This window comes from Acinetobacter nectaris CIP 110549 (genome assembly GCF_000488215.1).
GTDB classification, from domain to species: Bacteria; Pseudomonadota; Gammaproteobacteria; order Pseudomonadales; family Moraxellaceae; genus Acinetobacter; species Acinetobacter nectaris.
The window spans coordinates 228,993-286,663 of record NZ_KI530734.1 but is presented as its reverse complement, the minus strand read 5'-3'; the positions used below and the strand labels follow the sequence as shown (position 1 = coordinate 286,663).

Genomic DNA, 57,671 nt, shown 5'->3' with positions numbered 1-57,671 from the left:
TTGCACTTGCAATATTTTTTAAATTTATTGTGACATCTAAATAAGCTTCATCTAATGAAATAGGTTCAATAATATTTGTATATCTTTGGAATATATGATGAATGTTTTTTGATACTTCTCTGTATTTTATGAAGTTTGGTTCAATAATGACTAGATTTGGACAGCGCTTTTTTGCCTGATGTAATGGCATTGCTGAGTGTAGCCCAAACTTTCGTGCTGTATATGAAGCTGTTGTGAGTACTGAGCGTGGATTATCAAATGCAATAGCGACAGGCTGATGAATAAGTTCAGGTCGATCACGTAATTCAACAGATGCAAAAAATGCATCCATATCAATATGAATAATCTTACGCATATATCACTGAATAGATTACTGCTATGGGAAGAAAATTATAACGATTTATGCATATAAAAAGCATTTAAATTTGAAAGTAGAATCATTCATAAGAGTGATAATAATATTTTATATATTATAGCCAAATGGCTAATAGTATTTTTTTAACCATATATTATATGGTGTAACGATATAAAAACACTTTCAATATATGCACATAGGGACAAAAAATGAATACATATAGCGTAGAAGAAAAACGTAGTCGTATTCGTGGAATTATTGGTGCAGCGTCAGGGAATTTAGTGGAGTGGTTCGATTTTTATATCTATGCGGTGTTTGCTGTATATTTTACGCATGCATTAACTGCACCTGATATGGCCGCTACAACCAAGTCAATTTATGTTTGGGGTGTTTTTGCTGCAAGTTTCTTTATGCGCCCAGTTGGTAGCTGGTTGTTTGGACGTATTGCCGATCGTCATGGTCGAAAAAAATCTATGATTATTTCCATATGTTTTATGGCATTAAGTTCATTTTTATTTGCACTTTTACCAACGTATGAACAAGTAGGTATTCTTGCACCTTTTTTATTATTGGTGGTGAGATTATTACAAGGGTTGTCTGTTGGTGGTGAGTATGGTGCTGTGGCAACGTATATGAGTGAAATTGGCTTAAAAGGGCAACGTGGTTTTTTCTCTTCATTTCAATATGTGACTTTGTCAGGGGGGCAGCTACTCGCGAGCCTACTTAGTGTCATTATGTTGGCATTTTTAACACATGCACAATTAGAAGCAGGGTGGTGGAGATTGCCTTTTGTACTCGGTGGATGTGCTGCACTGATTTCTTTAGTTGCGCGACGTGGTCTAGAGGAAACATTATCTACAGATGAAAGCCATAAAGAAGAGTCTGGCAGCTTGGTTGAACTGCTTAAAAAACATTGGAAAAGATTTTTATTGGTTGTTGGCTATACCTCTGCAGGGTCTTTGGCTTTTTATACAATTACTGTTTATTCAAAAACATACCTTACAAATAGTATAGGCATTCCAGATAAAATTGTTGGCTATATTATGACAGGAGCACTATTTGTATTTATGTTGGTACAGCCTATATTTGGCGCATGGGCAGATCGGATCGGTCGTCGTAATGCCATGCTTGCCTTTAGTGCTTTACTTGCTATCGCTATTTATCCAGTTATGGCTGTTGCGATGCCATATTTTTCGCATAATACCTTCGTTGTAACAGGCCTACTTATTTTAATGATGCTGTTACTCAGTTTTTATACTTCTATTAGTGGCTTGGTGAAAGCAGAAATGTTTCCTTCACATGTACGTGCACTTGGTGTTGGTTTTTCTTATGCTATGGGTAATGCTCTTTTTGGTGGATCAGCTCCGTCTGTCGCACTACAATTCAAAGCCAGTGGTTTAGAAAATACATTTTTCATTTACGTCATTTTAATGTTAATTATCTGCTTTTTCTGTAGTTTAGCAATTCCTAAGGAGCCTGAATATCTCGATCATCTTTAAGTTGCAAATGCGTAATAATCTGAAATAAGTACTAGCTTACATATTTTAGAGCATGCTAAATTAATCTTATAATTTAAACTGTCAAAGAAAAATAGCATGATTACGCTGCATCATTTAGAGCATTCACGTTCTTTTAGAATTATCTGGGCATTAGAGGAGCTTGGTGTAGATTATAAGATTAAATATTATGAGCGCACATCAAGTTTTCTTGCTCCAGATGCACTCAAACAAATTCACCCGTTAGGTAAAGCCCCTATTTTGACAGACCATGGCACTGCATTTGCAGAGTCGGGAGCAATACTTGAGTATTTGCAAATGACTTATGATGCATCAGGTGCTTTTAAACCAAAACAGCCTTCTGATCTACAGCATTATCTTTTTTGGTTACACTATGCAGAAGGTTCTCTGATGCCTTTATTGGTCTTTCGTTTAGTACTTGGACTTGCTGCACAGCGTGCACCGTTTATTATTCGTCCTGTTGCTCAGAAGTTCTCAAAAAGTATTAAAAAAGGATTTATTCAGCCTCGTTTGAGTGATCATGTTCAATATATTGAAAGTTATTTGGCTGATCATGACTATCTTGCCGGTGAGTTTTCTTTTGCCGATATTCAAATGAGTTTTCCATTAGATGTTCTTGCACGAAAACCTTCTTTAAATATTCCAAATATTAAGCGTTATTTAGAACGAATAGAGGAAAGAGATGGATATCGTATTGCAAGAGTCAAAGAAAAATTAGAGACAACTTAGCTAATGATTCTCGTAAGTGCTTGCTTAGCTGGAAATGCTGTTCGTTATAATGCAACAGATGCATTAAATAATACAATTAGGCAGTTAGTTTTAGAGAATAAGGCCAAAATTGTATGCCCTGAATTATTGGCAGGATTTTCTACGCCAAGACCACCTGCTGAAATTAAAGGTGGAGATGGCTATGATGTGCTTGCAGGACTTGCGAGAGTTATAGAAAAAACAGGAAATGATGTCACACAATTATATATTGATGGTGCTTGGAAAGCTCTGAATTTTGCACGAGAGCATTGCGTAACGCATGTTGTGTTAAAAGAAGTGAGTCCTTCTTGTGGGAGTAGCTATATTTATAATGGTCAGTTTAATGGAGAGACAAAAGTAGGGGTAGGTGTCACAACAGCCTTATTTCGCCAGTATGGTATTCAGGTGGTTTCTGAAAATTATCTGAGTTTGGATGGTCTATAACCATAATAAACATTAAACCGATCACTCATGTGACTTGCAGAACTAAATCCATATAAGTGTGCAATTTCAATGATGGTCTGTGTTGTATGATTGAGTGCATGATGTACTTTTTCTAAGCGACGTTGCATAACATATTGGTGAGGAGGTATTTGCATTGACTTTCGAAACATATGGGCAAAATGATGCTCGCTTAAATGGACTTGTTGGGCCAATTGGCTCAACGTAAGCGGCTGATCTAAATGTGCATCGATCCACTCCAAAATATATTTAAGTGCATAGGGAGATAGCCCACCTTTGACCTGAGGCGTTTGCCACTCAACATTACTGTAGTTTTTGACCATATGGGTTAAGAGTAATGATGCTGCCATACTCATTTCTAAATGGTTTTCTTGGTGTGCCCATGTCGGTTGAATGAGATAGTTTTGATATAAGAAGCTAACTTTTTCATCAAGCACAAATGCACTTTCATTAAGCTCAATGGCATTTGGCGACTTATCCCAAACTTGCTCTGCTACATGTTGTAGATGTTGCTGCGTATAGTAAAGATGAATAAAGGAAAGGTTACCTCGAATATCCCAAGTTGATTCAGAGTTTTGAGGCATTAAACAGAATTTATTAGGGCCGCCACCATTTTTCCAGCCATGTGCTGTTTTTTGATAAGTTTCATAACCATCTTTTACATAGAGACTAAGCGTATGATGGTTACTGCATACTTTTACACAGTCATGACTATTTTTCCAATGAGCAAGTTGGATGCCTGAACCAATCTCAACAGAGTTGACCAATTGAGTCTTAAAACGCTGTAATTGTTCTAAAATATCGTACCGCATAGCATCGTACTACATAAAATAGGAAAGAATTTTTGATGATGGTTTGATTATTTAATATAAGGGATCGAAGAATAAAAAGATAATAAATACACAAAAATATAGATATCTATCGCAAGAATATGGATTTAGAAAGTAAGTAATTTATAGAGAATATAAGTTTAATGGCTTGAGATAATAAGCATGAAGCTGAATTTGTTTTTATATGGATTTGTTGTACTTATATGGGGCACAACATGGCAAGCGATTACCTTACAGCAACGTAGTTTCATAGCTCCTGAAGTTGCTGTATTTTGGCGGTTTTTAATTGCGAGCTTACTTTTATTTATAGTACTTATTTTATTTAAGAAGTTAAAAAAAATACCTAAACAGGCGCACCTATTATGTTTACTTCAAGGTTGTTGTATTTTTGGCTTTAATTTTTTATGTTTTTACTATGCAGTCCACTATATTAATAGTGGTTTAGAAGCCATTATTTTCTCACTTGCAGTATTATTTAATGCAATAAATAGTCGAATTTTCTTTAAGCAGTCCATTTCACCAAGGTTTTATTTTTCGGCTCTTTTGGGTATAAGCGGCATTATTGCACTATTTTGGCATGATATTTACGGCACTCACTTTAAATCAGATGTGCTATTTGGAATCGTTTTATGCTTGATGGGAACATGTGGATTCTCTCTAGGAAATATGCTGAGTGTTCAGCATCAGAAACAGGGTAGAGATATTTTTACAACAACAGCATATGCCATGTTATATGGTGCAATGATCATGTTGTCTTTATGCCTAATTTTAGGAAAGAATTTACTACCTCAGGTACAAGTTATTTCACAGCTTTCAATTTTGTATTTGGCTATATTTGGTTCTGTTATTGGTTTCTGTACATATTTTATTTTAGTGGGGCGTATAGGGGCAAGTAATGCAGCATATAGCACTTTACTTTTTCCATTGGTGGCTTTAATTATTTCTACAATGATGGATGGTTATGTTTGGACAGTAAATGCAGTGTTTGGTATTGGCTTAATTTTATTGGGTAATGCTGTATTTTTTATAAAGTTTAAACGCTTAGCATGGTTTAAAAGTAAACAGGCAATCAATGGATGATTGCCTGTTCTCAGATGATTAGTTTTTGACAACGATAGAGTCAATACCACTATTTTGCAGAGTTTGCTGTGCTTGCACAGCATCTTGTTGTGTCTGATATGGCCCTGAAATCACGCGATACCATGTTTGTCCACCTTCAGTACTCGTAATTACATCTGCAGGCAATTTATTCATTAAAATTTCTGAACGTCTAGCATCTGCACTGTCTGGATCTTGAAAGCTTTTAACCTGTAAAATATACGAAACAGGTGCAGGATCATTGGTAGATATACCTGCACTTGCAACATCGGAAGCAGCCTGTGGTGCTTCAACAATAATACTGTTTGTCGTGGTTTGACGTGTTGGTACAGCTTGTTCTGGTATAGGTGTGACCTGTTGTTTTGGTAACTGGTCATAGAACCGATAGTCGTGGTTAGTTTCAGTATCTTTGCTCATGGTATTTTGAGAAACCTGTGGATGTTGCACAGGTGCCCAAGGTTTCCAAAGTGCAAAGGTAACCGCACCAAAAAATACGATAAGAATAATAATCGCTGTACCTAACCAAGTAGGGAGCAGCTTCGATTTAGATGGTTTGGGTTTTTTTGAAACACCACGTTGCACTTTACCAAACACGTTAAGATTCCTCTAACTTACATTGCTTCAGGTGCAGATACACCTAAAAGTGTTAAACCATTATGTAAAACTTTTTGTACATTGGCAGAAAGAAGAAGACGTGCTTGTGTTAGATTTGCATCATCGTTCAGTACTTTGTGTTCGTTGTACCAAGCATGGAATAGAGCAGCAAGCTCTTTTAAATAGTTACCAACTTGATGTGGTTCGTATGCAGTTGCAGCACGTGAAACAACATCAGGATACGCGGCAAGTTTCGCTAAAATTGCTGTTTCTGCTTCGAGTGTTAAATGTTCTGCAAAAGGACGAGCATCTACAGTGTTAAATATAATACCAACATCTTTTGCTTTTTCTTGCATACGGCAAATACGTGCGTGTGCATATTGAATATAGTAAATCGCATTATCTTTACTTTGTGATACTGCTAGGTCTAAGTCAAAGTCGATATGTTGTTCACTTTTACGCATGACATAATAAAAGCGTGCAGCATCATTACCCACTTCTTTACGTAAGTCGCGTAATGTCACAAATTGACCTGAACGAGAAGACATTTGTAGCATTTCGCCACCACGCCATAAACTTACAAACTGTACAAGCAATACAGTCAGTTTTGATGAGTCATAACCTAAAGCATCAATTGCTGCTTTCACACGTGCAATATAACCGTGGTGATCTGAACCCCAAATATTTAATAGGTGAGTGTAGCCACGCTGTAATTTGTTTAAATGGTACGCGATGTCTGAAGCGAAATAAGTCGCTTGGCCATTACGACGTTTTACAACGCGATCTTTTTCATCGCTAAATTCAGTCGACTTAAACCAGATGTTTCCATCTTTTTCGTATAAGAAACCACGTTGTTCAAGGGTTTCTAATGCTTCTTCAATCTTATCTGCAAGTGTTGCTTCGCTGAACCATTGATTAAACGTAACACCAAATTCACCTAAGTCATCTTTAATATCTTCTAAGATGGCATCGAGTGCTGCTTGATGGAAAATACGGTAGTTTGGCCCAAGGAGGTTTTGTGCATTGGCAATTAAGCCATCAATATGTTTTTCTTTATCGCCAGATAAAACAACTTTGTTGCCGTCTTTATCGAGTTCTTCTGCATATTGAACATCTTCTGGAACATCTTTATATACGTCTGCAACAGGGAAGTCGTACTCTGTACCATCTTGGTTGATAATGCTTTGCGCAATCTCTTTAACGTAGTCGCCTTGATACGCATTTTTTGGGAAAACAAGGGCCTGGCCATTGAGTTCTAAATAGCGTAAGTATGTTGATGTTGCAAGGATATCCATTTGACGGCCTGCATCATTGACATAGTATTCACGGTCTACAGTTGCACCTGTTGCTTCAAGTAGGTTTGCAACAGTCATACCATATGCTGCACCACGACCATGACCCACGTGTAGGCTAGACGTTGGGTTTGCTGAAACAAACTCTACTTGTACGCGTTGGTCTGCATTGTGTGTGGTGCGACCAAAGTTTTCTTGTTGTTGTTGAATTTGATCTAATACAGCATAGCGCTCGTCTGCATTTAAGAAGAAGTTAATAAAACCAGGGCCTGCAATTTCAGCTTTACTAATTTCCGAAACTTGCGGTAACGCAGCCAATATTTTCTCTGCAAGATCTCGAGGTTTCATACCTGCAGCTTTCGAGCCAACCATTGCAATATTTGATGCAAAGTCCCCATGGCTTCGGTCTTTGGTACGTGTTAGATGGCTTGCATTCTTCCAGTCTGCAGGGAGAATTTCTTGTGCAATAAGAGTTTGCACTGCATGGTCTAAAGCTGCTTGTATGGCCGTATTCATATCAATAGAAAAACTGTTGCATAAAAACGGTAAATATATCAAATTTCGGCTTCTTTAGGGAATGTTTCGTATATTTTGACAAATTGACAACGCATATAAAAAGGTTTATTGTTATGTTATAAAGTAACACTAATGTAATCGTATTCAGGTACTCACTATGAGAAATATTCACCCTAAATATCAGCAAGTCCTTTTCCATGACACAAATGCTGATGCTTACTTCATTATTGGTTCGACATTACAGCCAAAACAAACAAAAGTTTATGAAGGAAAAGAATATCCATACATGACTTTAGATATTTCAAGCGCTTCTCATCCGTTTTATACAGGTGAAGTACGTCAAGCAAGTAATGAAGGTCGTGTTGCGAACTTTAACCGTAAGTTTGGTCGTTTTGCGAAGAAAAAAGCATAAAGTACACGCCGTTAGATGATCTCTCCATTTCTGCCCTTAAATAGAATGAGCCTTTGTTATTTAAGGGTATTTTTTATAAAATAACTCATCAGCCATAAATAAACATATCCATTTCTAAAAAAAACAATTAAGCTTAGAGCAAGATATGATCGCATACTGTTTATACAGTTATGGCAAAGATGAGAGAGCGTATGAATTCTGATTTACCCCCAAAACGTCCACTTTATATTCCTTATGCAGGTAATACACTATTAGAGCTTCCTTTATTAAATAAAGGTTCGGCATTTAGTGAAGATGAAAGAACACGATTTAATTTGCATGGTTTAATTCCAAATGTAATTGAAACGATTGAAGAGCAAAGTCAGCGTTCATACCAACAATACAGTGCCTTCAATAGCGATATTAATAAACATATCTATTTAAGAAATATTCAAGATACCAACGAAACCTTATTTTTTAGACTCATTGAAGATCACTTATCTGAGATGATGCCAATTATTTATACGCCGACTGTAGGTGAAGCATGTCAGCGTTTTTCTGATATTTATCGCCGTCATCGTGGTGTATTTATTTCTTATCCTGACCGTGATCATATTGATGACATTTTACAAAATGTGAATCGTAAGAATGTCAAAGTGATTGTCATTACAGATGGTGAGCGAATTCTTGGTTTGGGCGACCAAGGTATTGGTGGTATGGGTATTCCAATTGGTAAGCTGTCTTTATATACCGCATGTGGCGGTATTAGTCCTGCATATACATTACCAATTACAATTGATGTTGGGACAAATAGCCAACAGTTACTCAATGACCCAATTTATATGGGATGGCGTCAACCACGTATTACAGGTGATGAGTATTACGAATTTGTCGACCATATTATTCGTGGAATTCGCCGTCGTTGGCCAAAAGCATTGATTCAATTTGAAGACTTTGCACAAAAGAACGCTTTACCTTTATTAAATAAGTACCGTGATAAAATTTGTTGTTTTAATGATGATATTCAAGGTACAGCAGCCGTATCTGTGGGTAGCCTGATTGCAGCAAGTCGTGCTGCAGGTAAAGCACTCAAAGATCAAAAAATTGCATTCCTTGGCGCAGGTTCAGCAGGTTGTGGTATTGCAGAGCAGATTGTTGCACAAATGGTTGCAGAAGGTTTAACAGACGAAGCAGCACGTGAGCGTATCTTTATGGTTGATCGCTTTGGTCTGATTACAGATAATCAGCCAAATGTTCTAGACTTCCAAAAGAAACTTGCACAAAAAGCAGCAGTTGTAGAATCTTGGGACACGACAGATATTATTTCTTTACTAGATGTCGTTAAAAATGCGAAACCAACGGTTCTGATTGGTGTATCAGGTCAACCGGGATTATTTACGGAAGAAATTATTCGTACAATGAACGCACACTGTGAGCGCCCGATTGTTTTACCACTGTCCAATCCAACATCACGTGCAGAAGCTGTGCCTGCTGATATTGTTCAATGGACTGAAGGTAAAGCATTAATTGCAACGGGTAGCCCATTTGCACCTGTGAACTACCAAGGAAAATTGCATAATATTGCACAGTGTAATAACTCGTATATTTTCCCAGGTATTGGTTTAGGGATTATTGCATCAGGTGCAACACGTGTAACAGATAGTATGCTGATGGCTTCAAGTACAGCATTAGCAGATTGTTCGCCGTTATTGCATGACACGCAAGGCGATTTATTACCAGATGTAAATGATATTAAAGCGGTATCTAAAGTAATTGCTTTTGAAGTGGCTAAAGCTGCAATTGCAGCAGGTGTTGCGCCAGAAATTTCAGATGAACTATTACAAAAGAACATTCAAGATAATTTTTGGACACCTGAATACCGTCAATATAAGCGTGTACCATTCTAAAATTGAATTTCTAGTAAAAAGCACGTGTAAATCACGTGCTTTTTTATTTTCTTTAATTTCTTTGCAATATACTTTTAATCATTAGAAAGTCGACTAGAATATATCAAACAGTAACCTGATGATTGGCACTTCATTGACAAAACGTTTGGGCATTTTTCTGTGCCTTTGCGCATGGAGTCTACAGCTTAATTTCTTTTTACAGCCTGTTTTGCAATCTGCAAATCATTTACAAGGTGCACTTTGTGAAGAGCTTAGAGTTGATTTTCCTCATAAGGATATTGTTCATCAATCTCATGTAAATCGAGTACATGCTCCTCATCAAAAGCATACACTACATGTGATATGTTTATTTTGCCTGCTTTATAGTCATACTTTACTCTGGTTTCCTCATGTTGATGTAGAACATGTAAAGTGGCTAAGTTTATTCTTTATTTTTTACCTTTTTCGATTGAAGAACCCTGATATTCGGATAAGAAAGTATTGTTTACCTTTGAGCCAAGCACCGCCAATAATTATTCATTTATAAAATAAACATTTAAATTAATTGATAGGATATTGAAATGACAACAAATGTAAAAAGTTCAGGTAAGAAAGGTTGGCTCGGTGTAATTATTGCAACTGTATGCGGTATTTTATTCTTAGGTTTTTTATTTTTGTCGATGCAACACGATACACGCAATGTAAATGAGTATGCAAAGACTTGGTCGGGTGATGGTCAGTCGGCGAGTGAACCAATGGATATGGATCATATGTCGATGCAACATGATCATAAGATGTCAGATATGAAAAACGACAAGCAATAATTTAGGTTAAATAAAACAGGCGATTAAATCGCCTGTTTTTTGTTGGGTTAATCTTTTTTAATTTGTGACATGGTGTGTTTTCCATAATCATATTGGGCAACAATTGGGCCAAACTTATTGAGGCTTTCAGGTGCATCAAGTTTGGGGAGTTTTAGCTCAATAAGTGTAAGTTGGTTTGGTGTATCTAGTGTACTTAATGTTTGATGTAACTCTTTGAGTGTTTCCACGTGGAACGTTTGTGCTTCGCCATAAAATACATGGGCGAGCTCGGTATAACGCCAATTGTGAATATCATTATATTTTGCTTCTGCACCAAGAATTTTACGTTCAATGGTATAGCCCCCATTATTTAAAATGAAAATAATTGGTTTCAGCTTATAGCGAACAATGGTTGAAATCTCTTGAGCGGTTAATTGCAATGAGCCATCACCAATAAATAAAATATGTCTTGCTTGAGGTTGCGCAAATAATGTTCCTACCAAGGCAGGAAGTGTGTACCCAATAGACCCCCAAATAGGTTGTGATATGTATTTGGCTTTAAATGGTAGAGAAATACCATTAAGTCCTGAGCTTGAGCAGCCTGCTTCTCCTAAAACGATATCACCATCACGTAGAAAGCTTGAAATCTGAGGCCAAAGTGTTGCATTACTTAGAGGCTCTTTACTATTTTTGTGAGTAGGTGCTTGTTTTTCAGAATTTATATTCTCAAGTGGTTGCTCGTGAATGTTAAAAATATGTTTGAGCAATGTTGTAGCCTCAATTCCTTCATAATATTCATGATTCAACTTAACATCATAGGGTTGAATTAAGATCGTATTTTGGTATGGAATATTTTGTGAAAAAATGGCTGTATTTACATCAGCAAATTGTGTTCCTATACATAAAAGACAGTCCGATTGTTCTACCGCATTTTTAATATCTGTTGGAGAGGATGCACCGCTATATACACCTAAATAATTTGGTGCGGCTTCATTAATTATATTTTTTGCAGTACCTAGTGAAACGAGCGGAATTTTATATTGTTCAGAAATATTTTGAATAATATTTGCAAAGCCAAATTTTTGAGCAAGATGATCAATCAATAAAGTTGGTTTTTGAGCTGAGGCTAATTTATCTTTTAATTTATGGACAACAGTATTGAGATAACTAGGTTCAGTCACATAAGGCTTGTATTGAAAAGGATGGGTGGGTGTTTGAATTTTAATATGAGTAATATCTGAAGGAAGTTGAATGTGGATGGGCCGTTTATAGGTTAAACAAGCTTGTAAAACGCGGTCAATCTCATAGGCCGCATTTTCAGGTGTCAGGCGTGTTTGTGCGACAGTAAAAGGCTTCATACAATTCATAATATGGTCGTAGTTACCATCTAATAAAGTATGATGAAGTTGTGCACCATTTTTTACTGCATGTAAGGGAGGAATCCCTGAAATATGAACAACAGGTATATGCTCAGAATATGCACCAGCAATACCATTAATTGCACTTAAATCGCCCACACCGTATGTAGTAACCATGACAGAAAGGTTTTGAATACGTGCATATCCATCGGCAGCATATGCACCATTGAGCTCATTGCATGTTCCGATAAATTGTAATTCTGTATCTGCCTCAATTTGTTCTAGATAGGCTAAATTGAAGTCGCCAGGCACGCCAAAAATATGTGAGATACCTGCTTGTTTTAATCTTTGGTTTAAGAAATTTCCTATTTCAATATACATGCGCTTACCTTTATTTAATCAATTATTTGGCTTTATGTATCTGCTTTATGCTAGAGCTTTATGAAAGTACATGTATATACGTGGAACTTATTATTTTTTTGTGGTTTTGTAGGGTATTAATAAGAAATCGAAAATAAAAATTTATATTTAAGCTAGTAAGCGTATCTTTGAAAATACTTTAACGTAAAATATTTACATATAAAAATATTATTTTAATAACACGCTAAATTTATATTTAAAATGATTTTATAAATACAGAAAATATAATTTGTTGGTAAAGTGTTTTATATTTTTTGGTTGGTATGAATTTTGCTTTATTTACAAATAAATAACGATAATTTTAATCGTTATTTCTAATATTTGAATTGATTCTTAGTCATTGATTTTTGTATTAGCAAGTATATGATAGCGAAATAAGTTAAATAATAGCTCTATTATTTAACTTATTTTATTTATAGAGAACCAAAAAGTTCTGAATAGAAATGAGATAATGAAATCACAATAAGTACAATATTTATCCAATATTAAATTTATATGTGATGGATTGCTCGAAATAGCGAAAAGGTCAAGGAACAAATGTCAAACCTTTCTTATGTAAATGAAAATACAGATGCTTGGCAAACTTATTTAGCGCAAATCGATCGTGTTGCGCCATATTTAGGTGATCTAAAAAATTATATAGATACATTGAAAAGACCAAAGCGCGCATTAATTGTTGATGTACCGATTGTTATGGATGACGGATCGATTCAACACTTTGAAGGCTATCGTGTACAACACAATTTGTCACGTGGTCCAGGTAAAGGCGGTATTCGTTATCATCCAGATGTAGATTTAAATGAAGTGATGGCTTTATCTGCATGGATGACAATTAAAACTGCCGTATTAAACTTGCCCTTTGGTGGTGCAAAAGGTGGGGTGCGTGTTGATCCACGTAAACTTTCTACACGTGAATTAGAACGTTTAACTCGCCGTTTTACCACTGAAATTAGCCCTGTTATTGGTCCTCAACAAGATATTCCTGCACCAGATGTGGGCACGAACCCAAATATTATGGGTTGGATGATGGATACATATTCCACTCAGCATGGGCATACAGTCACAGGTGTTGTGACAGGTAAGCCTGTACATCTTGGTGGTTCGCTCGGACGTGTACGTGCCACAGGTCGTGGTGTGTTTATAACTGGTTTACAAGCTGCGAAAAAAATTGGTTTATCTATTGAAAATAGCAAGGTTGCTGTACAGGGCTTTGGTAATGTAGGTAACGAAGCAGCTTATTTATTTAGTCAAGCAGGTGCAAAAGTTGTTGCTGTGCAAGACCATACAGGTACAATTTTTAATGCAGATGGTTTTGATGTAAAAGCATTACAAAACTATGTAGAACAGCATCACGGTGTTGCAGGTTTTGAAAATAGTCAAAAAATAGACAATGAAGCATTTTGGGATGTGGAAATGGATATTTTTATTCCTGCGGCATTAGAAGGACAAATTACGGTAGAGCGAGCAGAACGCTTGTCTGCAAAAATGGTTCTTGAAGGTGCAAATGGCCCAACTTATCCATCTGCTGATGATGCCTTACTTCGCCGTGGTGTGACGGTTGTACCTGATGTTATTTGTAATGCAGGTGGTGTGACTGTGAGCTACTTTGAATGGGTGCAGGATATGGCAAGCTATTTCTGGAGTGAAGATGAAATCAATGAACGTTTAGATAAGTTGATGATTCAAGCAATCGAAGATGTGTGGAAAACTTCAGAAGAAAAATCGTGTAGCTTACGTACCGCAGCCTATATTTTAGCATGTGAGCGTATTTTAAAAGCACGAAAAGAGCGTGGCATATTCCCAGGCTAATTCAGTTCGAATGATGTTGTAAATGCTTGGGTAAATCCCAAGCATTTTTGTTTATGGTTAATGAAAATTAAAATAATTTAGTTTCAACGGTTTTATTTATGATAAAACTAATAAAGAAATCCCTTTTTATAATAGAGGCATAAAAATGCAAGCGCAAGATCAAATAACTCGTCAAAATTTTGATGATTGGATGGTTCCCGTATTTTCTCCTGCTGAATTTATTTTAGTCCGAGGGGAAGGCTCACGTGTTTGGGATCAACAAGAAAAAGAGTACATTGATTTTGCGGGTGGGATTGCCGTAAATAGTTTAGGGCATGCACATCCTGTGGCCATTAATGCTTTAACTGAACAAGCTAAAAAACTATGGCATGTAAGTAATGTCTATACCAACGAGCCTGTATTGCGTTTGGCAAAAAATCTTGTTGAGAATACATTTGCAGATAAAGTCTTCTTTTGTAATTCAGGTGCCGAAGCCAATGAAGCGGCCTTAAAACTTGCAAGAAAAGTTGGTTTAAAAGTTGGTGGTGAGCATAAAAATCATATTGTTTCTTTTAAAAATTCATTTCATGGGCGAACGTTATTTACAGTAACTGCAGGTGGACAACCAAAGTATTCTCAAGATTTTGCACCGTTGCCAAAAGGCATAGAACATATTGAATATAATGATTTGGAAGCTGCAAAGGCTGCTATTACAGAAAATACATGTGCTGTAATTGTTGAGCCAATTCAAGGTGAAGGTGGCGTGGTACCTGCAAATCTTGAGTTTTTGAAAGGTTTACGTGAATACTGTACAGAAAAACAGGTTGTACTTATTTTTGACGAAGTACAAACAGGTGTAGGGCGTACAGGTAGCTTATATGCATATATGAATACTGGCGTAGTACCTGATATTTTAACAACTGCAAAAGCATTGGGTGGTGGATTTCCAATAGGTGCAATGCTGACGACTGATCATTTTGCAAATATGTATGCGGTAGGCGACCACGGTACAACTTATGGCGGTAATCCATTGGCAAGTGCTGTTGCAAATGCTGTTTTTGAGTTTGTAAATACTGAAGAAGTTTTACAGGGGGTTCAAAATAGCCATAAGCAATTTGTTGAGGGACTTCAGAAGATAAGCCAAACAGCCTCAATTTTTGATGAAATTCGTGGTCAAGGCTTACTTATAGGTGCTGTATTAAAGCCTGAATTTGCAGGCAAAGCAGGTGAACTTATGAAGCTCGCAAGTGATTATGGTGTATTGGTACTTGTTGCAGGGCCAAATGTTATTCGTTTTGCGCCATCTTTAGTGATTTCTGAAGACGAAATTAATGAAGGTCTACTACGCTTTTCAAAAGCAGTTCATCATTTTATTAAAGCTTAACCAATTAAAAAGTCGTATTTTAGATGCTAAAGAGAAGACTTTCTTTGGCATCTCATAAACAGATATGAAAGGAATAATAATGAAAACAATTGGACTGTTGGGAGGTATGAGTTGGGAGTCTACTGACTTGTATTATCAACAAATTAACCAAGAAGTACATAAGTCACTTGGTGGGCTCAATTCAGCCAAGATTATTTTAAACAGTGTGAATTTTGCAGAAATTGAAGAATTACAAAAAGTTGGGAATTGGGAGAAGGCAGGTAATCTTTTAAAGAAAGAAGCTTTAAAGTTACAACTCGCAGGTGTTGACGGTATAGCTTTATGTACCAATACAATGCATATCTGTGCCTCACAAATTACAAATGATCTTACGGTTCCTTTTTTGCATATTGCAGATGCAACAGCACAGATGATTTTAGAACAAGATATTCAACATATTGCCTTGTTAGGTACTCGTTTTACAATGGAGCAGCCTTTCTATAGAGAGCATTTAGAAAAGAGTGGTATTCAAGTAGCAATACCAAATGATGAGGATCGAACGATAATTCATGACATTATTTATAATGAATTGTGTCATGGGAAAATTATAGAAACATCGCGTTTAAAGTTTATTGAAATTATTCAAAGACTCAAAGATGATGGTACAAAAGGCATTGTTTTAGGTTGTACTGAAATTGGCATGTTACTGCCTGAACAGGAAATTTTAACAATGCCTTTATTTGATACAACAAAAGCACATGTGAAGCAAATTGTCGATTTCGTCCTTGATTTAAGAAGAAGTATCTAAACGATAATATTGATACCTTACACCACTATCATGATAAACCTCATATGTGGGTTGCTTATAGTCAGAGACCCACTCAGTACCTGTATAACCTGCAATATGCCCATAATTATGGCGTTTTGTTCTTTTAATAATATAAATGTCACCTTCAAGAGGCTGGTCAAAAGCAGGCTGTATCTTTTTATAACCAAGACTTTCTAAAGTATGTCCCCAATCAGATGCGGCAACGGGATGCTTTAGTATTTTTGCTCCTGCAGTTTCTAGTGCAATACGAATGCTCTTTGCACATTGAAACTGGCTGACAGTTGCGGATATACCTTCTAATGCTTGTGTAAATTTATCTATATTAATATGTGGTAATAATGTTTGATACTTTGTAGTCGCCGTTTCACTCAGGTTATCTGAAAAATAAAATGTTTGGCTAAATTTATGCTTATTTGGTGCTCGTCGCTGTTTAGATGTAATTTGAGAAATACTTTGAGTATTAATAAATAAATTATGTGTAATTGGCGAGTTGATATCATTCATATCAAAAATATATTCACTATGAATCATATGATTTCCTAAAAGTCATTTGAAATATTATTGTTTGATGACAGTGTCAATCAATATCGCATCATAATAATAAAAACTTAAAAAATGTTAAATAACCCGAATCACGGATAAACAATCATTTAAAAGTTCTGAACTTTAGGTTTAGTCGCAGTACATTGGTAAGCGATTAATGTTGCATAAATATGAGCCATATAGCTTTTCCATGAGCGATGATGAGAATGTCTTAAACCTAAGCCTCTTTGAGCTTTCCATTAACGGTCTCAAGTAAATTTCTCTGACACATATAAATTAAAGGGTATGAATACTATTATTTGATCTGGCTCGTGTAATGAGTTCACAACCCTGCTTTTGAAAGAATTGGCGATGGAATTGAGAGATATAGCCTTGTCCTGCAAACAACTTACCCTTGAATTTATTCATATAAAATAAGGGATATACCACTTGAATATCTGCTGTTTTGCCTGTGGTCACGGAAGCCGATACAATTTCACAAGCATGGTTGACCATTAAAAGAAGTTTAAACCCATAAAACCATCCTGTAGAAGATTTACCTCGACTCGCTTTACCTTTAAAGGTTTTATGTCGTGAGATTCTTATATTTTTGCAGAGACGTAATGGTGTTGAGTCCATCAATCAGAGATGATCTGACTTTGTCTTGGTACGAATGGCTTCAAAGAACGTAATGATAGCATCTGCATATTGATTGACGAGTGCATTAATACAGGTATAGCAAGGCAAATACTTAAAATCTTTGCGATGATAAAGTTGTTGAATAAAGACAATGAACTGCTTAAACGTTTGAAATCCACTCAGATGTAACCATATGGCCAGAAATCTAAGCTCTGATAGCTCTAGAAATGCTTGGCGAGAATGCTATCTCGTCCCCGATTCCTTTAAGGCTTCAAAATAAACAGACTTAAATTGAATACAAAAGTTATCGATTAAGCAAAATAGTTCCGTATAATAATACATAGAAGATTGTCTCTGTGTTGCTGTGTTGAAGCTCAATAAAGTAAGGTAATCTTCTCTTTTTTATAGTTCTTTAGCTTCGCTTATCCGTGATTCGGGTTAAATAGATTTGTTATAAAAATGAATTGACTAAATGTTAAAAATAGCTGTTTATAAAATGCTCGAAAAAATAAATTATGTTGCAATGCTTGGATTATATAAAAAATCGATTATGATAAGGCGAATAAAATTTATTACAGTTGCCAGCAAGTGATAAAAGTGAATTACTCTAAACTATTTTTAATCGGTTTTTTCTGCACAACAATTACAGGGTGTACTGTTGTTTCGGGTTTACAAACATATAATGTACCTGCTGAAGGTATGTATAAAACGGATTTAGGCACGACTGTTGATGTTATTCCTTTAACTCAAAATACAATTCCTGCGACAAGACCAGCAGAGATTAATAATAAAACTGAGTATCTTTCATTATTTGGTACATCACAACAAGTTTATAAAATGGCCTCGGGGGATGTACTATCTATCCAATTATGGAACTACCCTGAGATAGCTCCACCATCTATTACAATTAGCAATGATCAATCTGTTCAGGCTTACGGCTATCCGATTGATCAAGATGGCTATATTCAATTACCGCTTGTTGGCCAATACAAAGCAGAGGGAAAAACTCTCGCACAAATTAATAAAGATATTCGTCATTTACTTAGCCGTTATTTAAAAAGCCCAGATGTTTTAGTAAGAGTTTTATCTTATCAAGGTAAACGTTATTCTGTGCAAGGAAATGTGACGAAAGGTGGTCAATATTATTTAAGTGATCAGCCTGTAAGTTTATATGCAGCATTAGGTATGGCAGGTGGTGTAACAAGTAATGGGGATAGTACTTCTATTTCACTTGTACGTAATGGTCAAACCTATAATTTGAATACAGTCGCTTTAGAGAAAGCAGGATTTTCACTAAATAAACTCTTTATTCAGCCAAACGACACTGTTTATGTCAATGCACGTGCAAATAATAAAATTTATTTAATGGGTGAGTCTGGAAAGAATCAAGCTTTAGAAATGCGAGATCAAGGCATGACTCTTGCCGATGTACTTGGTGAAGGCTTAGGTTTAGATCCAAATTCAGCAAATTCAAGTAAAGTTTATGTGGTGAGAACAGGTACGAAAGACCATGCAACTGCTATTTACCATATGAATTTATCTAATATTGGTGATTTGGGCTTGGCAAGTCAGTTTACAATGCAGCGCAATGATATTGTTTATATTGATGCAACTGGTCTGACACGTTGGCAGCGTGTGGTTAACCAAATTATACCATTCTCAAGTACGCTATATACGCTTCAGCAACTAGGTAAGGGCGGCAATAATTAGGTGGTTATAAAATGCAAATAAAGAATGTCTTAGTTGTTTGTGTAGGAAATATTTGCCGAAGTCCTATGGCTGAATATTTTTTAAAAAAGCAAAGCCCTCATTTAAATGTATCATCTGCAGGTATTTCAGCATTGGTTGGGTATCCTGCAGATGATAAAGCACAGCATACAGCAAAGCGCTTCGATGTTGATCTTAGTCCGCATAGCGCACGACAACTCAATGCAAGTTTAGTTGCAGATGCAGATATTATTTTAGTAATGAGTTCTCGACAACAAAAACATATTGAACAAACATGGCCTGTTGCAAAAGGGAAGACATTTAGATTAGGTCATTGGCAAAATGCCAATGTTTCTGACCCTTTTCGTAAAGACCAAAAAACATTTGATGAAGCAGCGAACTTAATTGCTTCTTGTGTAAATGATTGGAATAAAAATTTAACTAATTGATGCGGATGCTATGAGCTATTCAACAGTAAAAACAGAAGAGACAGTAGATTTAAAAGAACTCTTTTTTTCTTTAATTGCGCAGTGGAAACTGATTAGTATTTGCGTATTATTAAGTGTTTTATGTGCGGTATTGTACTTACGCGTTACGCCTAAAACTTATGCTGTCGATGCAATGGTACAAATTGATGATAAAAACGGTGCATCATCTGCATTATTAGGAAAAGAACTTTCTGGAATTATGGGTGCAAGTGGCTTAGGTGGAACTCAAGTCGCTGATGGTGAAGTTGAAATATTAAAATCTCGTTTAGTACTAGGTACAACAATTAAGCAGCTGAATTTAGATGTGAGCGTAGCTGCAACAGATAATTCTTTTTTTAAAAAAGTTTTTTCACCAATCGATTTTTCTGTAAATTATTCGAGTCAGGCTGTATTAGTAGAAGATGGCAAGCAACGATTTTCTATTCGTAAATTAGATGTTCCTGAATCCTTTTTAGATAAGAAGTTGATACTTAGCTTTAATCATGAAGGTTATACATTAACTGATGAGAAAACTGAGCAAGTTGTATTTAAAGGTCAGCTTAATAAAATTGAAAATAAAAAAAATGAATTTGGCGAGCAATGGAATATTGAAATTGATGGTAATACTGCTAATTTAGTTGATCAAAAAACTTACTTTGTGACTAAGAATGCGATTACCACTGCAATGGGCGGGTTTCTAGCAAACTATTCAGCTGCAGAAAAAGGCAAGCAAACTAATATTATTGGATTAACATATCAAGGAGATGATAAGCCATTAATTGTTGATATTCTTAATCGTGTTTTAATGAATTATAAGCAGCAGAATATTGAAAGTAGTACAGCACAAAAACAACAAACACTCGTTTTTTTAAATAAGCAATTACCTGAATTAAAAAATGATTTAGATGATGCCGAAAAAGTATTTAATAGATTCCGTGAAAAAAATAATACTGTTGATGTGAACCAAGAAGCACAACTTTATTTAAAACAAAGTGTAGATTTAGAAACACAGAAAATTGTGTTACAAGAAAAACAAGCAGAACTTGCAGCAAAATATACTGCTCAGCATCCAGTGCTTCAGCAAGTGAATGCACAATTAGCATCCATCACGCAAAAAATTAATGATTTAGATGGAACTTTAAAAAAACTTCCTGAGGTACAGCGTCAATATCTACAGTTATATCGTGAAGTCCAAGTTAAAAACCAACTTTATACCAATTTATTAAATACGTATCAAACTTTAAGCGTTGCCAAAGCAGGTGAAATTGGCAATGTGCGTATTATTGATACAGCAGTAGAACCAGTTAAGCCAATAAAACCGCGTACTTTGGTCATACTTGCTTTATCTATTTTTCTTGGTGGTTTTTTAGGTGCACTGATTGCATTAGGAAAAAATTTATTACGTTCAGGGATAAAAGATACTGCTGAAATAGAAAATGAGTTTGATATTCCTGTATATGCAACGATACCACGTTCATCTCAGCAACAACTAAAAGACAAGTTACTTAAAAAAAGAAAAACAGTACCTGTCCTTGCATTAAAAGATAATGATGATGTTGCTGTAGAAAGTTTAAGAAGCTTACGTACAGCTATTCATTTTGCTTTAGCGAAAACAGCCAATAAGGTGATTATGATTTCAGGTGCTTCACCTGCAGTTGGTAAGTCATTTATTTCATCAAACTTGGCTGTTATTTTAGCGCAAAGTGGTAATCGTATTTTACTTATTGATGGTGATATGCGCCGTGGTTATTTACATAAATACTTTAATGATGGAAATGAGGTAGGTTTATCTGATGTTTTAAATGGTAAATTAGCCTTACAGGATGTAATTAAGGCAACAGAGCAAGAAAATTTATCATTTATCGGCCGTGGTAAAAATCCAACAAACCCCTCAGAGTTATTAAATACTGGGATGTTTGAGAAAATGCTTGATCAGCTTAAAAATGAGTATGATCATATTATTATAGATACACCTCCTGTACTTGCAGTGACTGATGCAACCATTGTTTCTCAATTTAGTGATGTAAACTTACTTGTCGTAAGGTTTGCGAAAACAGATAAAAAAGAGCTTGAGCTTACGCTGAATAGATTCTTAAATTCAGATAGCCAAATTCATGGTGTTGTATTAAACGATATTCAGCGTAGTAATGGTTATGGCTATAACTATAACTACAGTTATGACTATAAGTCGAAAAAAGAATAAAGAGGTATTCAGGCTATGAGATTACATCATAAGATTATTTTAATATCTGCAATAAACTTTTTGTCATCAACGATTCATGCGCAAGCATTTTTAATGAATGATAATAACCTGCGTTCAGATCTTAATTGGTTGAATCAGCAGGGCGTAATTCAGGTGAGTACATCTACATGGCCTTTAAGTAAAGATGAAATTATACAAGCTCTAAAAAATGCAAAAGTTGTTGATAATACACAGCAAAAAGTAATTGATGCTGTACAGCAAAAAATAAGTGAAGGCACCGCTCCTATTTCTGCAACTATAGGTACATCAACAACACAAAATAAATTGCCAAGTAGTTTTGGTGACTCAAATACTGCTCAATCTAAAGCAGGATTAACATTACAGCAAAGTTCCGATAATTGGGATGCTCACTTACAGTTAAACTTAGAAGCCAATCAAAGAGTTCGTACTAATAGCCCTTTTAATATGAATGGCTCGTATATTGCTGGAAAAGTATGGAATCAATGGCTGAGTTTTGGTAATACACCTGTGTGGTGGGGGCCTGGTCATGATGGGAGTTTAATTCGTGGTGATGCGACACGTCCAATGCCTGGGTTTACAGTGCAAAGAGCAGAGCAAAAGGCATTCGAAAATAAATGGTTATCATGGATAGGCCCTTGGCAATATCAGGTGTTTGCAGGGCAGTTTCAGCATTATACTGCTATTCCCGATACTAAGCTATTAGGTATGCGTGTGACGGTACAGCCTTTCCAGTCATTAGAGCTTGGTGCATCACGTGTGTTACAAATAGGTGGTAGAGGGCAACCAGATAGTTTTAAAGCATATTGGAATGCAATGATTGGTAATGATAATAGTTGCCAAGATGCCAATTGTGATGCAAATGCTGAAAATGCATCAAATCAACTTGCAGGATTTGATGCACGATTAAACTTAAAGCCACTTTTGAATATTCCAGTCGGTGTATATGGTCAAATGATCGGTGAAGATGAGTCAGGAAAGTTACCGGCAAAAAATCTTTATTTGGCAGGTATTGATTATTCATCAAGTATTTATGATAAACCATATCAATTTTATGTAGAGTGGGCGAATACCAAGACTGATGGCGTTGTAAAGGGATATTCTTATACGCATCATCAATATACAGCAGGTTATTATCAGTATGGGTTCCCTGTAGGGCATGGTATTGGTGGTGATGGTGAGATGTATTCTTTAGGTGGAAATCTTCAGTTAGATGCTATGAATAGACTTGATGGAAAACTACTTTATGCTGAAGTAAACCCTTGGAGTGACAAAATAAATAATGCATATCCAAATAAAGATACTATTCGTGCTTTAGCTTTGACTTGGGATCATCAGTTTAAACCCAATTATCATCTTGAATTCAAAGGCTGGCTAGGGCATTCACATGTTTATAATGGAGATAGTGGTATTTCCTTAGCCTTAAAGCTCCCTATTAATTTTTAAAAACTGTAAGTCCCTTTATCAATGAAAGTGCTAATTACCAAAATATTAAATAATCCTAGAATTAAAAATTCTATATGGATGATATTAGAAAAGGTTATCTCAATTTTTGGATTAATTTTTGTTACATCCTTTGTAGCAAAGTACATCGGTCCTGAGAGTTTTGGTAAATTAAGCTTTGCAACGACATTATTTGCATTGGTACAAAGCATAGCTATTTGGGGAACGGACGTTATTTGTTCAAAGCGGATAGCTCAAAGGCATGATTCTGGAGTCAAGCTTCTATCTGCTATTACGGTGTTGAGAGCTATACTATTTATCTTTGGTTGTATACCTATTGTTTTTATAATGTATGGGCATGACAATTTAAGTGTTATATTTGCAATTGCTGTAGGATTAGCGACTTTTATAGCTGTTCAAGATATTTATACAATCTATAATGATGCAACGCTAAAAGCAATATATAATGTTTTTGCAAATATTGTAGGTTTAGTTATAAGTTTAATTGTTAGATTTATTATAGCATTTTATAAATTAGACCCAGTTTATCTAGCTATCCCTATTATATTAGTAGCTTTAATTCCATTTCTTATCAAAAGAAAAATTTTTAATAAAAATGTTATAGTTGAAAATACTAATATAAAAATAAATAAATGGAGATATACTAAATATATCTTCTTTTCAGGTTTAACTATAGTTGTTTCTGCAATATCAATTGCAATTTATACGAATATGACTCAAGTGATGCTAGGGACACTAAGTACAAAATCTGATCTTGGTGTTTATGCTGTTGCCTTTACCTTAGGTAGTTCTTGGAGTTTTGTTAATATAGCTGTACTAACATCCTTTACACCAAAGTTATATCAATCAGATTCAACTTATTCTGCATCAGAAACTACAGCTTTAGTTTCTCGAGTAATGATTTTCTTGGGTTTTATATATTTAATAATATTTCTAATATTTGGTAATTATTTAATACAATTTTTATATGGAGATAAATATATACTTGCATATAAAATCACTCCCATTTTAATAATTGCGACCTTACTTTCAAATTTAGGTCAAGTCTATGCAAGATATATGTTTTTATATAATGGTTTTAAATACCTCATGTATAAGACTATTGTTATTGTTGTTTTTGGACTGATTCTAGGGTGGTATTTAGTATCTTTCTGGGGTATTTGGGGTGCGTCATATAATGTACTTATTATTGAATTTATTTCATTAACAATTCTTAATTATTTTTTTAATAGTGCAGATATACTAAAAGCACAGAAACATATTTTTGGAGCTAAGCGTGTTAAAAAAGATTAGGAGGAGTATATCAGCTTTAAAGTATTATCTTACATATGATAAGAATATAGATACTCCTATATTTAATGCTGAAGATGGTTTATGCTTTTTAGATATTTGTAAAGATAGCTTACGAATGAATAAAAATGTTCCTAAAGTAGTTTGGATGTATTGGGACCATGGTAATATTCCTGTTTATATTCAAAAGATAATTCAGAAATTTAAAAAATTAAACCCTGAATATAACATTAAGATTCTAAGTGCAGGTACACTTTCAGAATATTTGCCAAATTTAAAATTTTCTGCATCTGATCTTAATTTAGCAAATAAGTCTGATATTATTCGTTTAGAACTACTTTATAATTATGGTGGTATTTGGGTAGATTGTACAACTATTTTTTATGAAGACTTATCTTGGCTAAACTCACTAATTGAAAAGAATAAGTATGACTGCATAGGATATTATAGAGAAGTATCTACAATAGATTATGAATTCCCAGTTATTGAAAGCTGGTTCTTATGTGCCCCTCCTAAAAATAGGTTTATTAAAGAATGGTTAGATATATTGTCACCATTAAAAGATATGGGATCAGAGCAATACTTTTTAATGATAGCAAGCAGATCTGATTTTAATATTATAAAACAAGAGATTACAACTCCTGAGTATTTGCTTGTATATTTGGCAGAGCAGATAGCTATGAGAAATATAAAAAATAATAATTTTTATTTAAGAAAATGTGAAAGTACAGCATTTTTATATCAAGAGTATTTTGAGTGGGATAGTATAAAAATGACAACATTATTAACTCAGCTAAATAAGCCTTCAGATATGCCACCTCTTATAAAGCTAACTAATTATGATAGAGTTTACTTAGATCACTTGATAAATCTAAATTTAGTACGTAAAAATTCAATTTTTTATGAACTTTTAAACCAATAACCTATTTTTTGAAGTCTAGTATATGATTTTAAGCTTAATTGTTCCTGTATATAACGTTGAAGAATATATATCAGATTTTTTTTATAGTATAGCCTATCAAATGCATGAAGATGTTGAGATAATTATTATAAATGATGGAACAGAAGATAATTCAATTCATATACTTTTAAATTTGATTAAAGAAATAATTTGTCCAAATTTACAAGCAAATTTCACTATCTTAAGCCAAGCTAATAGTGGTCAAAGTTCAGCTAGAAACTATGGGATTAAAGAGGCTAAAGGTAGGTATATAGGGTTTGTTGACCCTGATGATATAGTAGCTGAGAATTTTATTTCTTTATTGTTGCATAGTATTAATTTAAATAATGATACAGATGTTTTTCATTATAATGCAAAAAAGATAAATGAGAGTGGTACTATTATTTTAGGTGATATTAATTATGTTGACAAAGATCAATCATTTATAGCGGAAAAAAAATATCTATTGGCAATGTTTGAACAAGATATTTGGTATCCTTGGTTAAGGGTTTTTAAAAGAGATATTATTTCAGATTTTCAGTTCCCGATTAATTTATTGCTTGAAGATAAATACTTGTTTCCTAAAATATATGTTTCAAGAGTGAATAAGATTACAGAGATAAATAGTAGTTTGGTCTTATATAGAATTAGAGGAAATAGTTCATTAAATAATAAGGATAAGCAGGAAAAAATATTAGAATCATTATGCTGTGGTATGAAAGAGTATAAGGATTCTAATAATGATCTATTATATAGTATATATTTGCAGTACTTTTGGTCTTATTTATATGACATATCAAAATTTAATTTTAAGTATATTTTTTATAGAATGATAGGGTTTAAAAAAGAATATTGTTCTTTTATTAATGTGAAAAGTAAAAAAGAGATGCTAGTTACTAGGTTTCCTATATTTTTTGTTTTGTTTTTAAAGTTTAAAAGATTGCTAGGTACTTTTTAATGTATATTATATCCTTAATTATTCCTATATATAAAGTAGAAAAATATATAGAGAGTTGCTTACATTCTGTTTTTAATCAGAGCTGTAATGAAAATATAGAAGTAATTCTTGTAGATGATGGGAGTCCTGATACTTCTATTTCAATCGCTCAGTCTTATATTGATAGCTTAAGTCTAGTACATAAAAAAAATACTCGTATTATTCAACAGGAAAATAAAGGGTTGAGTGGTGCTAGAAATACAGGCATAAAGCATGCGCAAGGAAAGTATCTAGCATTTTTAGATTCTGACGATATCCTTAATGCTAATTTCTTTTCGAAGATTATTCCTATCTTAGATAATATAGAACCAGAAATACTAGAATTTAGAGCTGAGAGGTTTGATGATCAAGGAAACGTCACTCCTTTTTTATCATCTCTAGCAGTTGATGGTTTATATACCAAAGATGAGATATGGCAATCTTTATGTAATCAATCTGCTTGGTTTGCATGGTTAAGAGTTTACAATAGAAAATTATTTGTTAATGAAAATTTTTTCCCAGAAGGTAAAAATTTTGAGGATGCATATACAATTCCTTATATCTTTTTAAGTGCAAAAAAAATCTTTATTCTTAATGACATTCTAATTAAATATCGTTTTAACCCATTAGGCATTACAGCAACTAAGTCAGAGAAAAATTTAACAGATTTAGGTGATAGCGTTTATAAGATGGTTTCAAAGTTGAATATAGATTCTGTATTAACGGCTTCAGTTATTTCATTATCCCAATCTTATATTGATGATAGTTTGAAGTCTGAAGGTAGACTAAAAGCAAAGCAACGTTGGACAGTACTAAAAAAACATTTGTTATCAGCAGATGGTTTTACCCCAAGTATGATTACAAATAGAGGAAACAAATTATTTTATATTTTTGGTATTCCTTTTTTAGTGTTCGTCAATAAACTAAAAAAAATAGGAATCAAGAAGTGAAAAAAATAGGCTTTTTTATTAGTAATCTCAACCATTCAGGTGGCACGGAAAGAGTAACTTCACTAATTGCAAATCAGTTTGCAAAAAATGGATTTGATGTCACTATAATTAGTTTATATGGTGGTGATAAGCCATTTTTTGATTTAGATCAATCTATTAAGGTATGCTCGTTATATCAACAAAAAATATCTTTTAAAAAGAATTTTCTAGGTTGTATTTCTCAGTTAAGATCTCTAGTAAAAGAAAAAAATTTAGAAAGTCTTATTATTGTTGATAGTATTTTATGCGTATTTTCGGTTCCTGCACTTAGCTTTTTAAAAATCAAACATATCTGTTGGGAGCATTTCAACTTTAATGTTGATCTAGGCGTCAAAATGAGAAGTATTGGCCGAAAACTTGCCGCACAGTATTGCACTACTATAGTGACACTAACAAATAAAGATAAACAGCTTTGGGAAAAAGGAATATCGAAGATTAAAGCAGATATTATTGCTATTCCTAATCCAGCTCCCACTCAAATAATAAATCATAGACCAAACTTAAATAACAAAGTACTTTTAGCTGTAGGTAGATTGACTTATCAAAAAGGATTCGATCTATTATTAGATGCATGGTCCAATGTATGTAAAACTGATAAAGAATGGTGCCTTAAAATTGTTGGTAGTGGGGAGGATGAGCAAAAGTTAAAACAGCAAGCTATAGATCTAAATATTGTTCATAGGGTTGAGTTTATACCAGCTACCAAAGATATAGAAAAGTATTATAAAGAAGCTTCATTCTTTTGTATGAGTTCGCGTTTTGAAGGCTTGCCAATGGTCTTATTAGAGGCTCAAGCATATGGCTTACCAATCATTTCAATTGATTGTGATTGTGGACCTAGTGATTTAATTGAAAATGGAGTTAATGGCTTTATTTGTAAAGATATAGAAGAATTTCAAATTAAAATTAATAGAGCTATATTATTAAATAATGATAATTACATTGACTTTTCTTCTAGAGCAAGTGAAAGTTCCAGTAAATATTCAATATTAAATATTTTTATAAAATGGAATGAAATTATATGAATAATATAATTTCATTAACTTTATTTAGTATATTATTGTTTATTTTAGCTATATCTTATGTATTGGGGGTGTCATTTTTTTTAACAGACTATATGTGGTCTGTTTCTTTGATTTTGTATCTTATATTGGTTTACTCTTTACGGTATGCTAATGGCATAAATTCTATTGATTTTTATTCTTTGTTTTATATATCTATATTGGTTTTTATTTTTGGTAGATTTTTCGGTGTAATTTTAGGGTATGATAAAAATCCTATATTTCAATTAGACTTTTTTGTATACAGAAGTTTAAATGATTTTGAAAAAACAAAATTAATGTATTATAGCTATGCAGGTCTAATATCATTAGAAATAGGTTTGTATATATCTAGATTAATATTTAATAGAGAAAAAGAATTTTGTTATAAAATTAATTTGAGTAAAAGAAGCTTATATATTATATTGTTTATATATATCTTGTACACAGTAATTAGTTTATTTTTTCAAGTTCAAAATACTATTAAATATGGATATTTAGATCAGCTAGCGCAATCACAATCTTCTGATTATACTTTTCAATCAGGAACAATAATAACCTTGACATCAGCTTTTTTAATTTCTTTATTTTGTTTACAAGACAATAAAAGAATAACTAATATATTTCTTCTGTTTTTAGGTTTGAATACTATATCAGTACTAGTTATGGGAACTAGAGGAGCTTTTATTTGCTATTTACTATTTTTGATTTGGTATTATAATGATTTTGGATTCAAGAAGGTTAATATAGCTAAAGTTATAATTTATTTTTCTTTGATTTTTTTGTTCTTAAATACTATTTTTTATTATATAACTTTTAGAGAGAATGATGAGAATGCTTTAAATATTTACCAGAGAATGGGGAAGTTTATATATGATCAGGGAGTGACTCTTATGGTTTTTAATGAGTCTACATATTATAATGATTACCCTATTCATCAGTATTTTCAAAATTTTATACCAGGGTCAACCTTTATATATAATACATTTTATCATAATATTCCATTTTATGATAAAACGTTTGTTACGCATTTAAACTACTACTCTAATCCAGGCCTATTCCAGTTAGGTTATGGATTGGGTTGGGCTTTTTTTTCTGATATATATATATATTCATCAGGTATACTAGCTTTTTATATACTATATATAGTGCTTTTTAGTATTTTTATTAATTGGCTTCAATTTAATTTAAAGAGAAGTCTACTAGTAGGTATAATGACTATTGGTACCTTTATGTATATTATATATCTTCCAAGATCTTACTTAGCCACAGCATTTCCTCTGCTAGTATATATATTCGTTATTTACTATTCTTATCGGTTAGTGTTTAAAAGGAAAAAGTAAATGAAAATCCTATATGTAATTACAGGCTTAACTCTTGGTGGTGCTGAAAAGGTTGTAATAGAACTTGCAGAAAAAATGCATATTTTGGGGAATGATGTAAAAATAGTTTATTTAAAAGGTGAAGCAGTGATTAGGCCTCAATTTGATGAAATTGAGCTAATTCCATTAAATCTCAATAAACTATTTTCTATACCTAAAGCATCAAAAAAATATCAAAGTATTATTAAAGAATTTAAACCAGATGTCGTACACGCACATATGGTTCATGCAAACATTTTTGCAAGAGTTCAAAAGTTATTTTTACCTCAACACTATCTTATTTGTACAGCACATAATGCAAATGAAGGCGGTACTCTACGTATGTTTGCATACCGTCTGACGAATAATTATGCAAACGTTAATACCAATGTTAGTGAGGAAGCGACTCAAGCTTTTAAAGATAAGAAGGCTTTTAAAGATAGTGCTATTACGGTATATAACGGAATAAATTTAAATAAATTCCAAAACAAATGTGATGGTTTAGAAGTAAAAAAAGAGTTAGGCTTAGATTTAAATACTAAAGTTTTGTTAGCAGTTGGTCGATTACATGAACAAAAAGACTATCCTAATTTAATAAGTGCATTTAATATTCTTCAGCAGAAAGAAAAATGCTGTAATTATAAGTTACTCATTGTTGGTGATGGTGATCAAAAAAATAATATTCAACAGCTTATAAATGAATTAGGTTTACAAAATAATATAATACTTTTAGGGCGTAGAAATGACGTAGCCCGATTAATGTCTATGGCAGACTTATTTGTATTGTCATCTGCTTATGAAGGGTTTGGTTTAGTCGTGGCGGAAGCAATGGCTGCAAAAACTTATGTAGTGGCAACAGATGCGGGTGGAGTAAAGGAAGTCATGTCGGGTTTTGGAAAACTAGTTCCTCCTAAAAAAAGTGACCTATTGGCACAAGCAATGAGTGAAGCATTATCTTTAAGCGATAGTGAAAAGATTCAAAATAATGATCTTGCTTATGAACATGTAATTAAAAACTTTGATTTAGATAAAATTGTAGAAAAATGGCTAAAGCTTTATGCAAAAAAGTAAAGTTATTGCTTTAATTGGCAATACAGATGTAACAATGCTCGGTTTTCGATCAGATTTAATTCAAGCCTTAGTCCATCAAGGACATAAAGTATATGCTTTTGTATGTGAATATACAGCAGAAGGTTTAAGTCAAATTAAGTCATTAGGTGTAGATGTTATTACGTACTCGATGAGTCGAGGAGGGCTTAACCCTTTTTCTGATATTAAAGCGATGTTTGAGTTAAAGAATAAGTTACAAAAGATTAATCCTGATATTGTATTTTCATACTTTAGTAAACCTGTGGTATATGGGAGTCTAGCTGCAAAAATAGCTAAAGTCCCTTTTGTTGTTGGGATGATTGAGGGTTTAGGTTCACCGTTCACGCAACATCCATCAGGACAATCTTTAAAAATAAAAATAATTAAATACGTGCAAATTGGTTTATATCATATCGTCTTTCCATTTTTAAATAAGATTATTTTTTTAAATAATGATGATCCAATAGATCTAGTAAGTAATCATAAAATAAAGCATAAAAAAAATGCACTTACTGTATTGGGTCCAATTGGCGTTAATCTCAAGAAATATGAATATATTAGATGGGATGTATCTAAAGAAGTCTCCTTTATATTTATTGCAAGGTTAATCGGTGAAAAAGGTATTTTTGAATATGTTGCTGCTGCAAAAGAAATTAAAAGAATTTATCCACATGTAAGTTTTAAAATTATAGGTGGTTTGGATCTAGAAAATCCTGATGGGCTTTCTCAGGAAGCTTTAGATCAACTTACAAAAGAAAAAATTGTAGATTATTATGGTTATGTAGAAAATGTACCAGAGTTTATAAAAAATAGTGCAGTTTTTGTGCTGCCATCATATTATAGAGAAGGAGTTCCTCGTAGCATTCAAGAGGCTATGGCAATGGGACGACCTGTAATTACAACTAATGTTCCTGGTTGTAAAGATACTGTTATTTCTGGAGAAACTGGATATTTAGTACCTAAATGGGATGTAAGTGCATTAGTTGCTAAAATGGAAATATTTATAACAAAACCTGAGCTGATAAATCAGATGGGTGAAAACAGTTATAAATTTGCTCTTGAGTATTTTGATAGTGTAAAAATCAATCAAAAACTGATTGAAATACTTGAAGTATAAAGGGTTTAGTGAATGAAAAGGTTTTTAGATGTTTGTATTGCAATCATTGCATTAATATTACTTAGTCCTATATTTCTGCTTCTAATGTATAAAGTAAGAAAAAATTTAGGCTCTCCAATTTTTTTCTGTCAAAATCGACCAGGAAAAGATGGTAAAGAGTTTAAAATGATTAAGTTTAGATCTATGAAAGATGCTTTCGATAAAAATGGAAAGCCTTTACCAGATGAAGAGCGGATTACACCTTTTGGTCAGAAGCTTCGATCGACAAGTTTAGATGAAATACCCCAAATTATAAATGTTTTAAAAGGTGATATGAGTATTGTTGGCCCAAGACCACAGCTTTCTGATTTTATGAAGCATTATACAGCGAGACAACATCGTAGACATGATGTAAGACCAGGTATGACAGGCCTTGCTCAGGTAAGTGGACGTAATAACTTATCTTGGGATGAAAAGTTTGAATTAGATGTACAGTATGTTGAGACTCAAAGTTTATGGCTAGATATAAAAATTATTTTTAAAACTTTTTTAGTTGTCTTTAAAAAAGAAGGCATTAATGCGCCCGATGCAAAAGTTGGAGTAGAACGCTTTAGTGGAACCAAGCATAAATAATCATTAGTATAAGTATAAAAACCTGATTAAGAATATCAGATATACTCGCTACCTGAAAAATGCTACAATTATTCGCTATCTTTCTTCTTTAGCATCCTATAGTTGAATCTCATGACGACCAATACTCAAATTACCGAAGACCGTATCCTTATATTAGACTTCGGCTCACAATATAGTCAGCTTATCGCACGTCGTGTACGTGACGCTGGTGTTTATTCTGAAATGTATGCTTTTGATATGTCTGAAGAAGACATTCGTGCATTCAATCCAAACGGTATTATTTTATCGGGTGGACCTGAAAGTGTGCATGAAGCAGGCAGTCCACGTGCACCTGAAGTTGTATTTAACCTTGGTGTACCTGTCCTTGGAATTTGCTATGGCTTACAAACAATGTCAGAGCAATTGGGTGGTAAGGTTGAGGCAGGTACAGTACATGAGTTTGGTTATGCTGAAGTAGATATTTTGGTACGTGACCAACTTATTGGTGAATTACAAGATAATGAAAACCAGCTCCATGTTTGGATGAGTCACGGCGATAAAGTAAGTAAAATTCCTGAAGGATTTGCAGTAACTGCAAGCACGCCAAGCTGTCCTTTTGCAATGGTAAGCGATGAAGCACGTCGTTTCTATGGTATTCAATTCCACCCTGAAGTAACACATACTTCTAAAGGTAAAGAAATTCTTTCAAACTTTGTGCACAAAATTTGTGGTTGCCGTAGTTTATGGACTTCAGAACACATTATTGATTTGCGTATAGAACAACTACGTCAGCAAATTGGTAATGAAAAAGTTCTTCTTGGCTTATCAGGCGGTGTCGACTCATCTGTAGTTGCTGCTTTACTTCATAAAGCAATTGGCGATCAGCTCACATGTGTATTTGTAGATAACGGATTACTTCGCCTAAACGAAGGTGAGCAAGTAATGCAGATGTTTGCAGAAAATATGGGTATTCGTGTTATTCGTGCAGATGCTGAAGAACGTTTCCTTACTGCTTTGGCAGGTGAGGTTGATCCTGAGGCAAAACGTAAGATTATTGGCCGTGAATTCATTGAAGTATTTGCAGAAGAAGCACGTAAGCTTGATGGCGTAAAATATTTAGCACAAGGGACAATTTATCCTGATGTGATTGAATCTGCTGCAAGCAAACAAGGTAAAGCACATGTGATTAAATCACATCACAATGTAGGTGGTTTACCTGAAGACCTAGCATTTGATTTGGTTGAACCGTTACGTGATTTATTTAAAGATGAAGTACGTAAATTAGGGACAACACTTGGTTTACCGCATAGCATGATTTATCGCCACCCATTCCCTGGACCTGGTTTAGGTGTTCGTATTCTTGGCGAAGTAAAGAAAGAATATGCTGACATTCTTCGTTTGGCAGATGACATCTTCATGCAAGAGTTACGTAACAGTGGTTGGTATGACAAAACAGCACAAGCATTTGCTGTATTCCAACCTGTAAAATCTGTTGGTGTTGTGGGTGATGGTCGCCGTTATGCATGGGTTATTGCGTTACGTGCAGTGGAAACGGTTGACTTTATGACAGCGCGTTTTGCACATTTACCATATGAACTTGTAGATAAAATCTCAACACGTATTATGAATGAGATTAAAGATGTATCACGTGTGGTTTATGATGTTTCATCTAAACCACCTGCAACAATTGAATGGGAATAAAACTCCATTGAGTCAAAAAAAGCAGAAGTTTAAAACTTCTGCTTTTTTATTTTAAATTAAAACATTTTTTGGTACTTCTAAGCGGTTTAGCGCTGTATATATTTCATTAAGTTCTTGGCATACAATAAGTTTGGCGCGGTGTTGGGGCGGTAAAAAACCCTCTCTCACAGCATGATCAAGCTGAGAAATAAGTGAATTATAGTAGCCATTGACATTATAAAGAATCATTGGTTTTTGATGTTGTTCGAGTTGTCCCCATGTGGCGACTTCTAAAATTTCTTCAAAAGTACCAAGTCCGCCGGGAAGAGCAATAAATGCGCTTGCACGATCTGCCATCATTGCCTTACGTTCATGCATTGTTTGTACGACATGTAACTCTGTAAGTTCATGGTGGGCAACTTCATAATCCAACATAAATTCTGGAATAACGCCAACGGTTTCACCACCGCACTCAACAAAGGTGTCTGCTACTTGACCCATCAGTCCAATACTTGCACCACCATAAACAAGACCAAAATGATGTTGAGCCAATCCTTCAGCCAGTTCAATGGCACTTTGTAGATAAATAGGTTTGTTCCCTGTACGAGAGCCACAGTATAAAGCGACCAAAGTTTGAGTTGTTTTTTGTTCTACTTTATTCATTCTATTTTTCACCATATTAGACAATATATCCTCTTTAACATGCTTATTTCATAAGATACAAGTATCTTTTATCATCTTTGATTAAAACGACATAGATGTGACAAAAATAAAATAAGATATAAAAAGTAGTATTATTTGATGGTTAAATTAAAACTTACAGATTCGATCATCTTTAAATGATAAAAAGTCAGAAAATTTAGTGAATTTAACAAAAATCTTTCCTATACTGAATACTTGTTTAACAACATTTTTATGAATATGGGTTGTCGACGCTCGATAAAACTTTCGCCACAATTTAAAAAGCCTATACATTTACAGGGCTTTCTTTTTTCTTATTTTAATCAACACAATAAAAGAGAATTAATGCAGGAGCATGGTCAATGATATTTGAATGGATATCTGATCCTTCTGCATGGGTAGGTCTTGCAACGCTTGTCGTTCTTGAAATTGTACTTGGAATTGATAACCTTGTTTTTATTGCAATTTTGGCGGAGAAATTACCGCCAGAGCAACGTAGTAAAGCACGCCTACTAGGACTAACGCTTGCACTCGGCATGCGCATGGTATTGCTTGCCTCCATTGCATGGGTGGTTACGCTCACTCAACCACTATTTACGATTTTTGGGCAATCTTTCGCTGGGCGAGACCTCATTTTATTATTTGGTGGGGTATTTCTTCTCTTTAAAGGAACCATGGAGCTACATGAGCGCCTTGAAGGGAAAATGCAAGTCAAAGAAGATAATCCTGTGCATGCTGTATTTTGGGTGGTTATCGCACAAATTGTTGTATTAGATGCGGTATTTTCATTAGATAGTGTGATTACTGCTGTTGGTATGGTGAAGCATTTGCCTGTCATGATGATTGCAGTTGTGATTGCAGTCGGTATTATGATGTGGGCTTCTAAGCCATTGATGGACTTTATCAACCGTCATCCAACAGTTGTGATGTTATGTCTTGGCTTTTTAATGATGATTGGTTTTTCGCTTGTGGTAGAGGGTTTTGGATTCCATATTCCAAAAGGTTATCTATACGCAGCGATTGGATTCTCTGTAATGATTGAATTCTTGAACCAAACAACACGTCGTAACCAAGAGAAGCTCGTCACAACAACAGATTTACGCTATAAGACAGCCTCTGCTGTTATGCGTATGCTTGGTGGTAAGTCAAAAAATAATGGTTCTACGGAAGCAATGGACTCAGAAAGTGATGTGCTTGCAACGAGAGCATTGGCTGATGAAATATTTGATGGTGAAAACAGTACTTATCATAGTGTAATGGTGCAGGGTGTTTTAGGTCTATCTGAGCGACCTGTAAAATCTGTAATGACACCAAGACCAGATATTGACTGGATTGACTTAGATGATACGCCAAAAGAATTACAAGAGCGTTTAATGCAAATGACACACTCAAGGGTGATCTTTGCACATGGTGAGTTAGATAACTTAGCAGGTATTGCTTCAACCCATAAGCTTTTAAATGAATATGTAGATACTAAACAGTTACATGTTGAAAAAAGTTTACGTGAGCCAATGATTGTGCATGAAAATGCACATGTACTTATGGTTATGGAACAATTACGCCAAGCACCATTACAAATGGCAATTGTTTTAAATGAATATGGTTCAATCGAAGGCTTGGTAACACCAATTGATATTCTAGAAGCGATTGCAGGTGAATTTCCAGATGAAGATGAAATGGAAGCAGTTGCAGAAAGCCTCGATGATGGTTCATTGTTGTTAGAGGGTTCTACAGATATTCGTCATTTATCTTTATTGCTCGGTAAAGATTTAGTTGATGACAGTGAAGAATACTCGACATTATCAGGCTACTTGTTATTACATTTAGGTCGCTTACCTGAAAATGGTGATGTTGTAAAAGTTGATGGATATCAGTTTGAAATTATTACAATGGATGGACATAAAATTGAAAAAGTCCATATTGTTTCAATAGAAGATCAAGATTCACAATAAAGTTAGTTGGTTTGCAAAAGCATTTAATCACTCTAAAATAGCCCATTTTATATGGGCTATTTTTATGGAAAACAATCAGGCTTGCCCATGTGGTGGTGGGTATTACCAAGAATGCTGTTTACCTTTGCATGAAGGAAAAGTATATGCAGAGAATGCACAGCAGTTAATGCGATCTCGTTATAGCGCATTTGTAAAACAAAAAGTTGATTATATTGTGAAAACAACTGCAAAGAATCAGCAACATGCCTTAGATATTTCTGCATTGATGGCTTGGAGTAAAACCACTGAGTGGAAAGCATTGGAGGTTTTAAACTATCGGGATAATCTTGATAAAAACCATGCAAGTGTTGAGTTTAAAGCATATTATTGGTTAGAAGGCGAAACATGTGCACATTATGAGAACTCTTTTTTTGTGAAGCATTTAGACCAATGGTACTTTTTAGACCCAACATTAGAAGAAAAATATACGATGAAGCAGACATGTATCTGTGGATCTAATAAGAAATTTAAGCTTTGTTGTGCAAAATATCTTTGAAGCTGAAGTGCGTACTGTAGAAAAATAGAATATTTCATAGAAAAAAGATGAAAATTCATTATTCTGTAAACTAATAATGCCCCATACAAGGAACAGGGTATGTTGTTACTTACCATTATTTATATTATTGCAATTACTGCTGAAGCCATGACGGGAGCACTTTCTGCAGGACGCAGGAGTATGGACTGGTTTGGTGTCATTCTTATTGCTTGTGTAACAGCACTCGGTGGCGGTTCTGTAAGAGATGTTTTATTAGGGCACTATCCACTTGGTTGGGTAAAGCATCCTGAATATCTTGTACTTACTTGCTGTGCGGCATTATTTACCATTTTAATTGCAAATTGGATGAAACATTTACGTTCTATCTTCTTGCTTTTAGATGCACTGGGTTTAATTGGGTTCACTATTATAGGTTGTCAAATTGCAATTCAAATGGGGCATGGGTTTGTGGTTTCTGCTGTAGCAGGAATTATGACAGGTGTATCTGGTGGAATTTTAAGGGATATTCTATGTAATGATGTTCCACTTATTTTCCGCCGTGAGCTGTATGCAAGTATTTCTTTTGTATCAGTCATTTGTTATTGGTTGTGTATGCACTTTGGTTTAGTGCTTGAGTGGACAGTCGTGACAACGCTTGTTTTTGGCTTTAGTTTACGTGTCATTGCGATCTATTTTGGTCTTGAAATGCCAAAATTTATTTATCAAGATGATGATGAGCAATCGGCTTCTTCTAAAGATATTTAAATAAAGCCTTATAGTTTTGTATCTAAAACTAAAACTGTTTCAATGATTGAATTATAATCATTTCATCATATAGTGAAAAAGAACGGTATGGATACTCAAACAGCAGCAAATACGTCAAATTATGAATTAAATAAAAAAATTATCTCTGTTGTTATATTTACTTTTTTTGCCTATTTGTCAGTTGGCTTACCACTTGCTATTTTACCTCAACTCGTAAGCCAACAACTGCAATACAGTTCATTTATTGCAGGCGGCATAATTAGTATTCAATACTTAGCAACATTGTTAACACGACCAAAAGCAGGGCAACTGGCAGATATGCTAGGTGCACGTAAAGTTGTGCTTATGGGGCTTGGTTGTTGTGGTATGAGCGGTGTTTTCTCCATTCTTGCTGTATTTTGTATGGATAAGCCATCATTGAGCTTAATTTTGTTTGCACTTGGGCGTTTGTGCTTAGGTGCAGGAGAAAGTTTTGCTAGTACAGGCTCAACTTTATGGGGAATGAACCTTGTTGCTCGTACGGAAACTTCACGAGTAATTTCTTGGAATGGTGTGGCAACGTATTCAGCAATGGCTTTTGGCGCACCTCTTGGTGTGTATTTAAATAATCATTTTTCTACATATGCATTTGCGGCAACAACGCTACTTTTAGCTGTGATTGGTTTTGTTCTAGCATACCGTAAGCCAACGGTTCGTGTAAAAGTAGATACAAAAATTGCGTTCTTAAAGGTTGCGTCAAAAGTGTGGGTTTTTGGTGCTGCATTGGCTTTAGGGACGGTTGGTTTTGGTGTGATTTCTACATTTATTACACTATATTTTGATGAGAGACATTGGCCGAATGCTGCTTATGCTTTAAGTGTCTTTAGTATTGGGTTTGTATTTATTCGGCTTATATTTGGGAAAATGATTCCTAAGTTTGGTGGTATTAAAGTTTCATTATGCTCATTTGTCATTGAGGCATTAGGGCTACTTCTTATATGGGGAAGTACGTATATTGGTATGGCATATGTGGGCGCATTCCTTGTTGGTGCGGGCTTCTCTTTGGTCTTTCCTTCATTGGGTGTAGAAGCAGTTAAGCAAGTAGAGGCTCAAAATAGAGGTTCTGCACTGGGCGTATATAATGCATTTTTGGATATTGCACTTATGTTTATTGGACCACTTGCAGGATTGCTTATTCCTCTTATTGGTATGCAAAATTTATATGGCGTTGCTGGCGTCATTACAGTCTTTGCAGTGATTCTTATGTATTTTTTAAATAAGAATGCACAAAAGCAAATATGATGCATATTGAATGTAAATGAGTTATCAATAAATCAGCGAAAAGTAGACAAACACTTGTTCTTATGTGATGCACAGACTAGCATAGGCGACAGATAACAAATAACGAATTGGCCGTTTACATTTATGTCTAGTCTGACTCATCATGCAACTGAAAACCGTTCTGTTGCAGAATTTACTGAACAAGCGTATCTCAACTATGCAATGTACGTCATTATGGATCGTGCATTGCCTCATATTAGTGATGGTTTAAAACCTGTACAGCGTCGTATTGTCTATGCAATGAGTGAGCTGGGCTTAAAGCATAGCGGAAAGCCTAAAAAGTCTGCACGTACAGTGGGTGATGTTTTAGGTAAATACCATCCGCATGGTGATTCGGCATGTTATGAAGCAATGGTGTTAATGGCACAGCCTTTTAGCTATCGCTATCGTTTTATTGAAGGACAAGGGAACTGGGGTTCGCCTGATGACCCGAAATCATTTGCAGCCATGCGTTATACAGAGGCCAAACTTTCCCAGTTTAGTGAGTTATTGCTCTCGGAGCTTGGTCAAGGCACTTGTGATTGGCAAGATAACTTTGATGGCTCATTAAAAGAACCAATTAATTTACCTGCACGTGTACCCAATATTCTTTTAAATGGTACAACAGGTATAGCAGTGGGTATGGCAACAGATATCCCTCCTCATAATTTACGTGAAGTAATTAAGGGGACGATTGCTTTAATTCGTAATCCACAATTAACTGACCAAAAAGTTGCTGAATATATTCCGGGGCCTGATTTACCCACCAAGGCAGAAATTATTACGTCACCTGAAGATTTGTTGAAAATACAAGTGACGGGTCGTGGTAGTTACCGTGTTCGCGCACTATATAGTGTTGAAAAAAATGAAATTATTATTCATGAGCTACCATTTCAGGTGTCAGGCTCTAAAGTAGTCACGCAAATTGCAGACCAAATGCAAGCGAAGAAGTTGCCATTGGTTTCAGATATTCGTGATGAATCTGATCATAAAAACCCAACACGATTGGTCATTGTTTTACGCTCGAATCGTGTGGATGCTGCAATGGTAATGAGCCATTTATTTGCAACCACAGATCTAGAAAGTAGTTATCGTGTCAATCTCAATATGATTGGTGCAGATGGTAAACCGCAAGTAAAATCTATTCGTCAAATTCTTTTAGAATGGATTTCTATTCGTAAGAATACAGTGACGCGCCGTTTACAGTATCATTTAAATAAAATAGAAAAACGACTGCATATATTGGCAGGTCTGCTCATTGCATATTTAGACATTGATACAGTTATTCAGATTATTCGTGAAGAAGATGATCCTAAAACTGTTTTGATGGAAAAATTTGCGATTGATGAGATTCAAGCAGAGGCAATTTTAGAGCTGAAACTTCGCCATTTGGCTAAGTTACAAGAAATGGAAATTCGTAAAGAGCAAGATGAGTTATCTGCACGTGCTGCCATTATTCGAGAGCAGTTAGAAAATCCTGAGTCGTTAAAAGCATTGATTATTGATGAGTTGAAGTCAGATGCTAAGAGGTTTGGCGATGATCGTCGTTCACAAATTGTAGCGCGTGATGATGCAGTGCAAATTAAAGAGCAAGATCTTGTACCAGCAGAACCTGTCACGGTTGTTTTATCACAAGCAGGTTGGGTTCGTGCAGCAAAGGGCGCTGATGTTGATGCAGAAAAACTGAATTATCGTGCAGGTGATCAATACTTGAGTCATGCTGTGGGTAAGACGAATCAGCGTGTATATATATTAGATGAGTCAGGGCGAAGTTATGCCTTAGCCATTTCTACACTACCTTCTGCAAGGGGCTTAGGAGAGCCATTAAGCTCTCGTTTGTCTCCTGCAAGTGGTGTGAATTTTATTCAGCTGTATATTGCTGATGATAAGCAAGAAATGATGGTGGCAAGCTCGGCAGGTTTTGGTTTTAAAACAGTAGCACAGTCTTTAGATACCAATGCAAAAGCAGGTAAGGCATTTTTAACTTTGCCTGAGGGAGCGCAAGCATTGCCATTATTGCCAATAAAAGAGCATACACACCTTGCACTTTTAACATCGGCAGGTCGTTTACTTGTGACTGAATTGGCAGAATTGCCAATGTTAAACAAAGGTAAAGGGAATAAATTAGTACAATTAGATAAATCAGAGTCATTACTTGCAATTGAACCACTTCAGTTAACAGATATGCTAGAAGTCACAGCAGGACAGCAAAAACTGAAGCTGAAAGGGGATGACTTGGCCAAATATATTGGCAAGCGTGCAAGTAAAGGACAAGTACTGCCTCGTGGTTATCAAAAAGCATATAAACTCGAAGTTTATACATCATTTTGATTACAACGAGATATGATATTGTGAAAAGTGTTCTGTTGGTAAACTTTGAAGTTCGCCAACTCACAATCATGTTTATAATGAATAAATTCTTAAACTGGAGTTAGCTGGCATTATGGAAAAGATATGGTTTGATGAATACAAGCGAACAGGTATTCAAAACGAGATCAACTTGCCACCTGAAAATACTTCTTTAATTGATCTATTTGAAGAAAGTTTTCAAAAATTTGGCTCGCGTGATGCCTTTATCTTTATGGATAAAAAGCTGACTTATACAGATCTTGAGTTAGAAAGCCGAAAGTTTGCTTGCTATTTACAAAGCTTAGGTCTTAAAAAAGGCACACGTGTTGCCATTATGATGCCTAATGTATTGCAATATCCTGTTGCCAGCTTAGGAATATTGCGTGCTGGTTGTATTCTAGTCAATGTAAATCCTTTATACACAGCAAGAGAGCTTGAGCATCAATTAAATGATGCAGGTGTGGAAACACTGATAATTCTTGAAAATTTTGCTTCAGTTTATGAAAAAATAATTGGAAAAACCCCTGTAAAACATGTTGTAGTTGCTTCGGTTGGTGACATGCTTGGTATGGTGAAAGGAACTATTGTCAATTTTGTATTACGTACGGTGCGTAAACAAATACCAAAATGGCACATTCCGGGGTACATATCATTTAATACGGCATTAAGTCAGGTAAACCCAAACCAATATAAACGTCCTTCTTTAAGTTTAGATGATACGTTTATTTTGCAATATACAGGTGGAACAACAGGAATTTCGAAAGGTGCTGAACTGACCCATCGAAACTTGGCAGCAAATATGCTTCAAATTAGAAATTTATTTGAAAGTAAGTTTCGTACAGTTAAAAACCCTGAATATCGCTTTTTGGCGGCATTACCTTTGTATCATATCTTTGCATTTACCATTTGTGAGCTGTATGGATTATGCCAAGGTGCGACTAATTTACTTATTCCAAATCCAAGAGATTTGCCTGCTTTAGTTAAAGAAATTGCTAAGTTTAAGCCAACAGTTTTTCCAGCCGTAAATACTTTGTTTAATGCACTTGTACATAATGATGCATTTAAGCAAATTGATCATAGTCAAATGCAAATTGCGGTTGGTGGGGGTATGTCTGTTCTACCATCGACAGCTGAAGCATGGAAAAAATATACGGGAATTATTATTCATGAAGGCTATGGCCTTTCTGAAACCTCTCCAGCCGTTGTATTTAATCCGCCTGTATCTGAAGAGTTTACAGGAACAATAGGTATTCCTTTACCATCAACAGATATTGCGATTTTAGATGATGATGGGAAAGAAGTTCCTTTAGGAGAGCAGGGTGAAATTTGTATTCGTGGCCCACAAGTCATGAAAGGGTACTGGAATCGTCCTGATGAAACAGAAAAAGTCATGACAGAAGATGGTTTCTTTCGTTCAGGCGATATTGGTATTATGGATGAGCGCGGCTATATTAAAATTGTAGATCGTAAAAAAGACATGATTTTAGTATCCGGCTTTAATGTTTATCCAAATGAAATTGAAGAAGTTATTGCCCAACATCCTAAGGTTTTAGAAGTAGCTGCTGTAGGTGTGCCTGATGAGCGCTCGGGAGAAGCACCAAAGCTTTTTGTTGTAAAGAAAGATAACTCTTTGACAACAGAAGAGTTATTGGCTTATGCAAAGGCAAACTTAACAGGTTATAAGCGTCCAAGATTTGTTGAATTTATGGATGAGTTACCGAAGTCGAATGTTGGGAAAATTTTACGTAAGGACTTACGTAAGCAAGGATAGAAGAAAGTAAAAAGATCGATTTATCGGTCTTTTTTTATGAGACTATGTTGCATGACTTGATCTAGGTAAGGGCGAGCCACATGAAAAATAATCGTAAAAATAAGCATTGTGAGCGCTTGCATTTTTAACTTGCTTAGAACGAGCGTACCATAGCTGAAATAATTATCGATACAGCAATAAACAACAATAATAGCAAGCCATAGAGTGATAGACCAACGCTGAATACCAACGGCTATGAATGCAAGTGTGAGTACAATAATGGTTCCTAATGTAGAAAACCATGTCCAATTTGCACAGATCATGCTAATTAGAAATGCAATAATTGGAAGAACAATCATTAAAATACGATCAAGCTTTTTTTTAGCAACTTGGTGTTGATCAAGTGCATTTAATAATTCTTGTTGGTCAGGTTGTGGCATTTATATTCCATTAAAGGTACAAATCTATTTATATTTAACCGAAAAATAGTAAAAAAAGCCATGCTATTATAAATTATTGAGTTCAATCTGAGTTGAGAGTCGATTTCATGCAGAGCATAAGTGGCATTGTTTATTTAATTTTAATCGCATGTTTGTTGCCTTATGTATTTGCAATGATTGCAAAAGCTGTAGGTGGTTTTACATTAAAAGATAATCAAAATCCACGTCAGTTTTTATCTAATACAAATGGTTTGGCTGCAAGAGCAAATGCAGCACAACAAAATAGTTTTGAAGGGTTACCTTTATTTATTGCCGCTATTTTAATGGCTGAATATATGGTGATTGATCAGCATGTCATTATGATCTTAGGCAGTGCATATTTAATATTGCGCGTTTTATATGGTATTTGCTATTTGGCAAATTGGAGTAGCCTTCGTTCTGTGATGTGGCTGCTGTCGATGTGTTGCCCTATTTTTCTGCTAGTGTTGGTCATTCGACTGACATAACATTAATGATATTGCATTATTTTTAAGAATGAATGCAATGATATGATTGCTAAGTTACTTTTACGTCAACTTCATTAGAAAAAGCTGCTGTAAAATGTATAATTAAGAAGATAACCAATCGTAAATACAAGAGTATTGAAATGAGCTATAGCAATATCCCTGCGGGTAAAGATGCACCAAATGATATTTATGTTGTCATTGAAATTCCAGCGAATGCTGCACCAATTAAATATGAAGTAGATAAAGATTCTGATGCATTGTTTGTAGACCGTTTTATGGCAACAACAATGTTTTACCCTGCGAACTATGGTTATGTACCAAACACACTTTCTGAAGATGGTGATCCTCTAGACGTATTGGTTGTAACACCGCATCCAGTTGAACCAGGTTCAGTCATTCGTTGTCGCCCTGTTGGTAAATTAAACATGGAAGACGATGGTGGTATTGATGCAAAACTTGTTGCAGTTCCACATGAAAAATTATCTGCACTTTATACAGATATCCAAGAATATACAGATTTGCCAAAACTGCTTATTAGCCAAATTGAACATTTCTTTGCACACTATAAAGATTTAGAGCCTGGCAAATGGGTGAAAATCTCTGGTTGGGAAGGTGCAGACGTTGCTAAAGCTGAAGTTGTAAAAGCAATTGCAGCAGCAAAATAAAATATTGAAATAATAAAAAAGCCTTCGTATGAAGGCTTTTTTATTGAGTACGTTGGCTTAGAAATTAATTGGATATTCTAAGTATAAGCGCCATTCGTTAGTATTACCTGCATAATCGTTGTAGCTTGCATTTGCACGATATGTTGAATTACGTACTTTAAAGCTTAAATCTTTAGCAAAACCATTTTGAACGGTATATTTGACTTGGTTAAAGATTTCACGTTCTTTGGCATTATCTGTTTTGTCTTGAACATGGATATTCCAACCATATACATAAGCAGTTGTCCAAGTTAAACCAGGAACACCAAGTGCACCGAAGTCTAAAGAGTACATCGCTTGTAGGGATTTTTCATGGTTCCCATTAAAGTCAGAGAAATATGAGTTTGGAAGCGCAATAGAACCACCGCCATCACCCACAATGTTGTAATCATAACCAACATTGCCAGTACTTTGTTGGTATGAAAGCATACCTGTATGAGGGCCTTGGTTATACGTAGCAGCTACAGCCCAAATATTGTTTTTCTTCTCTGTATTATATGCGCCTGTAGGGAATGAAAGAATGCGCTCTTTAGAGTTGTCTGAGTCTAAGTTAGCATCATATTTAGTATGATAACCATTTAAATCAAATGTTAATGAACGATCGGCAGCAAGAGGTAGCTTATAGTTTAAATCTAAGTAGTGACGTTGTAAGGCATTTTTGAATGCTGCACCGTAGTATGAACCTTGTAAGTCCTTGGTGAATTGATATTTTGCACCCCAAACATCAGCACGCTTTAAGTGATTGCCATCAGTGTTAATTTGGTTAGAGTATTGATCTTTTGTGAAATGACCATAAACAACTTCTAAATCTTTAATTTCATGGCTTGTAACCAATGTACCTGTGTAGTATTCAGGGAGTAGACGAAGGTCATTACTTGCAAGTACAGGCAATTGTAAGAACTGCGTACCGTAAACAACAGTAGTATTTGAAATACGTGCTTTTACATTGACACCACCACGTGCCCAAATATCTTTTTGTCCATCTTTGTAGAGCATTTGGTTGCCAGCATGTGAGTTATCGCCAAGCTTAAATGCAAAGTCACCTAAAGCGCCAACACCAAAACCAACAGTTCCTTGTGTAAATCCTGAGTCAAACTTTCCAATAACACCTTGGCCCCATGAGCTTTTATATGTACCGTTGGTTGTGAAGTCACGGTTTATCCAACCATTACGTAATAAGATAGAACCTTTTGAGTCTTCAACGAACCCTTTTGAGTCACTTTGTTCACTTGCGTATGCAGTTGAAAGAAGCGTTGCTTGTACAACAAGTGCGAGTGCAAGTTTCTTGTGTAATTTTGGCATGTATGTATTTCCCCAATGAGGTAACTGTAATTTGGAGCTAATCAAAACACAGTGAGTTAACAAAAGACCAACTAATCTATAATAAAAAAAACCGTCTTTGCAAATTTATTTACCATGTGCCATATATAAAATACGGATTTGCTATGATTTTTTTTAGATATATGTGTCTATATTGGTAATATACACTGTATATTCTTAAATATTAATTAGCAAAAAGTATACCAAATTTCATAATAATGAAATTTTTGTTAAAGTAGGCAATGAGCCTTGGTTTAATATTTGCTTATATTTAAGCTATCTTCATTTGTATGTATTTAGGGGGAAATATGTTTCATAAATTATTATTCGTAACAGGTGTTCTAGCTGTTTCTAGTGTGGCAAATGCAGCAGATAATGGTTTACAACAGTATGGACTTTCTTTTTCTGGAAATGTTGCATTAACTTCTGACTACCGTTTCCGTGGTCAAACACAAACACAAAATGATCCTGCATTACAAGGTACATTTACTTTAGCGCATGATTCGGGTGTATATATCAGCGTATTTTCTTCAAATGTTGACTTTGGTGGGGTATCTCCGCATTTAGAATTAGATCCTTCTATTGGTTATACGACTAAACTGCCACTTTCAAGTACGCTACAACCAGTATTAGATACAGGTCTTGCGTATTATAATTACCCGAGTGGGCATGGCTTAAACTATCCAGAAATTTATGCTCGTCTTACTTTTGCCGATGCGTTTGTAAAAGGTGACAGTATTACGCCAAGTATTGCCTATAGTAATAATTATGGTGGAAACTCGACGAAAAATTCTGAAGGTCACCGTATTAATAATTGGAACTTTAATTTAGCGTACGCTGTACCATTTGCCGATACAGGTTTTGGTGGGGTTGCAAGTGTAGGTTATAGCAAAGCCAATCATAAGATTGCTGTATACGGCAATGATGATAATTACATCGATTGGAAAGCAGGTGTAACATATAATGTTAAATCTATTAATGGCTTAACTGCTGAGTTAGATGCAGTTGGAACAAATATTGATACAGCGGGTTATGACCATGTTGCAAAACGTGGCGTAGATACGGGTGCAATGTTTAGTCTTACAAAGACTTTTTAATTAAGTCATTAATATTGCAATAAAAAAGTGCCTTTTGGCACTTTTTTATTGCATGGGACTACGATAAGAGAGTGCTTCGCTTAGGTGTATAGATGCAATATGCTTAGATGATGCTAAATCTGCGATTGTACGTGCTAGGCGTAAAATGCGGTGATAGCTACGTGCCGATAAGCTAAGCCGTTCTTGAGCAATACTAATGATTTTTTTACAGTGATCATCAAGGGGTGCATATTTTTCTAACTCATGTGGTGTAAGCATATAGTTAGGTTTATTTTGTCTGCTTAGCTGTAATTCATACGCTTTGATAACACGGTTTCTTACTATCTCAGAGCTTTCTGTAGCTATTGTGGTTTGTAGGTCGTATGAAGATAAAGGAGGAACATCAATGTGTAAGTCTATACGGTCAAGCATAGGACCAGATATTTTATTTTGATAGTTTCTAATCATGGTAGGTGTACATTGACAGCGATTATCTTCATGAAATGCATAACCACATGGGCAAGGATTCATCGCTGTAATGAGTTGAAAGCTAGCAGGAAAAGTAATCTGGCTTGATGCTCTAGAAATAGTAACTTCTTTTTCTTCAATAGGTTGTCTGAGAGACTCTATAACTTTTCTATTAAACTCAGGAAGTTCATCTAAAAATAAAACACCTAAGTGTGCGAGCGTAATTTCACCAGGTTTTGGAGATGAGCCTCCTCCAACGAGTGCAATATGCGAAGCGCTATGATGAGGTGCTCGAAATGGTCTATGACCGAATTGATATGATTTCTTAGCAATAGAATAGATGCTTGCAACTTGTAAGCGTTCAGTTTCTTTCAATGGAGGTAAAATACTAGGTAGCCTTGAGGCAAGCATTGTTTTACCTGTGCCAGGAGGCCCTCTAAAGAGAAGCGAATGCCCACCTGCGGCTGCAATTTCTAAAGCACGGCGAGGTCTTTTTTGCCCTTTAATATCGATGAGGTCTAAGGTATCTTCTTGTTGAAAAAGGATAGATTTTGTTTTAGTAAGTTTTTGAAGCTTATTAATATTTAAAAAGTGATTGCATACTTCTTTGAGAGACTGTGCTGGATATACCTCTAAATTTCTTAATTGATTTGCTTCATCAGCATTGTGGCATGGTAAAAAGAGCGCACGTTGCTGTTGTTCAGATGCCATTGCAATGGTGAGTGTGCTTGAAACAGCTCGGAGTTGACCATCTAAAGATAATTCACCAATAAACTCATAATTTTCAGAGGGAATTGAGGGTATTTGTCCCGATGCAATGAGTATGCCGAGGGCAATAGGTAAATCGAGTCGCGCCCCTTCTTTCGGAAGGTCAGCGGGTGCAAGATTAATGGTTAATCTTTTGATTGGAAAGGTAAAACCACTATTAATAATTGCTGAACGTACTCGATCTTTACTTTCACGCACGGCTGCTTCCGCCAGACCGACAATAGTTAAAGATGGTAGACCTTGGCTGATATGTACTTCGACTTCAATACTTGGTGCATCAAGACCGAACACACCACGGGTATAAATTTTAGCAAATGACATTTTGAACCAATTTGGTGCTTAGTAATGGATGTGTATTGTTGGATTATGCACTATTTTTGTGCTTCGATGTTTTGAATAGCTTGTTCTAAGATAGTAACTTGCTGGCTAAGTTCATCCACTCTAATATTTGCCTGAGATAGAGCTATTTGATGACGTTCTATTTCCTCTTTAGAAACCAAATCCATTTTTTTTACAGTTTCACTTAATAGTGCGCGCAAATTATGTTCTAAATCGGCTTTGGGTTGTTCTATCTGAGATAAAATAGATTGAATAAGTTGTTCGATCATAAGATGCCAAAATAAAAAATTGAAAATAAGTTGTTAGTTTAGCACTGCTAAATCGCGCTTAAACATTCATTAAGTATAAAATAAGTTTTAAAATATAGATTAGCCATAAAAATTTTCATACATATTACGAGATATTTATTCCCATCCAATATTAAGTTGTATTGGCATGAAAATTGAACATAAAAATCAAACACAATCAAATAATCGGAAGGAATGAGACATGAAGCTTGTAACAGCAATTGTAAAACCATTTAAGTTAGATGATGTTCGTGAAGCACTCTCTGAAATTGGTGTGCAGGGGATTACTGTCACTGAAGTTAAGGGGTTCGGGCGCCAAAAAGGGCATACAGAGCTTTATCGTGGTGCAGAATATGTTGTAGATTTTCTTCCAAAAGTGAAAATTGAAATTGCAATTAGTGATGAAATGGTAGATAGCGTGATTGAATCTATTACTCGTGTTGCAAGTACAGGAAAAATTGGCGACGGTAAAATATTTGTGACCACTTTGGAGCAAGTTATCCGTATCCGTACAGGTGAAACTGGCCCTGATGCTGTTTAGATTTGGCATAAAGATTGCTATTAGCTGAGTAACTTGCATGAATATGGGTGGGGGAATATGAAAAAAATCATAATGGCATTAGGGGTAACCAGTGCACTTTTAACAAGTGCACCAATATGGGCGGATAGTTCATCGGCATCTGCACCAACATCTTCGGCAGCAGTATCTGAAGTAACAGCAAATAATGTTGCGGCGAGTGTTTCAACCCCGACCCCTCAGCCTGCGCCAGCATCTACGGCAACATCTAAGCTAGATACGGGGGATACAGCTTGGGTGCTTATCTCAACAGCTTTGGTATTATTGATGACGATTCCAGGTATTGCACTTTTCTACGGCGGTATGGTGCGTAAGAAAAATGTTCTTGGAATTATGGCACATAGTTTAATAGCGACAGCATTAGTGAGTGTTGTATGGGTTGCGGTAGGGTATACCTTAGCATTTGATGCGGGCAATGCATTTATTGGTGGTTTTAGTAAAGCGATGCTTTCAGGAATTGGTCTAGATACTTTACAAGGTACGATTCCTGAAATTCTATTTGTTATTTTTCAAATGACTTTTGCCATTATTACGGTTGCCATTATTAGTGGTTCAGTTGCTGAGCGGATGAAGTTTGGTGCATTCGTTGCATTTACAACACTTTGGATTATTGTAGTTTATGCACCAATTGCCCATTGGGTATGGGGCGGTGGTTGGTTGGCAGCAGATGGTGCTTTAGATTTTGCTGGTGGCACAGTTGTACATATTAACTCAGGTGTTGCAGGTCTTGTAGCAGCATATATGTTAGGTAAGCGTGTTGGTTTTGGTAAAGAATCAATGGCACCACATAATTTAACACTGACAGTAATTGGTGCAGGACTGCTTTGGGTAGGTTGGTTTGGCTTTAACGGTGGTTCAGCATTAGGTGCAAATGGTGGCGCAGCTTATGCTTTAGTAACAACTCAAGTAGCAGCAGCGGCAGCAGCAATTTCATGGTCTTTAATTGAAAAACTTGTTCGTGGTAAAACATCAGTACTTGGTATCGCTTCTGGTGGTGTAGCCGGTCTTGTGGTAATTACCCCTGCGGCTGGTTATGTCACTGTAGCAGGTTCACTTATTATGGGTTTACTTGGTGGCGTAATTTGTTTCTGGGGAACTACAGCACTCAAACGCTTCTTGAAAGTAGATGACTCACTTGATGCTTTTGGTCTACATGCAGTTGGTGGAATTGCAGGTGCAATTTTAACAGGTGTATTTGCAAGTTCATTTATTATGGGCGATAAAGCACCAACAAATATGGCGCATCAATTATGGGTACAAAGCCAAGGTGTGCTCGCAACAATTGCTTATAGTGCTGTATGTACATTCATTATTTTAAAAGTCATTGATGTGGTTATTGGTATTCGTGTTTCACATGATGATGAACGTATGGGACTCGATTTAAGCCAACATGGCGAACGTATCGAATAAATAAAATTTTAATGAAAATAGCCTCTATATGGGGCTATTTTTTATTTTAGACACAACATTTAGTATCTGTCAGTTTTTTGATACACTAGAGAAAAATAAATTGGCAGATAGAATTTAGAATGCATTGTCCATTTTGTAATGTTCCTGACAGTAAAGTGATTGACTCTCGGCTTGCGGCTGAAGGGCGCCAAATCCGTCGTCGCAGAGAGTGCGTTGGGTGTGGTGAGCGTTTTACAACTTTTGAAACATACGAAGTGGTAATGCCACGTGTCATTAAATCGAATGGAAAAAATGAACCATTTGATGAAGCTAAGCTTCGCCGTTCTTTAATGCATGCGCTGCAAAAACGTCCCGTCACACAAGAAAAAATTGAAGCCGTTCTGAGTGATATTCAACAAACATTGCGCCGTTTAGGTGAGCGTGATGTGAGCTCATTGCGAATTGGTGAAATTGTAATGAAAGCTTTATTTGTATTAGATCATGTAGCTTATGTGCGTTTTGCTTCTGTGTATCAAGATTTCCAAGATGTTGAAGCATTTAGAAAACAAATTGAGCAAATGCAACAAATGCAGAAAGAGCGCGAATCATGAGCAATCTATTTTCAGAACAAGACCAAATATATATGCGTCAAGCGATTGCACTTGCGCAAAAAGCAATTTATTCAACCAAGCCAAACCCAAATGTAGGTTGTGTTATCGTAAAAAATGGCGAAGTCATTGGGCAAGGGTTTCATCCAAAAGCTGGGCAACCCCATGCAGAGGTATTTGCTTTACGTGAAGCAGGAAGCCATGCAAATGGTGCAACGGCCTATGTGACTTTAGAACCATGTGCGCATTATGGTCGGACACCACCATGTGCAGAGGCATTGGTAAAAGCAGGTGTGAAGCAAGTATTTATTGCCAATACAGACCCCAATCCGCTTGTTGCAGGTAAAGGCATTTCAATTTTAGAAGCAGCAGGTATACAGGTTCAAACGGGTTTGTGTGAGTATGAAGCAAGAGTACTCAATGAGGGCTTTTTGAAGAAAATGGCAACAGGTTTGCCATATGTCAGATTAAAGGTGGCTTCAAGTTTAGATGGTCGTACCGCAATGGCTTCAGGTGAGTCGAAGTGGATTACAGGTCAAGAAGCACGTCAGGATGTACAACACTGGCGTGCAATATCAGGTGCTGTGATTACAGGTATTGAAACAGTATTGGCAGATGATTGCCAATTGAATGTCCGCCAGTTATCAAATGTTGAATTAGATGCAATTGTACAGCCCAAAAGAATTGTATTGGATCGACAAGGGCGTTTGCCTTTAACTGCTAAAATTTTAGAAAACCCTCAAAATACATGGGTGATGGCGCCGTATCGTCAAGAGTTGGCAGATTTAGGTGTACTTCAATTTAAGGTGCAACCTTTGCAAAGTTTATTAAAAATTATTGCGCAGAAGTACAGTATTCACGATGTACTTGTTGAAACAGGTGCAACACTTTCGACCAGTTTTTTAACTGAACAATTGGTCGATGAAATGATACATTACGTTGCACCAACATTATTAGGTCAGTCTGCACGTGCAATGTTCCAAGCGGATTTTTCATCGTTGTCGCAACAACAACGTTTTACTGTGAAAGATATTACTCAGTTGGGTGATGACTTCCGCTTCAGGTTGATACCAGTACAAGAGTCATTATGAGTTCAGAAACAACGGTTTATCATAAACGCCGACATGCGGCCCGAACAACAGATGAATACTTGTTCCATCAATTGGTTCCTTATTTAGGCAATAAACGCCGTCTTTTGCATCTAATTTTAGAAGCATTAGAAATGACAGGAACGCTGAATACAGATGGTAAGAAAAAGCGTGCACCCATTTTTGCCGATTTTTTTGCAGGCAGTGGTGTTGTTTCTCGCTTAGCACGCCAAAATGGTTATCGTGTTATTGCAAATGACTGGGAACCTTATAGTCATGCGCTCAATCATGCAATTTTATCTTGTGTTGAAGCCCCTGCCTTTAAAGAGTTGGGTGGCTATCAAAAAGCAATTGATTATTTAAACCGCTTACCTTTAGCAAAAGGTTGGGTTACACATAATTTATGCCCACGTAACGATGAAGAGTATGATCCTGCGCGCGATCGTTTGTTCTTTAAACGTAGAAATGGCATGCGTATTGATGCAATTCGTCAGCAAATTGCAACATGGCAGGCAGAGGGTGCGATTGATGATGTTGAAATGAGTGCACTTTTAGCACCACTTCTATATTCAGCAAGTTTTGTAAGCAATACCAGTGGTGTATTTAAGAGTTTTCATCATGGTTGGGGTGGAAAAACGCAGACGGCACTTGAACGTATTGAGTCGCTTTTGTGGTTAACGCCAAGTCGCTTTTGTGAGATTGGGCGCCCGAATCAGGCTGCTGCTGAAATGTGGTGTGTAGATGCGCAGCACCTTGCAAATCAAATGAGCGATTTTGAAGTCGATGTGGCTTATTTGGATCCGCCGTATAATCAACATGCGTATAGCAGTAATTATCATGTTTTAAATTCGCTCACGTTATGGGATCAAACTGATTTACCATCTCCAGATACAAAAGGTTTTAAAAGTGGTATAGACCGTGCTTGGCGCAAAGAACGTCCGAGCTTATATAACTCTTCAAAATATGCCAAAGAAGCCTATGAAAAGTTACTTGCTACGGTAAATGCGCGTTTTATCTTGACGAGTTATTCGACAGATGGAAATATTTCGGCAACTGACTTGCTTAAAGCAAATTTAGAACGTGGCAAAGTCACGTTACTCACACAAGATGTACCACGGTATCGCGTGAGCAAACAGCGTCAGTCTGAACGAGCACGCGTACTTGAGTTTATTGTCATTACAGATACGAAAGCCAAATCTGGCCCACCACTGAGACAGCTACTTGGACAGCTTTACCATTATGCAGAGTTAGGTGGTGTGGATACGACAGGTGTAAGCTCTCAGTTGGCATTGTGGTAAAAGGAAGATAACCATGTTTACAGGTATTATTGAAAGTGTTGGGCAAGTAAAAAGCTTGCAAAGTGTGGGTGGAGATATTCGCTTAACAGTAGGCACAGACATAGATATGTCTGATGTGCACTTAGGTGATTCAATTGCAACCAATGGTATTTGTTTAACGGTAACAGCGTGGGGCGATAACTGGTATTCGGCTGACGTTTCACGTGAAAGCTTAGACCGTACAACTTTAGGACGTTGGAAAGTTGGACAGCCATTAAATATTGAAAAAGCGATGTTACCCACAACGCGTTTTGGTGGTCATATTGTCAGTGGTCATGTTGATGCAATGGGTGAGATTACACAGATGCGTCATGACGCACGTTCATTGTATTTTGAAGTAACCGCACCAAAAGAAATTGCAAAGTACTTGGCAGAGAAGGGTTCTATTACTGTTGATGGGATTAGCCTGACGATTAACCATTTAAATGGTTGTGTGCTCAGTCTAAATCTGATTCCACATACCGCAGAGCGCACGAACATTTCAACGTGGCAAGTGGGTACGGCTGTGAATTTAGAAGTAGATATTTTAGCACGCTATATGGAGCGTTTGCTTTTAGGGGATCGTGCAGCAGTTACCCAAAAAGAGTCTAATATTAGTATGGAGTTTCTTGCAAATAATGGCTTCTTAAAATAAAAAAATTCGGCTTTATGCCGAATTTTTTGTCTTTGTATCTTGTAAGGAAATTTTTACTTCTTCTTCAGCCGCTTGCTGTAAATTTTGATTAAATCCTTCGACTGATTTTTGAATTTGCTCAATGAGACTTTCTGCTTCAAGCTCTAATCTGACTTGAATGTTTTCAATAATTTGTTGAAGTTGAACATGATTTATCTGCAATGGTTTATCTGTTGCTTTCGGTGAGTTTGCAGCAAGACTGATCTTCTGATAACGGTTGCTATATGTTTTTGTTTCCTGCATGAGCTGACTTTGGAAAGACTTAAGTTGCTCTACTTGTGATTGTTGTTGTAAACGATCATCAAGCTGTAAATTTTTGAGGTATTCATCTTCAGCTTGTCTTTGTTGGTGTATTTTATTTTCTAGACGTTTTTGCTCACGACAGCGAGCATCTTCAATCATTTGAGCTTTCAGTGTTTCATAAGCTTCTTGAATACGTTGTTTAGAGGTTATTTGTGCTGCTTCATCGGATGTTTTCCATGCTTCTATTTTACTTTCAGGCGTGAGGAGCTCACAGATGCGCGAGAGGTCATCAATATAGGTTTGTCGTGCAGCCTGCGGTGTATTTAACCAACGGGTTTTAAAGTCTTCACCAATATCTAATGCCACCAATTTAACTCCTCATACCAAACAATTTTTATAGTTTAAATGTTCTTGGTTCAATGCCAAGTTGACGATATTGTTTAAATTTATCGCGGCCTATTATTTTAGAGGCTTCTGTATTTTCAACAATCTCAATAATGTGTTTAAACGTATCTGTTAGCGAAATAATATTTTCACTAAAATTAAAAATAATCCATTCACCTTCTATGGGTAAACTTGATGAAATACAAACTTGCCCTGTCGTATCGTCTATAGAGTGTGTAATAAAACTGGTTTCATCAAAAGACCATAATAGGTCATCTAAAGTCTGTTGTAATTCTTTAGATGGGCAATACCACCATAATTTTGGTGTTGTTTTTAAAAGCTTACGTGCTAAACGACAAGCACTTTGGACTTGTCGTTCAGGGCTTTTTTCAAAAAGATAAAAGCTAATTGCTGTCATTATTTAACACGGTTTGCAATAAATTGGGTTAGAAGTGGAACAGGGCGACCTGTTGCGCCTTTATTTGCACCTGAAAGCCAAGCAGTCCCTGCAATATCAAGATGCGCCCAACGGTAGTCGCGTGTAAAACGTTGTAAGAAACATGCAGCAGTAATAGAACCACCTTGTGGGCCACCAATATTTGCCATATCTGCAAAAGGAGAATCTAGCAGTTCTTGGTAGTCATCAATCACAGGCATGCGCCATACACGGTCAAAACTTTCTTCACCTGCTTGTTGTAAGTCGTGTACAAGTGCATCATCTGATGAAAATAAGCCACTGAGTACTTTACCTAAAGCAACCACACATGCGCCTGTTAAAGTTGCAATATCAATGACTAGCTCAGGGTTGAAACGTTTTACATAAGTGAGTGTATCGCAAAGTACAAGACGACCTTCTGCATCTGTATTTAAGATTTCTACAGTTTGACCATCCATTGTTTTTACAATGTCGCCCGGACGTGTTGCTTTACCTGATGGCATATTTTCAGCGGCTGCAATTGTCCCGACTACGTGAATTGGAAGTTTGGCTTCACAAAGTGCACGAATTGTACCAAATACAGATGCAGCACCACACATATCAAACTTCATTTCATCCATACCTGCACCCGGTTTGAGTGAAATGCCACCTGTATCAAATGTTACGCCTTTCCCAACAAGTACCACAGGTGCTTCTTCACGCTGTGCATTGTATTCAAGTGTAATGATGCGTCCCGGACGTTCAGAACCTTTGCTAACTGCAAGGAATGAATGCATGCCAAGTTCTGCCATGTCATCTTCATCAAGCACAGTCACTTTTAATTGTTCAGGGAATTCTTCAGCAAGTGAAATAGCAAGTTCTGCTAAATATTCTGGATAGCAAATATTACCCGGACGGTTGCCTAAATCTCTCGCTAAAGTTTGACCATTTTGAATTGCTTGAATCAATTCTAATTGTTGTTCTGAAAGTGTACTTGATTCAAGTTGAATAGTTTCTAATGCTTGTTGATGTTTGTTCGACTTAAATTCATCGAAATGATAGTTAGCCTGCGTTAAGGCAAGCGCAAATGTATAATGATATTGTTCAGGAAGTGCTGCAACATTGAGCGTGATTTGAGAATAGTTCTTTTGCGCAAGTTTAATAATGTTTTGTGCAATTTTTGCTATTTTACCGCCTGTAAGGTTTGAAGGATTGTCCAAACCGATTAAAGTAATGCTTGGATAGCTTTGGCTATGCCCAATCAGCGGTAGTGTTTCATTCAGTTGTGCTTTAAATTGTGCACTTTGAATGATGTGATTGAAGTTTTCGAGTGATGCAACATTCGCTTGCTCAATGCTTTGTGCATTTACAAGAGAGAATAGAACTGAATGCGCATC

At 35.6% G+C, this 57,671-nt stretch carries 54 protein-coding genes (2 of these 54 cut by a window edge); 39 read left to right on the top strand and 15 right to left on the bottom strand.

The window, feature by feature from the left end; all coding sequences use genetic code 11:
• Positions 1-355 carry the beginning of a DNA polymerase IV gene (dinB, locus tag P256_RS10305; protein WP_023273623.1) on the bottom strand. 701 nt of this gene lie to the left of the window's left edge, so only the first 355 of its 1,056 coding nucleotides appear in the window; its start codon is at positions 353-355; the stop codon falls past the left edge of the window.
• Positions 356-564: 209 nt separating this feature from the next.
• Here dinB and P256_RS10300 point away from each other — a divergent pair, with 209 nt between their 5' ends.
• The 3 genes from P256_RS10300 to P256_RS10290 all read left to right on the top strand — a co-directional run bounded on the left by P256_RS10300 (position 565) and on the right by P256_RS10290 (position 3,063).
• A complete protein-coding gene (locus P256_RS10300) occupies positions 565-1,854 on the top strand; it encodes an MFS transporter (RefSeq protein ID WP_023273622.1) in 1,290 nt (429 codons plus the stop codon).
• A gap of 96 nt (positions 1,855-1,950) precedes the next feature.
• Entirely contained in the window at positions 1,951-2,601 is a 651-nt protein-coding gene (locus P256_RS10295) for a glutathione S-transferase (protein ID WP_023273621.1), read from the top strand.
• 3 nt (positions 2,602-2,604) lie between these two features.
• Positions 2,605-3,063: a 2-thiouracil desulfurase family protein gene (locus P256_RS10290; RefSeq protein WP_023273620.1), complete on the top strand. Its 459-nt coding sequence runs from the start codon at positions 2,605-2,607 to the stop codon at positions 3,061-3,063.
• Here P256_RS10290 and P256_RS10285 read toward each other — a convergent pair.
• Positions 3,039-3,893 (bottom strand): helix-turn-helix domain-containing protein, encoded by an 855-nt coding sequence (locus P256_RS10285; protein WP_023273619.1) that lies wholly within the window; start codon positions 3,891-3,893, stop codon positions 3,039-3,041. The two genes, P256_RS10290 and P256_RS10285, sit on opposite strands and share 25 nt — an antisense overlap.
• Before the next feature lie 186 nt (positions 3,894-4,079).
• Here P256_RS10285 and P256_RS10280 point away from each other — a divergent pair, with 186 nt between their 5' ends.
• The gene (locus P256_RS10280) at positions 4,080-4,991 is read left to right on the top strand and encodes a DMT family transporter (RefSeq protein ID WP_040332155.1); all 912 of its coding nucleotides are present in this window, start codon (positions 4,080-4,082) and stop codon (positions 4,989-4,991) included.
• 18 nt (positions 4,992-5,009) lie between these two features.
• Here P256_RS10280 and P256_RS10275 read toward each other — a convergent pair whose 3' ends face one another.
• Entirely contained in the window at positions 5,010-5,603 is a 594-nt protein-coding gene (locus P256_RS10275) for an SPOR domain-containing protein (protein WP_023273617.1), read from the bottom strand.
• 17 nt (positions 5,604-5,620) lie between these two features.
• A complete protein-coding gene (gene argS, locus P256_RS10270) occupies positions 5,621-7,411 on the bottom strand; it encodes an arginine--tRNA ligase (RefSeq protein WP_023273616.1) in 1,791 nt (596 codons plus the stop codon).
• A 157-nt stretch (positions 7,412-7,568) separates the two neighbouring features.
• On the opposite strand from argS, the gene P256_RS10265 reads away from it, so the two are divergent.
• The 3 genes from P256_RS10265 to P256_RS10250 all read left to right on the top strand — a co-directional run bounded on the left by P256_RS10265 (position 7,569) and on the right by P256_RS10250 (position 10,512).
• Positions 7,569-7,823: a type B 50S ribosomal protein L31 gene (locus tag P256_RS10265; protein ID WP_023273615.1), complete on the top strand. Its 255-nt coding sequence runs from the start codon at positions 7,569-7,571 to the stop codon at positions 7,821-7,823.
• Positions 7,824-8,014: 191 nt separating this feature from the next.
• Positions 8,015-9,709 carry an NAD-dependent malic enzyme gene (locus P256_RS10260; RefSeq protein WP_023273614.1) on the top strand — a complete coding sequence of 565 codons (1,695 nt, stop codon included), beginning with the start codon at positions 8,015-8,017 and terminating at the stop codon, positions 9,707-9,709.
• Positions 9,710-10,269: 560 nt separating this feature from the next.
• Positions 10,270-10,512, top strand: coding sequence for a hypothetical protein (locus P256_RS10250; protein WP_023273612.1), 243 nt, complete (start codon positions 10,270-10,272; stop codon positions 10,510-10,512).
• A gap of 47 nt (positions 10,513-10,559) precedes the next feature.
• Here the strand turns inward: P256_RS10250 and P256_RS10245 are convergent, their stop codons facing one another.
• Complete coding sequence (locus tag P256_RS10245) at positions 10,560-12,230, bottom strand: alpha-keto acid decarboxylase family protein (RefSeq protein WP_023273611.1); 1,671 nt, start codon at positions 12,228-12,230, stop codon at positions 10,560-10,562.
• Positions 12,231-12,806: 576 nt separating this feature from the next.
• Here P256_RS10245 and P256_RS10240 point away from each other — a divergent pair.
• From P256_RS10240 to P256_RS10230, 3 genes are all read left to right on the top strand, one after another.
• Entirely contained in the window at positions 12,807-14,078 is a 1,272-nt protein-coding gene (locus P256_RS10240) for a Glu/Leu/Phe/Val family dehydrogenase (RefSeq protein WP_023273610.1), read from the top strand.
• A 145-nt stretch (positions 14,079-14,223) separates the two neighbouring features.
• The gene (locus P256_RS10235; RefSeq protein WP_023273609.1) at positions 14,224-15,441 is read left to right on the top strand and encodes a bifunctional succinylornithine transaminase/acetylornithine transaminase; all 1,218 of its coding nucleotides are present in this window, start codon (positions 14,224-14,226) and stop codon (positions 15,439-15,441) included.
• A 79-nt stretch (positions 15,442-15,520) separates the two neighbouring features.
• Positions 15,521-16,228 carry an aspartate/glutamate racemase family protein gene (locus tag P256_RS10230; RefSeq protein ID WP_023273608.1) on the top strand — a complete coding sequence of 236 codons (708 nt, stop codon included), beginning with the start codon at positions 15,521-15,523 and terminating at the stop codon, positions 16,226-16,228.
• Here P256_RS10230 and P256_RS10225 read toward each other — a convergent pair.
• Both P256_RS10225 and P256_RS10220 read right to left on the bottom strand, forming a co-directional pair.
• Complete coding sequence (locus P256_RS10225) at positions 16,211-16,780, bottom strand: hypothetical protein (RefSeq protein WP_023273607.1); 570 nt, start codon at positions 16,778-16,780, stop codon at positions 16,211-16,213. The two genes, P256_RS10230 and P256_RS10225, sit on opposite strands and share 18 nt — an antisense overlap.
• 288 nt (positions 16,781-17,068) lie before the next feature.
• Positions 17,069-17,410 (bottom strand): transposase, encoded by a 342-nt coding sequence (locus P256_RS10220; RefSeq protein ID WP_023273606.1) that lies wholly within the window; start codon positions 17,408-17,410, stop codon positions 17,069-17,071.
• Positions 17,411-18,007: 597 nt separating this feature from the next.
• On the opposite strand from P256_RS10220, the gene P256_RS10215 reads away from it, so the two are divergent.
• The 14 genes from P256_RS10215 (at position 18,008) to guaA (ending at position 34,363) form a co-directional block, all read left to right on the top strand.
• A complete protein-coding gene (locus tag P256_RS10215; RefSeq protein ID WP_051353587.1) occupies positions 18,008-19,120 on the top strand; it encodes a polysaccharide biosynthesis/export family protein in 1,113 nt (370 codons plus the stop codon).
• An 11-nt stretch (positions 19,121-19,131) separates the two neighbouring features.
• Positions 19,132-19,566 carry a low molecular weight protein-tyrosine-phosphatase gene (locus tag P256_RS10210; protein WP_023273604.1) on the top strand — a complete coding sequence of 145 codons (435 nt, stop codon included), beginning with the start codon at positions 19,132-19,134 and terminating at the stop codon, positions 19,564-19,566.
• A 10-nt stretch (positions 19,567-19,576) separates the two neighbouring features.
• Complete coding sequence (locus P256_RS10205; RefSeq protein WP_023273603.1) at positions 19,577-21,787, top strand: polysaccharide biosynthesis tyrosine autokinase; 2,211 nt, start codon at positions 19,577-19,579, stop codon at positions 21,785-21,787.
• Positions 21,788-21,802: 15 nt separating this feature from the next.
• Positions 21,803-23,251 carry a capsule assembly Wzi family protein gene (locus P256_RS10200; RefSeq protein ID WP_023273602.1) on the top strand — a complete coding sequence of 483 codons (1,449 nt, stop codon included), beginning with the start codon at positions 21,803-21,805 and terminating at the stop codon, positions 23,249-23,251.
• Positions 23,252-23,272: 21 nt separating this feature from the next.
• Positions 23,273-24,562 (top strand): oligosaccharide flippase family protein, encoded by a 1,290-nt coding sequence (locus P256_RS10195; protein ID WP_023273601.1) that lies wholly within the window; start codon positions 23,273-23,275, stop codon positions 24,560-24,562.
• Positions 24,546-25,481, top strand: a complete 936-nt coding sequence (locus P256_RS10190; protein WP_023273600.1) for a glycosyltransferase family 32 protein — start codon at positions 24,546-24,548, stop codon at positions 25,479-25,481. The genes P256_RS10195 and P256_RS10190 overlap by 17 nt, the downstream gene beginning before the upstream one ends.
• A gap of 22 nt (positions 25,482-25,503) precedes the next feature.
• Positions 25,504-26,457, top strand: coding sequence for a glycosyltransferase family 2 protein (locus tag P256_RS10185; protein WP_023273599.1), 954 nt, complete (start codon positions 25,504-25,506; stop codon positions 26,455-26,457).
• Complete coding sequence (locus P256_RS10180) at positions 26,457-27,425, top strand: glycosyltransferase family 2 protein (protein WP_023273598.1); 969 nt, start codon at positions 26,457-26,459, stop codon at positions 27,423-27,425. The genes P256_RS10185 and P256_RS10180 overlap by 1 nt, the downstream gene beginning before the upstream one ends.
• On the top strand, positions 27,422-28,489 hold the full coding sequence (locus P256_RS10175) for a glycosyltransferase family 4 protein (protein WP_023273597.1): 1,068 nt from the start codon (positions 27,422-27,424) through the stop codon (positions 28,487-28,489). Before P256_RS10180 ends, P256_RS10175 begins: the two co-directional genes overlap by 4 nt.
• Positions 28,486-29,847 carry an O-antigen polymerase gene (locus P256_RS10170; RefSeq protein ID WP_023273596.1) on the top strand — a complete coding sequence of 454 codons (1,362 nt, stop codon included), beginning with the start codon at positions 28,486-28,488 and terminating at the stop codon, positions 29,845-29,847. The genes P256_RS10175 and P256_RS10170 overlap by 4 nt, the downstream gene beginning before the upstream one ends.
• On the top strand, positions 29,848-30,936 hold the full coding sequence (locus P256_RS10165; protein ID WP_023273595.1) for a glycosyltransferase: 1,089 nt from the start codon (positions 29,848-29,850) through the stop codon (positions 30,934-30,936).
• Positions 30,923-32,071, top strand: coding sequence for a glycosyltransferase family 4 protein (locus P256_RS10160; RefSeq protein WP_023273594.1), 1,149 nt, complete (start codon positions 30,923-30,925; stop codon positions 32,069-32,071). The genes P256_RS10165 and P256_RS10160 overlap by 14 nt, the downstream gene beginning before the upstream one ends.
• 12 nt (positions 32,072-32,083) lie before the next feature.
• Positions 32,084-32,683 (top strand): sugar transferase, encoded by a 600-nt coding sequence (locus tag P256_RS10155; RefSeq protein WP_023273593.1) that lies wholly within the window; start codon positions 32,084-32,086, stop codon positions 32,681-32,683.
• Positions 32,684-32,794: 111 nt separating this feature from the next.
• A complete protein-coding gene (guaA, locus tag P256_RS10150; RefSeq protein ID WP_023273592.1) occupies positions 32,795-34,363 on the top strand; it encodes a glutamine-hydrolyzing GMP synthase in 1,569 nt (522 codons plus the stop codon).
• A 51-nt stretch (positions 34,364-34,414) separates the two neighbouring features.
• On the opposite strand, the gene P256_RS10145 is transcribed toward guaA, so the two are convergent.
• Positions 34,415-35,020, bottom strand: a complete 606-nt coding sequence (locus P256_RS10145) for an LOG family protein (RefSeq protein WP_023273591.1) — start codon at positions 35,018-35,020, stop codon at positions 34,415-34,417.
• Between the two features lie 365 nt (positions 35,021-35,385).
• Between P256_RS10145 and P256_RS10140 the strand changes: the two genes are divergently transcribed.
• The 6 genes from P256_RS10140 (at position 35,386) to P256_RS10115 (ending at position 43,673) form a co-directional block, all read left to right on the top strand.
• Positions 35,386-36,975 (top strand): TerC family protein, encoded by a 1,590-nt coding sequence (locus P256_RS10140; RefSeq protein WP_023273590.1) that lies wholly within the window; start codon positions 35,386-35,388, stop codon positions 36,973-36,975.
• Positions 36,976-37,039: 64 nt separating this feature from the next.
• On the top strand, positions 37,040-37,510 hold the full coding sequence (locus tag P256_RS10135; RefSeq protein ID WP_023273589.1) for a YchJ family protein: 471 nt from the start codon (positions 37,040-37,042) through the stop codon (positions 37,508-37,510).
• A gap of 102 nt (positions 37,511-37,612) precedes the next feature.
• Positions 37,613-38,254, top strand: a complete 642-nt coding sequence (locus tag P256_RS10130; RefSeq protein WP_040332149.1) for a trimeric intracellular cation channel family protein — start codon at positions 37,613-37,615, stop codon at positions 38,252-38,254.
• An 87-nt stretch (positions 38,255-38,341) separates the two neighbouring features.
• Complete coding sequence (locus tag P256_RS10125; RefSeq protein ID WP_023273587.1) at positions 38,342-39,535, top strand: MFS transporter; 1,194 nt, start codon at positions 38,342-38,344, stop codon at positions 39,533-39,535.
• Between the two features lie 123 nt (positions 39,536-39,658).
• The gene (gene parC, locus P256_RS10120) at positions 39,659-41,884 is read left to right on the top strand and encodes a DNA topoisomerase IV subunit A (protein ID WP_023273586.1); all 2,226 of its coding nucleotides are present in this window, start codon (positions 39,659-39,661) and stop codon (positions 41,882-41,884) included.
• A 112-nt stretch (positions 41,885-41,996) separates the two neighbouring features.
• A complete protein-coding gene (locus P256_RS10115; RefSeq protein WP_023273585.1) occupies positions 41,997-43,673 on the top strand; it encodes a long-chain-fatty-acid--CoA ligase in 1,677 nt (558 codons plus the stop codon).
• Positions 43,674-43,693: 20 nt separating this feature from the next.
• Here the strand turns inward: P256_RS10115 and P256_RS10110 are convergent, their stop codons facing one another.
• Positions 43,694-44,092 carry a hypothetical protein gene (locus P256_RS10110; RefSeq protein ID WP_023273584.1) on the bottom strand — a complete coding sequence of 133 codons (399 nt, stop codon included), beginning with the start codon at positions 44,090-44,092 and terminating at the stop codon, positions 43,694-43,696.
• A gap of 107 nt (positions 44,093-44,199) precedes the next feature.
• Between P256_RS10110 and P256_RS10105 the strand changes: the two genes are divergently transcribed.
• Together P256_RS10105 and ppa are read left to right on the top strand one after the other, a co-directional pair.
• Entirely contained in the window at positions 44,200-44,598 is a 399-nt protein-coding gene (locus P256_RS10105) for an MAPEG family protein (RefSeq protein ID WP_023273583.1), read from the top strand.
• A gap of 140 nt (positions 44,599-44,738) precedes the next feature.
• Complete coding sequence (gene ppa / locus P256_RS10100) at positions 44,739-45,263, top strand: inorganic diphosphatase (RefSeq protein WP_023273582.1); 525 nt, start codon at positions 44,739-44,741, stop codon at positions 45,261-45,263.
• A gap of 57 nt (positions 45,264-45,320) precedes the next feature.
• Here the strand turns inward: ppa and P256_RS10095 are convergent, their stop codons facing one another.
• Complete coding sequence (locus P256_RS10095) at positions 45,321-46,604, bottom strand: OprD family outer membrane porin (RefSeq protein ID WP_023273581.1); 1,284 nt, start codon at positions 46,602-46,604, stop codon at positions 45,321-45,323.
• 326 nt (positions 46,605-46,930) lie between these two features.
• Between P256_RS10095 and P256_RS10090 the strand changes: the two genes are divergently transcribed.
• Entirely contained in the window at positions 46,931-47,719 is a 789-nt protein-coding gene (locus P256_RS10090) for a TorF family putative porin (RefSeq protein ID WP_023273580.1), read from the top strand.
• 45 nt (positions 47,720-47,764) lie between these two features.
• Here P256_RS10090 and P256_RS10085 read toward each other — a convergent pair whose 3' ends face one another.
• Both P256_RS10085 and P256_RS10080 read right to left on the bottom strand, forming a co-directional pair.
• Positions 47,765-49,255, bottom strand: a complete 1,491-nt coding sequence (locus P256_RS10085) for a YifB family Mg chelatase-like AAA ATPase (protein WP_023273579.1) — start codon at positions 49,253-49,255, stop codon at positions 47,765-47,767.
• Positions 49,256-49,305: 50 nt separating this feature from the next.
• Positions 49,306-49,542, bottom strand: a complete 237-nt coding sequence (locus P256_RS10080; protein ID WP_023273578.1) for an accessory factor UbiK family protein — start codon at positions 49,540-49,542, stop codon at positions 49,306-49,308.
• A gap of 220 nt (positions 49,543-49,762) precedes the next feature.
• Here P256_RS10080 and glnK point away from each other — a divergent pair, with 220 nt between their 5' ends.
• The 6 genes from glnK (at position 49,763) to P256_RS10050 (ending at position 55,193) form a co-directional block, all read left to right on the top strand.
• On the top strand, positions 49,763-50,101 hold the full coding sequence (gene glnK, locus P256_RS10075) for a P-II family nitrogen regulator (RefSeq protein WP_023273577.1): 339 nt from the start codon (positions 49,763-49,765) through the stop codon (positions 50,099-50,101).
• Between the two features lie 57 nt (positions 50,102-50,158).
• Complete coding sequence (locus tag P256_RS10070) at positions 50,159-51,547, top strand: ammonium transporter (protein WP_023273576.1); 1,389 nt, start codon at positions 50,159-50,161, stop codon at positions 51,545-51,547.
• Between the two features lie 119 nt (positions 51,548-51,666).
• A complete protein-coding gene (gene nrdR / locus P256_RS10065) occupies positions 51,667-52,137 on the top strand; it encodes a transcriptional regulator NrdR (RefSeq protein ID WP_023273575.1) in 471 nt (156 codons plus the stop codon).
• Positions 52,134-53,225, top strand: a complete 1,092-nt coding sequence (gene ribD / locus P256_RS10060; protein WP_023273574.1) for a bifunctional diaminohydroxyphosphoribosylaminopyrimidine deaminase/5-amino-6-(5-phosphoribosylamino)uracil reductase RibD — start codon at positions 52,134-52,136, stop codon at positions 53,223-53,225. The genes nrdR and ribD overlap by 4 nt, the downstream gene beginning before the upstream one ends.
• Positions 53,222-54,520: a DNA adenine methylase gene (locus P256_RS10055; RefSeq protein ID WP_023273573.1), complete on the top strand. Its 1,299-nt coding sequence runs from the start codon at positions 53,222-53,224 to the stop codon at positions 54,518-54,520. Before ribD ends, P256_RS10055 begins: the two co-directional genes overlap by 4 nt.
• A 13-nt stretch (positions 54,521-54,533) precedes the next feature.
• Complete coding sequence (locus P256_RS10050; RefSeq protein ID WP_023273572.1) at positions 54,534-55,193, top strand: riboflavin synthase; 660 nt, start codon at positions 54,534-54,536, stop codon at positions 55,191-55,193.
• Positions 55,194-55,205: 12 nt separating this feature from the next.
• On the opposite strand, the gene P256_RS10045 is transcribed toward P256_RS10050, so the two are convergent.
• The 3 genes in view from P256_RS10045 to P256_RS10035 are tightly spaced (at most 28 nt apart) and all read right to left on the bottom strand, a layout consistent with a single transcriptional unit that may run on beyond the window.
• A complete protein-coding gene (locus P256_RS10045; protein ID WP_023273571.1) occupies positions 55,206-55,841 on the bottom strand; it encodes a hypothetical protein in 636 nt (211 codons plus the stop codon).
• A 28-nt stretch (positions 55,842-55,869) separates the two neighbouring features.
• Positions 55,870-56,277, bottom strand: a complete 408-nt coding sequence (locus P256_RS10040) for a DNA polymerase III subunit chi (RefSeq protein WP_023273570.1) — start codon at positions 56,275-56,277, stop codon at positions 55,870-55,872.
• Positions 56,277-57,671: the 3' portion of a leucyl aminopeptidase gene (locus P256_RS10035; RefSeq protein ID WP_023273569.1), read on the bottom strand. 27 nt of this gene lie beyond the right edge of the window; the window shows 1,395 of its 1,422 coding nt (coding positions 28-1,422); the start codon falls outside the window, past its right edge — the gene reads right to left on this strand; it ends in the stop codon at positions 56,277-56,279. The genes P256_RS10040 and P256_RS10035 overlap by 1 nt, the downstream gene beginning before the upstream one ends.

Bases quoted from the DNA above. Each gene is read 5' to 3' on its own strand.
- P256_RS10300 (WP_023273622.1), top strand. From the start codon at position 565: ATGAATACATATAGCGTAGAAGAAAAACGTAGTCGTATTCGTGGAATT.
- P256_RS10295 (WP_023273621.1), top strand. From the start codon at position 1,951: ATGATTACGCTGCATCATTTAGAGCATTCACGTTCTTTTAGAATTATC.
- P256_RS10290 (WP_023273620.1), top strand. From the start codon at position 2,605: ATGATTCTCGTAAGTGCTTGCTTAGCTGGAAATGCTGTTCGTTATAAT.
- P256_RS10285 (WP_023273619.1), bottom strand. From the start codon at position 3,893: ATGCGGTACGATATTTTAGAACAATTACAGCGTTTTAAGACTCAATTG.
- argS (WP_023273616.1), bottom strand. From the start codon at position 7,411: ATGAATACGGCCATACAAGCAGCTTTAGACCATGCAGTGCAAACTCTT.
- P256_RS10265 (WP_023273615.1), top strand. From the start codon at position 7,569: ATGAGAAATATTCACCCTAAATATCAGCAAGTCCTTTTCCATGACACA.
- P256_RS10260 (WP_023273614.1), top strand. From the start codon at position 8,015: ATGAATTCTGATTTACCCCCAAAACGTCCACTTTATATTCCTTATGCA.
- P256_RS10250 (WP_023273612.1), top strand. From the start codon at position 10,270: ATGACAACAAATGTAAAAAGTTCAGGTAAGAAAGGTTGGCTCGGTGTA.
- P256_RS10245 (WP_023273611.1), bottom strand. From the start codon at position 12,230: ATGTATATTGAAATAGGAAATTTCTTAAACCAAAGATTAAAACAAGCA.
- P256_RS10240 (WP_023273610.1), top strand. From the start codon at position 12,807: ATGTCAAACCTTTCTTATGTAAATGAAAATACAGATGCTTGGCAAACT.
- P256_RS10235 (WP_023273609.1), top strand. From the start codon at position 14,224: ATGCAAGCGCAAGATCAAATAACTCGTCAAAATTTTGATGATTGGATG.
- P256_RS10230 (WP_023273608.1), top strand. From the start codon at position 15,521: ATGAAAACAATTGGACTGTTGGGAGGTATGAGTTGGGAGTCTACTGAC.
- P256_RS10225 (WP_023273607.1), bottom strand. From the start codon at position 16,780: ATGATTCATAGTGAATATATTTTTGATATGAATGATATCAACTCGCCA.
- P256_RS10220 (WP_023273606.1), bottom strand. From the start codon at position 17,410: ATGGACTCAACACCATTACGTCTCTGCAAAAATATAAGAATCTCACGA.
- P256_RS10210 (WP_023273604.1), top strand. From the start codon at position 19,132: ATGCAAATAAAGAATGTCTTAGTTGTTTGTGTAGGAAATATTTGCCGA.
- P256_RS10205 (WP_023273603.1), top strand. From the start codon at position 19,577: ATGAGCTATTCAACAGTAAAAACAGAAGAGACAGTAGATTTAAAAGAA.
- P256_RS10200 (WP_023273602.1), top strand. From the start codon at position 21,803: ATGAGATTACATCATAAGATTATTTTAATATCTGCAATAAACTTTTTG.
- P256_RS10195 (WP_023273601.1), top strand. From the start codon at position 23,273: ATGAAAGTGCTAATTACCAAAATATTAAATAATCCTAGAATTAAAAAT.
- P256_RS10185 (WP_023273599.1), top strand. From the start codon at position 25,504: ATGATTTTAAGCTTAATTGTTCCTGTATATAACGTTGAAGAATATATA.
- P256_RS10180 (WP_023273598.1), top strand. From the start codon at position 26,457: ATGTATATTATATCCTTAATTATTCCTATATATAAAGTAGAAAAATAT.
- P256_RS10170 (WP_023273596.1), top strand. From the start codon at position 28,486: ATGAATAATATAATTTCATTAACTTTATTTAGTATATTATTGTTTATT.
- P256_RS10165 (WP_023273595.1), top strand. From the start codon at position 29,848: ATGAAAATCCTATATGTAATTACAGGCTTAACTCTTGGTGGTGCTGAA.
- P256_RS10160 (WP_023273594.1), top strand. From the start codon at position 30,923: ATGCAAAAAAGTAAAGTTATTGCTTTAATTGGCAATACAGATGTAACA.
- P256_RS10155 (WP_023273593.1), top strand. From the start codon at position 32,084: ATGAAAAGGTTTTTAGATGTTTGTATTGCAATCATTGCATTAATATTA.
- guaA (WP_023273592.1), top strand. From the start codon at position 32,795: ATGACGACCAATACTCAAATTACCGAAGACCGTATCCTTATATTAGAC.
- P256_RS10145 (WP_023273591.1), bottom strand. From the start codon at position 35,020: ATGGTGAAAAATAGAATGAATAAAGTAGAACAAAAAACAACTCAAACT.
- P256_RS10140 (WP_023273590.1), top strand. From the start codon at position 35,386: ATGATATTTGAATGGATATCTGATCCTTCTGCATGGGTAGGTCTTGCA.
- P256_RS10135 (WP_023273589.1), top strand. From the start codon at position 37,040: ATGGAAAACAATCAGGCTTGCCCATGTGGTGGTGGGTATTACCAAGAA.
- P256_RS10125 (WP_023273587.1), top strand. From the start codon at position 38,342: ATGGATACTCAAACAGCAGCAAATACGTCAAATTATGAATTAAATAAA.
- parC (WP_023273586.1), top strand. From the start codon at position 39,659: ATGTCTAGTCTGACTCATCATGCAACTGAAAACCGTTCTGTTGCAGAA.
- P256_RS10115 (WP_023273585.1), top strand. From the start codon at position 41,997: ATGGAAAAGATATGGTTTGATGAATACAAGCGAACAGGTATTCAAAAC.
- P256_RS10110 (WP_023273584.1), bottom strand. From the start codon at position 44,092: ATGCCACAACCTGACCAACAAGAATTATTAAATGCACTTGATCAACAC.
- P256_RS10105 (WP_023273583.1), top strand. From the start codon at position 44,200: ATGCAGAGCATAAGTGGCATTGTTTATTTAATTTTAATCGCATGTTTG.
- ppa (WP_023273582.1), top strand. From the start codon at position 44,739: ATGAGCTATAGCAATATCCCTGCGGGTAAAGATGCACCAAATGATATT.
- P256_RS10095 (WP_023273581.1), bottom strand. From the start codon at position 46,604: ATGCCAAAATTACACAAGAAACTTGCACTCGCACTTGTTGTACAAGCA.
- P256_RS10090 (WP_023273580.1), top strand. From the start codon at position 46,931: ATGTTTCATAAATTATTATTCGTAACAGGTGTTCTAGCTGTTTCTAGT.
- P256_RS10085 (WP_023273579.1), bottom strand. From the start codon at position 49,255: ATGTCATTTGCTAAAATTTATACCCGTGGTGTGTTCGGTCTTGATGCA.
- P256_RS10080 (WP_023273578.1), bottom strand. From the start codon at position 49,542: ATGATCGAACAACTTATTCAATCTATTTTATCTCAGATAGAACAACCC.
- glnK (WP_023273577.1), top strand. From the start codon at position 49,763: ATGAAGCTTGTAACAGCAATTGTAAAACCATTTAAGTTAGATGATGTT.
- P256_RS10070 (WP_023273576.1), top strand. From the start codon at position 50,159: ATGAAAAAAATCATAATGGCATTAGGGGTAACCAGTGCACTTTTAACA.
- nrdR (WP_023273575.1), top strand. From the start codon at position 51,667: ATGCATTGTCCATTTTGTAATGTTCCTGACAGTAAAGTGATTGACTCT.
- ribD (WP_023273574.1), top strand. From the start codon at position 52,134: ATGAGCAATCTATTTTCAGAACAAGACCAAATATATATGCGTCAAGCG.
- P256_RS10055 (WP_023273573.1), top strand. From the start codon at position 53,222: ATGAGTTCAGAAACAACGGTTTATCATAAACGCCGACATGCGGCCCGA.
- P256_RS10050 (WP_023273572.1), top strand. From the start codon at position 54,534: ATGTTTACAGGTATTATTGAAAGTGTTGGGCAAGTAAAAAGCTTGCAA.
- P256_RS10040 (WP_023273570.1), bottom strand. From the start codon at position 56,277: ATGACAGCAATTAGCTTTTATCTTTTTGAAAAAAGCCCTGAACGACAA.